The organism is Pseudomonas sp. NY15437, assembly GCF_048068435.1.
GTDB classification, from domain to species: Bacteria; Pseudomonadota; Gammaproteobacteria; order Pseudomonadales; family Pseudomonadaceae; genus Pseudomonas; species Pseudomonas nitroreducens_B.
Genome location: NZ_JBLUQC010000004.1, coordinates 111,397 through 169,067, shown reverse-complemented (window position 1 = coordinate 169,067; position 57,671 = coordinate 111,397). Strand labels below are relative to the sequence as shown.

Annotated in this window: 46 protein-coding genes (2 of these 46 only partly in view); 29 read left to right on the top strand and 17 right to left on the bottom strand. The window is 66.3% G+C overall.

What is annotated here, in order from left to right; genetic code table 11:
• The 12 genes from rfbD to ACNFIA_RS10990 form a co-directional block, all read left to right on the top strand.
• On the top strand, nucleotides 1-752 hold the 3' portion of the coding sequence (gene rfbD / locus ACNFIA_RS11045) for a dTDP-4-dehydrorhamnose reductase (protein WP_416784798.1). 154 nt of this gene lie to the left of the window's left edge; the window shows 752 of its 906 coding nt (coding positions 155-906); the start codon falls outside the window, past its left edge; its stop codon occupies nucleotides 750-752.
• Complete coding sequence (gene rfbA, locus ACNFIA_RS11040) at nucleotides 749-1,630, top strand: glucose-1-phosphate thymidylyltransferase RfbA (protein WP_416784796.1); 882 nt, start codon at nucleotides 749-751, stop codon at nucleotides 1,628-1,630. The genes rfbD and rfbA overlap by 4 nt, the downstream gene beginning before the upstream one ends.
• A complete protein-coding gene (rfbC, locus tag ACNFIA_RS11035) occupies nucleotides 1,630-2,175 on the top strand; it encodes a dTDP-4-dehydrorhamnose 3,5-epimerase (protein WP_259757902.1) in 546 nt (181 codons plus the stop codon). Before rfbA ends, rfbC begins: the two co-directional genes overlap by 1 nt.
• A 46-nt stretch (nucleotides 2,176-2,221) precedes the next feature.
• Nucleotides 2,222-6,220 carry a rhamnan synthesis F family protein gene (locus tag ACNFIA_RS11030; protein WP_416784793.1) on the top strand — a complete coding sequence of 1,333 codons (3,999 nt, stop codon included), beginning with the start codon at nucleotides 2,222-2,224 and terminating at the stop codon, nucleotides 6,218-6,220.
• Between the two features lie 30 nt (nucleotides 6,221-6,250).
• Nucleotides 6,251-6,850: an adenylyl-sulfate kinase gene (gene cysC / locus ACNFIA_RS11025; protein ID WP_416784791.1), complete on the top strand. Its 600-nt coding sequence runs from the start codon at nucleotides 6,251-6,253 to the stop codon at nucleotides 6,848-6,850.
• 36 nt (nucleotides 6,851-6,886) lie between these two features.
• Nucleotides 6,887-8,698 carry a sensor histidine kinase gene (locus ACNFIA_RS11020; RefSeq protein ID WP_259757905.1) on the top strand — a complete coding sequence of 604 codons (1,812 nt, stop codon included), beginning with the start codon at nucleotides 6,887-6,889 and terminating at the stop codon, nucleotides 8,696-8,698.
• Nucleotides 8,695-10,089 carry a two-component system response regulator DctD gene (gene dctD, locus ACNFIA_RS11015; protein WP_416784789.1) on the top strand — a complete coding sequence of 465 codons (1,395 nt, stop codon included), beginning with the start codon at nucleotides 8,695-8,697 and terminating at the stop codon, nucleotides 10,087-10,089. The genes ACNFIA_RS11020 and dctD overlap by 4 nt, the downstream gene beginning before the upstream one ends.
• Before the next feature lie 604 nt (nucleotides 10,090-10,693).
• A complete protein-coding gene (gene arcD / locus ACNFIA_RS11010) occupies nucleotides 10,694-12,142 on the top strand; it encodes an arginine-ornithine antiporter (protein WP_259757907.1) in 1,449 nt (482 codons plus the stop codon).
• A 16-nt stretch (nucleotides 12,143-12,158) separates the two neighbouring features.
• On the top strand, nucleotides 12,159-13,415 hold the full coding sequence (arcA, locus tag ACNFIA_RS11005; protein WP_259757908.1) for an arginine deiminase: 1,257 nt from the start codon (nucleotides 12,159-12,161) through the stop codon (nucleotides 13,413-13,415).
• 142 nt (nucleotides 13,416-13,557) lie between these two features.
• A complete protein-coding gene (locus tag ACNFIA_RS11000) occupies nucleotides 13,558-14,568 on the top strand; it encodes an ornithine carbamoyltransferase (protein ID WP_259757909.1) in 1,011 nt (336 codons plus the stop codon).
• 71 nt (nucleotides 14,569-14,639) lie between these two features.
• The gene (arcC, locus tag ACNFIA_RS10995; protein WP_259757910.1) at nucleotides 14,640-15,572 is read left to right on the top strand and encodes a carbamate kinase; all 933 of its coding nucleotides are present in this window, start codon (nucleotides 14,640-14,642) and stop codon (nucleotides 15,570-15,572) included.
• A 258-nt stretch (nucleotides 15,573-15,830) separates the two neighbouring features.
• Nucleotides 15,831-17,729 (top strand): beta-ketoacyl synthase, encoded by a 1,899-nt coding sequence (locus tag ACNFIA_RS10990; protein ID WP_416784786.1) that lies wholly within the window; start codon nucleotides 15,831-15,833, stop codon nucleotides 17,727-17,729.
• Between the two features lie 221 nt (nucleotides 17,730-17,950).
• Here the strand turns inward: ACNFIA_RS10990 and ACNFIA_RS10985 are convergent, their stop codons facing one another.
• Entirely contained in the window at nucleotides 17,951-18,775 is an 825-nt protein-coding gene (locus ACNFIA_RS10985; RefSeq protein WP_259759489.1) for an HDOD domain-containing protein, read from the bottom strand.
• Nucleotides 18,776-19,028: 253 nt separating this feature from the next.
• Here ACNFIA_RS10985 and ACNFIA_RS10980 point away from each other — a divergent pair, with 253 nt between their 5' ends.
• Nucleotides 19,029-20,225 carry a class I SAM-dependent rRNA methyltransferase gene (locus tag ACNFIA_RS10980; protein WP_416784784.1) on the top strand — a complete coding sequence of 399 codons (1,197 nt, stop codon included), beginning with the start codon at nucleotides 19,029-19,031 and terminating at the stop codon, nucleotides 20,223-20,225.
• Nucleotides 20,226-20,331: 106 nt separating this feature from the next.
• Here ACNFIA_RS10980 and ACNFIA_RS10975 read toward each other — a convergent pair whose 3' ends face one another.
• Nucleotides 20,332-20,646, bottom strand: coding sequence for a hypothetical protein (locus ACNFIA_RS10975; RefSeq protein ID WP_416784782.1), 315 nt, complete (start codon nucleotides 20,644-20,646; stop codon nucleotides 20,332-20,334).
• Between the two features lie 374 nt (nucleotides 20,647-21,020).
• On the opposite strand from ACNFIA_RS10975, the gene ilvD reads away from it, so the two are divergent.
• Complete coding sequence (ilvD, locus tag ACNFIA_RS10970; RefSeq protein WP_259757915.1) at nucleotides 21,021-22,859, top strand: dihydroxy-acid dehydratase; 1,839 nt, start codon at nucleotides 21,021-21,023, stop codon at nucleotides 22,857-22,859.
• Nucleotides 22,860-22,927: 68 nt separating this feature from the next.
• On the opposite strand, the gene ACNFIA_RS10965 is transcribed toward ilvD, so the two are convergent.
• Nucleotides 22,928-23,386, bottom strand: coding sequence for a pilin (locus ACNFIA_RS10965; protein WP_416784780.1), 459 nt, complete (start codon nucleotides 23,384-23,386; stop codon nucleotides 22,928-22,930).
• 266 nt (nucleotides 23,387-23,652) lie between these two features.
• Between ACNFIA_RS10965 and ACNFIA_RS10960 the strand changes: the two genes are divergently transcribed.
• Nucleotides 23,653-25,044 (top strand): uracil-xanthine permease family protein, encoded by a 1,392-nt coding sequence (locus ACNFIA_RS10960; protein ID WP_259757916.1) that lies wholly within the window; start codon nucleotides 23,653-23,655, stop codon nucleotides 25,042-25,044.
• 48 nt (nucleotides 25,045-25,092) lie between these two features.
• Nucleotides 25,093-25,560 carry a metallophosphoesterase family protein gene (locus ACNFIA_RS10955; RefSeq protein WP_416784778.1) on the top strand — a complete coding sequence of 156 codons (468 nt, stop codon included), beginning with the start codon at nucleotides 25,093-25,095 and terminating at the stop codon, nucleotides 25,558-25,560.
• An 87-nt stretch (nucleotides 25,561-25,647) separates the two neighbouring features.
• On the opposite strand, the gene ACNFIA_RS10950 is transcribed toward ACNFIA_RS10955, so the two are convergent.
• Nucleotides 25,648-27,021 (bottom strand): GTPase/DUF3482 domain-containing protein, encoded by a 1,374-nt coding sequence (locus tag ACNFIA_RS10950; protein ID WP_416784776.1) that lies wholly within the window; start codon nucleotides 27,019-27,021, stop codon nucleotides 25,648-25,650.
• On the bottom strand, nucleotides 27,014-28,399 hold the full coding sequence (locus tag ACNFIA_RS10945; protein WP_416784774.1) for a DUF2868 domain-containing protein: 1,386 nt from the start codon (nucleotides 28,397-28,399) through the stop codon (nucleotides 27,014-27,016). The genes ACNFIA_RS10950 and ACNFIA_RS10945 overlap by 8 nt, the downstream gene beginning before the upstream one ends.
• A gap of 166 nt (nucleotides 28,400-28,565) precedes the next feature.
• Here ACNFIA_RS10945 and ACNFIA_RS10940 point away from each other — a divergent pair, with 166 nt between their 5' ends.
• Genes ACNFIA_RS10940 through ACNFIA_RS10930 form a run of 3 tightly spaced genes read left to right on the top strand, consistent with a single transcriptional unit; the run spans nucleotide 28,566 to nucleotide 31,182 of the window.
• On the top strand, nucleotides 28,566-29,588 hold the full coding sequence (locus tag ACNFIA_RS10940) for a hypothetical protein (RefSeq protein ID WP_416784772.1): 1,023 nt from the start codon (nucleotides 28,566-28,568) through the stop codon (nucleotides 29,586-29,588).
• Nucleotides 29,585-30,652: a hypothetical protein gene (locus ACNFIA_RS10935; protein WP_416784770.1), complete on the top strand. Its 1,068-nt coding sequence runs from the start codon at nucleotides 29,585-29,587 to the stop codon at nucleotides 30,650-30,652. Before ACNFIA_RS10940 ends, ACNFIA_RS10935 begins: the two co-directional genes overlap by 4 nt.
• A 20-nt stretch (nucleotides 30,653-30,672) precedes the next feature.
• Nucleotides 30,673-31,182: a dihydrofolate reductase gene (locus ACNFIA_RS10930; protein WP_416785416.1), complete on the top strand. Its 510-nt coding sequence runs from the start codon at nucleotides 30,673-30,675 to the stop codon at nucleotides 31,180-31,182.
• A 246-nt stretch (nucleotides 31,183-31,428) separates the two neighbouring features.
• Here the strand turns inward: ACNFIA_RS10930 and ACNFIA_RS10925 are convergent, their stop codons facing one another.
• Together ACNFIA_RS10925 and ACNFIA_RS10920 are read right to left on the bottom strand one after the other, a co-directional pair.
• Nucleotides 31,429-33,219, bottom strand: a complete 1,791-nt coding sequence (locus tag ACNFIA_RS10925; RefSeq protein WP_416784768.1) for an acyl-CoA dehydrogenase C-terminal domain-containing protein — start codon at nucleotides 33,217-33,219, stop codon at nucleotides 31,429-31,431.
• 1 nt (nucleotide 33,220) lies between these two features.
• Nucleotides 33,221-34,456 (bottom strand): 3-hydroxyacyl-CoA dehydrogenase NAD-binding domain-containing protein, encoded by a 1,236-nt coding sequence (locus tag ACNFIA_RS10920; RefSeq protein WP_416784766.1) that lies wholly within the window; start codon nucleotides 34,454-34,456, stop codon nucleotides 33,221-33,223.
• Between the two features lie 104 nt (nucleotides 34,457-34,560).
• On the opposite strand from ACNFIA_RS10920, the gene ACNFIA_RS10915 reads away from it, so the two are divergent.
• A complete protein-coding gene (locus ACNFIA_RS10915; protein WP_259757925.1) occupies nucleotides 34,561-35,460 on the top strand; it encodes a LysR family transcriptional regulator in 900 nt (299 codons plus the stop codon).
• Between the two features lie 213 nt (nucleotides 35,461-35,673).
• Here ACNFIA_RS10915 and ACNFIA_RS10910 read toward each other — a convergent pair whose 3' ends face one another.
• The 5 genes from ACNFIA_RS10910 to hslO form a co-directional block, all read right to left on the bottom strand.
• Complete coding sequence (locus ACNFIA_RS10910) at nucleotides 35,674-36,276, bottom strand: nitroreductase family protein (RefSeq protein WP_416784764.1); 603 nt, start codon at nucleotides 36,274-36,276, stop codon at nucleotides 35,674-35,676.
• Between the two features lie 141 nt (nucleotides 36,277-36,417).
• The gene (locus tag ACNFIA_RS10905; RefSeq protein WP_416784762.1) at nucleotides 36,418-37,917 is read right to left on the bottom strand and encodes a flavin-containing monooxygenase; all 1,500 of its coding nucleotides are present in this window, start codon (nucleotides 37,915-37,917) and stop codon (nucleotides 36,418-36,420) included.
• Nucleotides 37,918-38,080: 163 nt separating this feature from the next.
• On the bottom strand, nucleotides 38,081-40,006 hold the full coding sequence (locus tag ACNFIA_RS10900; protein ID WP_416784760.1) for a RecQ family ATP-dependent DNA helicase: 1,926 nt from the start codon (nucleotides 40,004-40,006) through the stop codon (nucleotides 38,081-38,083).
• A 190-nt stretch (nucleotides 40,007-40,196) separates the two neighbouring features.
• Nucleotides 40,197-41,738, bottom strand: a complete 1,542-nt coding sequence (locus ACNFIA_RS10895; protein WP_259757929.1) for a phosphoenolpyruvate carboxykinase — start codon at nucleotides 41,736-41,738, stop codon at nucleotides 40,197-40,199.
• 168 nt (nucleotides 41,739-41,906) lie between these two features.
• Entirely contained in the window at nucleotides 41,907-42,800 is an 894-nt protein-coding gene (gene hslO, locus ACNFIA_RS10890; protein ID WP_416784758.1) for an Hsp33 family molecular chaperone HslO, read from the bottom strand.
• Between the two features lie 116 nt (nucleotides 42,801-42,916).
• Between hslO and ACNFIA_RS10885 the strand changes: the two genes are divergently transcribed.
• Entirely contained in the window at nucleotides 42,917-43,717 is an 801-nt protein-coding gene (locus ACNFIA_RS10885) for a phosphatase PAP2 family protein (RefSeq protein ID WP_416784756.1), read from the top strand.
• Nucleotides 43,718-43,756: 39 nt separating this feature from the next.
• Here ACNFIA_RS10885 and ACNFIA_RS10880 read toward each other — a convergent pair whose 3' ends face one another.
• Complete coding sequence (locus ACNFIA_RS10880) at nucleotides 43,757-44,149, bottom strand: RNA-binding S4 domain-containing protein (protein WP_259757932.1); 393 nt, start codon at nucleotides 44,147-44,149, stop codon at nucleotides 43,757-43,759.
• Nucleotides 44,150-44,282: 133 nt separating this feature from the next.
• Here ACNFIA_RS10880 and ACNFIA_RS10875 point away from each other — a divergent pair, with 133 nt between their 5' ends.
• The 3 genes from ACNFIA_RS10875 (at nucleotide 44,283) to ACNFIA_RS10865 (ending at nucleotide 46,836) form a co-directional block, all read left to right on the top strand.
• Complete coding sequence (locus tag ACNFIA_RS10875) at nucleotides 44,283-44,726, top strand: ATP-dependent zinc protease (RefSeq protein WP_416785413.1); 444 nt, start codon at nucleotides 44,283-44,285, stop codon at nucleotides 44,724-44,726.
• Nucleotides 44,723-45,628: a 30S ribosomal protein S6--L-glutamate ligase gene (gene rimK / locus ACNFIA_RS10870; protein ID WP_038803545.1), complete on the top strand. Its 906-nt coding sequence runs from the start codon at nucleotides 44,723-44,725 to the stop codon at nucleotides 45,626-45,628. Before ACNFIA_RS10875 ends, rimK begins: the two co-directional genes overlap by 4 nt.
• A 278-nt stretch (nucleotides 45,629-45,906) precedes the next feature.
• The gene (locus ACNFIA_RS10865) at nucleotides 45,907-46,836 is read left to right on the top strand and encodes a S66 peptidase family protein (protein ID WP_416784753.1); all 930 of its coding nucleotides are present in this window, start codon (nucleotides 45,907-45,909) and stop codon (nucleotides 46,834-46,836) included.
• Nucleotides 46,837-46,916: 80 nt separating this feature from the next.
• Here ACNFIA_RS10865 and ACNFIA_RS10860 read toward each other — a convergent pair whose 3' ends face one another.
• Together ACNFIA_RS10860 and ompR are read right to left on the bottom strand one after the other, a co-directional pair.
• Nucleotides 46,917-48,236 carry an ATP-binding protein gene (locus ACNFIA_RS10860; RefSeq protein ID WP_259757936.1) on the bottom strand — a complete coding sequence of 440 codons (1,320 nt, stop codon included), beginning with the start codon at nucleotides 48,234-48,236 and terminating at the stop codon, nucleotides 46,917-46,919.
• A gap of 233 nt (nucleotides 48,237-48,469) precedes the next feature.
• Nucleotides 48,470-49,210, bottom strand: coding sequence for a two-component system response regulator OmpR (gene ompR, locus ACNFIA_RS10855; protein WP_024762186.1), 741 nt, complete (start codon nucleotides 49,208-49,210; stop codon nucleotides 48,470-48,472).
• 365 nt (nucleotides 49,211-49,575) lie between these two features.
• Here ompR and ACNFIA_RS10850 point away from each other — a divergent pair, with 365 nt between their 5' ends.
• From ACNFIA_RS10850 to ACNFIA_RS10835, 4 genes are all read left to right on the top strand, one after another.
• The gene (locus ACNFIA_RS10850) at nucleotides 49,576-51,918 is read left to right on the top strand and encodes a Tex family protein (protein ID WP_416784750.1); all 2,343 of its coding nucleotides are present in this window, start codon (nucleotides 49,576-49,578) and stop codon (nucleotides 51,916-51,918) included.
• A gap of 58 nt (nucleotides 51,919-51,976) precedes the next feature.
• Nucleotides 51,977-52,318, top strand: coding sequence for a PaaI family thioesterase (locus tag ACNFIA_RS10845; RefSeq protein WP_416785410.1), 342 nt, complete (start codon nucleotides 51,977-51,979; stop codon nucleotides 52,316-52,318).
• A gap of 163 nt (nucleotides 52,319-52,481) precedes the next feature.
• Nucleotides 52,482-54,068 carry a glutamate--cysteine ligase gene (gene gshA / locus ACNFIA_RS10840; protein WP_416784748.1) on the top strand — a complete coding sequence of 529 codons (1,587 nt, stop codon included), beginning with the start codon at nucleotides 52,482-52,484 and terminating at the stop codon, nucleotides 54,066-54,068.
• A 139-nt stretch (nucleotides 54,069-54,207) separates the two neighbouring features.
• Complete coding sequence (locus tag ACNFIA_RS10835) at nucleotides 54,208-54,489, top strand: hypothetical protein (RefSeq protein WP_416784746.1); 282 nt, start codon at nucleotides 54,208-54,210, stop codon at nucleotides 54,487-54,489.
• Here the strand turns inward: ACNFIA_RS10835 and argA are convergent.
• Nucleotides 54,450-55,748 carry an amino-acid N-acetyltransferase gene (gene argA, locus ACNFIA_RS10830; protein ID WP_259757942.1) on the bottom strand — a complete coding sequence of 433 codons (1,299 nt, stop codon included), beginning with the start codon at nucleotides 55,746-55,748 and terminating at the stop codon, nucleotides 54,450-54,452. The two genes, ACNFIA_RS10835 and argA, sit on opposite strands and share 40 nt — an antisense overlap.
• Nucleotides 55,749-55,932: 184 nt before the next feature.
• Entirely contained in the window at nucleotides 55,933-57,072 is a 1,140-nt protein-coding gene (gene argE / locus ACNFIA_RS10825; RefSeq protein ID WP_416784744.1) for an acetylornithine deacetylase, read from the bottom strand.
• Between the two features lie 188 nt (nucleotides 57,073-57,260).
• On the opposite strand from argE, the gene ACNFIA_RS10820 reads away from it, so the two are divergent.
• Nucleotides 57,261-57,671, top strand: the beginning of a protein-coding gene (locus ACNFIA_RS10820; RefSeq protein ID WP_259757946.1) for an inorganic triphosphatase. Its footprint extends 954 nt past the window's final position; only the first 411 of its 1,365 coding nucleotides appear in the window; its start codon is at nucleotides 57,261-57,263; its stop codon lies off the right edge, out of view.

Below are 57,671 nucleotides of genomic sequence, written 5' to 3'. Positions count from 1 at the left end.
CGGCCATCATCGTCAACGCTGCCGCCTACACGGCGGTGGACAAGGCAGAAACGGATTTCGAGCGTGCGCAACGGGTGAATGCCCAGGCTGTCGGCCACTTGGCCTCTCTGGCTGGCGAGCTTGGCGCCTGGCTCGTGCACTACTCGACCGACTACGTGTTCGATGGCGAGGGCGAGCAGCCGTTTCGCGAAGAGGACTTGCCGGCCCCGCTCAACGCCTATGGCCGCACCAAACTGGCCGGCGAGCAGGCCATCCGCGAAAGCGGCTGTCGCCACCTGATCTTCCGCACCAGTTGGGTCTATGCCGCGCGCGGTACAAACTTCGCCAAGACCATGCTGCGCCTGGCAGCAGACCGGGAAGAGCTGCGCATCGTCGCCGATCAGATCGGCGCGCCTACCAGCGCCGACCTTATCGCCGACATCACCGCGCAGGTGCTGGGGCAACTGCGGAACCATCCTCAACCCGATAGCCTCAGCGGTCTCTATCACCTTACGGCCAGCGGCGAGACGAGCTGGCATGGTTACGCCCGCTTCGTCATCGCCCAAGCCCAGCGACTGGGCTTGCCGCTGCGTACCACTCCCGAGCGCGTCCTGCCAATCATGACCCATGAATACCCGCTTCCCGCGCCGAGGCCGGCAAACTCCAGGCTAGACACCACCCATCTCAGGGAGACCTTCGGTCTAACCCTGCCGGACTGGCAGTTTCACGTCCAGCGCATGCTGGTCGAGCTGATCGGAGAAAAAGCCGCATGAAGCGCAAAGGCATCATTCTCGCCGGCGGATCCGGCACCCGACTACACCCGGCCACGCTGTCAGTGTCCAAGCAACTGCTGCCGGTTTACGACAAACCAATGATCTACTACCCGCTGAGCACCTTGATGCTGGCGGGCATTCGCGAAATCCTGATCATCTCTACTCCACAGGACACTCCGCGGTTCCAGCAGTTGCTGGGCGACGGCCGCCGCTGGGGGCTGGAGCTGCAATACGCCGTGCAACAGACTCCCGAGGGGCTGGCGCAAGCCTTCCTGATTGGCGAAGACTTCCTGGCAGACAATCCCAGTGCCCTGGTGCTAGGCGATAACATCTACCATGGCCACGACTTCCAGGAACTGCTGGTCAATGCCATGCAGCGCGAAAGCGGTGCCAGCGTGTTTGCCTACCACGTGCATGATCCGGAGCGTTACGGGGTGGTGGAGTTCGATAGCCAAGGCAAAGCCATCAGCCTGGAGGAGAAGCCGAGCGCGCCCAAGTCCAACTATGCCGTGACCGGTCTGTATTTCTATGATCGGCAGGTCGTTGAGATCGCCAAGAGCATTCGCCCATCTGCCCGCGGCGAACTGGAGATCACCGACGTCAACCGCGCCTACCTTGAGCAGGGCGAACTCTCGGTGGAAATCATGGGCCGCGGTTACGCTTGGCTCGACACCGGCACCCATGAGTCCCTGCTGGATGCCAGCCAGTTCATCGCAACGCTCGAGAACCGCCAGGGGTTGAAAGTGGCCTGCCCGGAAGAAATCGCCTTCCGCCAGGGATGGATCAGTGCCGACGACCTACAACGTCTAGCCGCCTCGCTCGCCAAGAGTGGATATGGTCGCTACCTCCAACGTCTTCTGACACAAACGGTCTACTGATGAAAGTGACTCCACTGGCGATTCCCGACGTGCTACTGCTGGAGCCGCAGGTTTTTGGCGACAGCCGCGGCTTTTTTTTCGAGAGTTTCAATCAACGGAAATTCGAGCAGGCCGTGGGGCACGCGGTCACATTCGTTCAGGACAACCATTCCCGCTCGGCTCGCCACGTCCTGAGGGGCCTGCACTATCAGATCTGCCAGGCTCAGGGGAAACTCGTGCGAGTGACCCACGGCGAGGTATTCGACGTCGCCGTCGACTTGCGTCGTAGCTCGCCGACATTTGGCCGCTGGGTAGGCCAGGTTCTGAGCGCCGACAACAAGCTGCAGATGTGGATCCCCGAGGGTTTCGCCCACGGCTTCGTGGTCACCAGCGAAAGCGCCGAGTTTCTCTACAAGACCACCGATTTCTGGGCTCCCGAACATGAGCGCTGCATAGCCTGGAACGATCCGGAATTGGCCATCGAGTGGCCAATACAGGTCCAGCCTGAACTGTCCGGCAAAGACCGCGAAGGAAAGTCTTTGGCTGAGGCCGCTCTGTTCGACTGACGGTTTGGCGCAATACCACCACAACAAGAACAACGCAGTACGGAGAATGCTTGTGCAGCATCGGCGCAAGGTTGTGATCGTCCTCGGCATGCATCGCAGCGGGACCAGCGCGCTCACGCGCGGACTGCAGGCACTCAATCTGGATCTGGGCGAGAACCTCACCGAAGCGGTAGAGGGCAACAATGATAAGGGCTTCTGGGAAGACCGCGAAGTTGTGGCGATCAATGAAGTTCTGCTGGAGCGCCTGGGCGGCCACTGGGACTCGCTGACACCGCTCGACGAGCGCCAGCTTGATGCCCAGCTAACCGTCGACCTGGAGGAGCGTGCCGTACGCTACCTCGACGAGCGCTTCCGCACGTCCCCGCTGCTGGGCCTGAAGGACCCGCGCATCAGCCGATTGCTGCCATTCTGGCGCCGCCTGCTGGAGCGCCAGGACATCGAGGCCAGTTATGTCATCTGCGTGCGACATCCACTTAGCGTGGCCCGCTCACTTGCCTTGCGGGACGGTTTCAGCACGGCCAAGAGCCTGGCACTGTGGCAACAGCACACCCTCGATGCGCTGCGCCACAGCGACGACAGCCGACGCCTGGTGATCTGCTATGAGTACCTGATGGGCGACCCAGAGGGTCAGGTCATGCGCATGGCCGCCCGTCTCGACCTCCAGCCCGGCAGCCGTGAAAGCCTCGACGAATACGTCCATGAATTCCTCGACGATCAGTTGCAGCACGGCCGCCACGCCATCGACGACCCTGAGCTGGCCAATCAGGCGCCGGCGGCACTGCTGGACCTTTATCGGTTATGCATGGAGTTGGCCGCTGATCGGCGTTCCCTGGAACAAACCGAGACGCAGGACCTGCTGCGCTTTCTTTACAAACAACTTGAAGCCCAACGCGACGCCCTGACCCTGTTCCACCGTCATGACAGCAGCGAACTCCAGCGGCACGCGGCCCTGGTCCACGAATGGGAAGATACCCGCGCCGCGCTGGAGCAACGGCTCGAGGAACAGGCCGAGCGCCTGCGCAATTTGGTAGCTGAACTGAGCGCCGCTCAGCAACGAGGCAAGCGCCTGGAGGGGGAGTTGGACGGGACCCGCCGGGCACTCGAAGATACCCGCGCCACCGTAGAAAAAATCCAGTCTTCCACCTCGTGGATGCTGACCAAGCCCGTCCGCTTCACCACCCGACTGTTCAGCGGAAGACACCGCGAGGCACTGATCAGCCTACGCAACTATGGCGTGCAACTCGGCCGCAGTGCTTACTGGAAACTGCCGGTAGCCTATCGCGACCCGATGGTGCGCCTGGTCTACCGGCATATGGGCTTTGTCTTCAAGGGTGTGCCGCACTACGAGCAGTGGAGGAACCTCGGGCGACAGGGCGTTGGCGACGATCAACGGGCTCCGGAGCTGATCGATATCCAGCGCGTTCCAGCCTGCGGTACGCTGGACGGCCGAATCGCGATTCATCTGCATCTGTTCTACAGCGATCTCGCCGAGGAATTTCGCAGCTATTTCGCGAATATGCCCTTTACCTACGACCTGTTCGTCTCCGTGTGCGATCAGCCAGCGTCAGAAGTGGCTCAGCGCATTTTCGCCGCGTTGCCAAATTGTGGCGCCCTGCACGTCCAACAGGTGGAAAACCGTGGGCGCGACATGGCGCCATTCTTCTGCACCTTCGGCGAAGTGCTGCGCAACTACGACTATCTGTTGCACCTGCACAGCAAGAAATCCCTCTACAACCGGGGCGCTACGCAGGGCTGGCGAGAGTACTTGTGCGAGTCGCTGCTGGGCAGCTCCGACAGAATCCGCTCGATATTCACGCTGCTCGACAGTGACCGATGCGGCATCGTCTACCCGCAGAACTACGACGGTCTGCCCTACATGGCCAACACCTGGCTGGCCAACCGTTCGCGTGGTCATACCTGGGCCCAGCGCATCGGCCTGGCGCGGGTGCCGGAAGGCTATTTTCACTACCCCGCCGGCAGTATGTTCTGGGCTCGCAGCGAAGCGCTCAAACCGCTGTTCGATGCTCAACTGAAACTGGAAGACTTCGAGGCCGAAGCGGGCCAGCGCGACGGGACCCTGGCCCATTGCCTGGAGCGACTGCTGACCTTGAGCAGCCAGGCACAGGAACTGCCAATCGCGATCCTTGCCGACCCGCAACCCCACGCCTGGTCGCCCTGGGGCTTGCACCACTACTTCGCCCGCAGCCATGAACACCTGCAACACGCGATTGCGGCCGAACAGACCAAAGCGGTCGCCTTCGACATCTTCGATACCTTGCTGGTGCGGCCGCTGATCAATGCCGAATCCACCAAGCAACTGGTCGCCCGGCAGGCCGGCGCCACCCTTGGCGGCCTCTATCTTGATTACCGCGCCAGCGCCGAGGGGCGCGCCCGCGAGCGTGCCGGGCGAGACGTCGGCCTGGACGAGATCTATGCCGAACTGCAGCGTCTAACCGGCATCAAGGATGAGGAACGGCGCCAACTCCAGACACTCGAAGAGCGTATCGAGCTGGCCAGCGTCAGCGCCCGCCCAGAAGCCGTCGCCCTGTTCATGCATGCTTGCCAACTGGGCAAACCGGTCCTGCTGATCAGCGACATGTTCCTTCCGCGCCGTTGTATCGAGCAGATGCTTCGTCGCAACGGTATCGACGGCTGGACGACCTTCTACCTGTCCAACGAGGTCGGGGTGCGCAAGGACCAGGGCGAGCTGTACCATCATGTCCTGCGTGATCGCCAGTTGGATCCACAAGATCTCCTCATGATCGGCGACAACGAGCGCTCGGACTTCCAGATTCCTGACGACCTGGGCATTCGAACGGTACATCTGCTCCGGCCGACCGAACTGGCCCGCGGCCTGCCGGCGTTCCGTCCACTGGTGGAAGAATGCGAGCGCCACGCCGAACTGGACCACGAGTTGATGCTGGGTCTCCTGCTACGGCGCAACTTCTCTCCGCTTACCTACGCGGGGCTGCCAGTGCGCCAAATCACTCGGGACGACGCCGAGCTGCTCGGCTACAACATCCTCGGCCCACTGCTGGCGAGCTTCTCCGACTGGCTGTGGCATACCGCGCGGCGCGACGGGATTGACCAGTTGCACTTCCTGTCCCGCGAAGGAAAGTTGCTAAAGGCAGCCTACGACCTCTGGTGCGAAGGGCTGGAGGACACTCCATCCGCGCACTACCTGGTGGTTTCGCGACGGGCCACCACCATGGCTCGGCTCGCGGATTGGGAGGACATCCAGCGCCTCGCGCGGCCCACCTACTTTGCCAACAGTCTGGAAAACTTCCTCGACTCACGCTTCGGCTATCAGCTGAGCGCTGAGCGCCGCCAGCAGTTGATCAGTGCCGGCCATTGGCGCGAAGAGCAGCAGGTGGAAGTGATCGACAACGATATCCGTTCCATCGTCCCCGTGCTGCAGGCGCTACAGGCAGAACTGCTGGAGCAGGGAGCCCGCGAGCGCCCGGCGATGATGGCGTACCTGCAGTCGACCCCCCTGGCGTTGGCGCAGAACACGGCGGTGGTCGATGTCGGCTATTCCGGCACTATTCAGGCCCAGCTCACCCGGCTGTTAGCGCGCCCGATCCATGGCTACTACTTCATTACCGACAAGGACATCGCCCAAGTGGTGGAGCCGCTCGGGGTCTGGGCGCAGGGTTGCTTCCTGGACCAGGCTACGCGGCTGCAGCCGGGCGCGGAATTGTACCGGCAGAGCTTTCAGCTGGAGAAACTGCTCAGCGCCGACGACACCCAATTGCTGCGCTATGAACTGGACGCCGCCGGGCACCCGCTCGGGCGGTTTCTACCGCAAACCGAGCAGGAAAGGCTCGCCTGTGTGACGCGCCGAGCAGTCCAAAAAGGGGCGCTGGCGTATGTTGCACACGCTCGCGAGCTACGTGAAAACCTGCTACCAGGCCTGCGCCCACCCAGGGAGTTTGCTCTGCGCTTATGGTCGCTGTTCATAGAACGCCCCAGCGCGGAAGAAGAACACATGCTGCAGCGCCTGACGCTAGATGACCATTATTGCGGCCGCGGCTACGTTAGCTGACAGGTACCGCATCGCAAGAGAACCGACGCCATGACCGACCGCAATCTACGCTGGCATACCGGCCGCCTCAGCATCGACGAACGCAACAATCGGATGCACCAGAAGCCGGCGACACTCTGGCTGACCGGCCTGAGTGGTTCGGGCAAGTCGACGCTAGCCTTTGCCCTTGAGTATGCCCTGCATGAGCTGGGCTACTCTGCCGTAGTCCTCGACGGCGACAATGTCCGCCACGGCCTGTGCAAAGACCTGGGCTTCAGCCACGAAGACCGCACAGAGAACATCCGGCGAGTGGCCGAGGTGTCCAAACTGATGAACGATGCCGGCTTGATCGTCATCACCTCCTTTATTTCGCCCTTCCGCCAGGATCGCGACCAGGCGCGCCAGATCATCGGCGAAGAGCGTTTTCGCGAAATCCACCTGAGCACGACCCTCAGCGTTTGCGAGAAGCGCGACCCCAAGGGCTTGTACAAGAAAGCGCGCGCGGGAGCCCTGCCAGACTTCACCGGTATCGGTTCGCCCTACGAAGAACCGCTGGCCCCCTTCGAGCGTATCGACACCGATCACCTGAGTCTCGAAGAGAGCGTGGCGCGCCTGATGAAACTGCTGCAGTTGCAGCCCATCGTGCGCTGATCGGTGTAGCATCGACGGCGGAAACAACCGCATGCGATGTACGCCGCCTTGAACCTACATTTGACCCGCTGGCGCTCGCTGGCGCTTCTCCTGCTCCTGCTCGCACCGCTGCTCTGGCCCCTCCATCACTTCGCCGAGCGCTACTACAGCCAGCAACTGGCCGAGCAGAACCAGCAGACCCTCGACCTCTACGTCGCCAACCTGCTGGGCACGCTGCGGCGCTACGAGGACCTGCCGCCGATCCTCGGCGAGCTGCCGACGTTGCGTGCCGCGCTGCAGGCGCCGCAGAGCCTGGCGGCGCAGAACGCGGCCAACCTGGAACTCCAGCGCATCCGCGGGCGCACCGGGGCGGATGTCATTTATCTGATCCAGGCGGACGGAATGACCCACGCGGCCTCCAACTGGGATCAGCCCGACAGCTTCGTCGGCCGCAACTTCTCCTTCCGCCCCTACTACAAGGAGGCAAAGCAGGGTCGGCAAGGGCGCTTCTTCGGGCTCGGCACCACGTCCAAACGGCGCGGCTACTACTTCGCCAGCGACGTGCGCGACGGTGGCAAGTTGCTCGGCGTGCTGGTGGTCAAGGTCGACCTCGAACACATGGAGCAGCTCTGGGGCAACACGCCGGAGCAATTGCTGGTGATGGACGCCAACGGTGTCGTCATCCTGTCCTCCAGCAACGCCTGGCGCTTCCACACGGCAAAGGAGCTGTCGCCTGCCAAGCAGCGCGAGATCGCCGAGAACATCCCGTACCCAGTGCTCCACCCGGAGCCGTTGAAGATCGACCCGCGGCGCTGGATCAGTCAGAGCAGTCATCTGCCTGAAACCGGCTGGACGGTGAGCATCTACACCCCACGTACCCAGGTCGATGCGCCCGTGCGCAGCGTCGTGCTGATTGGCGCGGCCACCCTGGTCGCCCTCCTCTTGTTACTCTCGCTGCTGACCATCAGCCGCCGTCACTACCTGGAACGTATCGCCCTGGAAGCCCAGGCCAAGCACGAACTCGAGCTGCGGGTACAGGAGCGCACCCAGGAGCTGGAAAGCGCGAACATCCGCTTGCAGGAAGAGGTCAGCAACCGAGAGCAGGCGCAGCGCGAGTTGATGCACGCACAGGACGAGGTCGTGCAGGCCGGCAAGCTCACGGCGCTGGGTACCATGTCCGCCAGCATCAGCCACGAACTCAATCAGCCGCTGGCAGCGATCCGCAGCTATGCGGACAACGCCCGCGTGCTGCTCGACCATGAGCGCTACGACGACGCCCGCGGCAACCTGGTGCAGATCGGCGAGCTGACCGGGCGCATGGCCTCGATCATCGGCCACCTCAAGGCCTATGCCCGCGGCGCCCGGCGCGCGCCGGAAAACGTGGCGCTGCAGCCGGCGATCAACGATGCCCTGGCGCTGGTGGCGCCGCGTCGCCAGGCGATGAACGTGGAGCTGCTCCGCGACCTGCCCGATGCCGCGATCTGGGTACAGGCCGGTGAGACGCGGCTGCGGCAGATCCTCTCCAACCTGATTTCCAACGCCCTCGATGCCCTGGCCGAGAAGGGCCTGCCGCGGCGCATCTGGCTGACCGCAGAGCAAACGCCCGAGCGCATCATCCTGTCGTTGCGCGACAACGGCCCCGGCTTCTCCGACGAAGCCCTGGCCCACGCGCGCGAGCCATTCTTCACCACCAAGACCAGCGCGAAGGGTCTGGGCCTGGGCCTGGCCATCTGCGACACGCTGTTACGCACGCTGGGCGGACACCTGGAATTCGGGAATCACCCCGAGGGCGGCGCTCTCGTACAATTGCACCTGTTGCCGGGCATCCCCGGCGTGACCCTGACGCCGCAAGAGGAAACCCGCGCATGAGTTCGGCCGAGCCGTTCGATTTCACCACCCAGGTGCTGCTGATCGATGACGATCCGCACCTGCGCCAGGCGCTCTGCCAGACACTCGACCTCGCGGGCTTCCACGTCGTTACGCTGGGCGACGCGCGGCAGATCGACCCACAGCAGGCGCGCGACTGGCCCGGAGTGATCGTCAGCGACATCCGCATGCCGGGCATCGATGGCCTGCAATTACTGGAACAATTGCACGCGCAGGACTCCGAACTGCCGGTGATCCTGATCACCGGCCACGGCGACGTGCCGCTCGCCGTGAAGGCCATGCGCTCCGGCGCCTATGACTTCCTGGAAAAACCCTTCCCCAGCGATGCGCTGCTGGACAGCGTGCGCCGCGCGTTGGACGTACGCCGCCTGGTGCTGGAAAACCGCAGCCTGCGCCTGGCCCTCACCGAACAGAAGGAAGTCCGTGGCCGGCTGGTCGGCCAGTCCGCGCCGATGCAGCGGCTGCAGCAGCAGGTGGCATCGCTGGCGGCGATCCAGGCGGACGTGCTCGTGCTGGGGGAAACCGGCTCGGGCAAAGAGGTGGTTGCCCGCGCCCTGCACGACCTGTCGAGCCGCCGCAACGGCCCCTTCGTCGCCATCAACGCCGGCGCATTGGCTGAGTCAGTGGTCGAAAGCGAGCTGTTCGGCCACGAGCAAGGCGCCTTCACCGGCGCGCAGAAGCGCCGCATCGGCAAGTTCGAATTCGCCAACGGCGGCACGCTGTTCCTCGACGAAATCGAAAGCATGAGCCTGGATGTGCAGGTGAAGCTGTTGCGCCTGCTGCAGGAGCGTACCGTCGAGCGCCTCGGCTCCAACCAGCTGATCCCGCTGGACATCCGCATCATCGCGGCGACCAAGGAAGACCTGCGCCTGGCCTCCGACGAAGGCCGCTTCCGCGCCGACCTGTACTACCGCCTAAACGTCGCCAGCCTGCGCATTCCACCGCTACGCGAGCGCGGTAACGACATCCTTCTTTTATTCCAGCATTTCGCCGAACGCGGCGCGCAGCGCCACGGCCTGACCGCGCGCCCGCTGGACTCGGCACAGCGCGCACAACTGCTGGCCCACGGCTGGCCGGGCAACGTCCGCGAATTGCAGAACGCGGCGGAACGCTATGCGCTCGGCCTGGACCTGGGCCTGGATGAGAGTCACGGGCACGCGATGGCCGTTACGCCCGGCGCCGGGCTCAACGAACAGGTGGAATCCTTCGAGCGCGCCCTGATTGCCGCCGAGATGAGCCGTCCGCATAGCTCGCTACGCAGCCTGGCCGAAGCATTGGGCGTGCCGCGCAAGACCCTGCACGACAAGCTGCGCAAGCATGGCCTGCTGTTCTCCGGCAGTGGCGGAAATTCCGCCGACGACAGCGACGCTTGAGCAGAAATCCGCCGATGTCCTTGCCTGCGACCAAGGGAGAACAGCGTCGTAGAGCACTGTGACGTAGTCTGCAGCCCTGGCACACACCTTGCTCTGCCACACGGGTGCGATTGCCTTGCGCATCACACCTCGCGACGTGCCCGTCACGCCGCGCCCGGCGGGCCACGAACCCGGCGGTGTCCTTCAGGCTTCTTGCCATCTCGCGCTTTCGACTCGCAAGGCGCATCGCCGGGTGCAGCGATCCTGCCCCGGCCAATTTCCTCCCGCTGAGCCTTCAGCTCCCTTCAGATAATCCCTACACGCTCGAATACCGCGTCGCACAGGCGATGTGCTCATTCAGCACCAATCCGCTAATGCACCTGCTCGCCGCGCCACGCGAGGGGCTGCCACGAAGCGGTCATCCGCGCGCGATCAAAATTTCACGAAATCCCCTCTAAATCGGGGCGGGAATGCAAAACCTCTCCTATGGTTTATGCGGGGTGGGCAGAGCAGGAAGTACTGCCTAATACATTGGATAGCAAGCTATTGACCTGAGTCAGGGGCCCGCCCCGGGGAAAGGCGCTCAATAGCTTCACTCTCCAACTTCCTATAGGGAGATTCTGAAATGTCAGAAGAAAGCAGCCAAAAATTAAAGCTAGGCGCTTTGACAGCTCTTGTTGTGGGTTCGATGATCGGCGGGGGCATCTTCTCGCTCCCGCAAAACATGGCGGCCAGCGCGGACGTTGGCGCCATCCTCATTGGTTGGGCCATCACTGCCGTCGGCATGCTGACCCTGGCCTTCGTGTTCCAGACCCTCGCCAACCGCAAGCCGCAACTCGACGGTGGGGTGTACGCCTACGCCAAGGCGGGGTTCGGTGACTACATGGGCTTCTCGTCGGCCTGGGGTTACTGGATCAGCGCGTGGCTCGGCAACGTCGGCTACTTCCTCCTGCTGTTCAGCACCCTGGGCTACTTCTTCCCGATCTTCGGCAAGGGCGACACCGTCGCGGCGATCGTCTGCGCCTCGGTGCTGCTGTGGGCCCTGCACTTCCTGGTGCTGCGCGGGATCAAGGAAGCGGCGTTCATCAACACCATCACCACGGTGGCGAAGATCGTCCCGCTGTTCCTGTTCATCCTGATCTGCCTGTTCGCCTTCAAGCTGGACATCTTCACCGCTGACATCTGGGGCAAGAGCAACCCGGACCTGGGCAGCGTGATGAACCAGGTGCGCAACATGATGCTGGTCACCGTGTGGGTGTTCATCGGCATCGAGGGCGCAAGCATCTTCTCGTCCCGTGCGGAAAAACGCTCGGACGTCGGCAAGGCCACCGTGATCGGCTTCATCACCGTCCTGCTGCTGCTGGTGCTGGTGAACGTCCTGTCCATGGGCGTGATGACCCAGCCGGAACTGGCCAAGCTGCAGAACCCGTCGATGGCGCTGGTACTGGAGCATGTGGTCGGTCACTGGGGCGCGGTGCTGATCAGCGTCGGCCTGCTGATCTCCCTGCTGGGCGCCCTGCTCTCCTGGGTCCTGCTGTGCGCAGAGATCATGTTCGCCGCCGCCAAGGACCACACCATGCCGGAGTTCCTCCGCAAGGAGAACGCCAACCAGGTGCCGGCCAACGCCCTCTGGCTGACCAACATCTGCGTACAGGTCTTCCTGGTGATCACCTTCTTCACCTCCGGTGACCCGAACGGCATGGACCCGTACACCAAGATGCTGCTGCTGGCGACCTCGATGATCCTGGTCCCGTACTTCTGGTCCGCCGCCTACGGCCTGCTGTTGGCCGTCAAGGGTGAGACCTACGAGAACGATCCGGGCGAGCGCAGCAAAGACCTGATCATCGCCGGTATCTCGGTGATCTACGCGGTGTGGCTGATCTACGCGGGCGGCCTGAAGTACCTGCTGCTGTCGGCACTGCTGTACGCCCCCGGCGTCATCCTCTTCGCCAAAGCGAAACATGAAGTGGGCCAACCCATCTTCACCAACGTCGAGAAGCTCATCTTCGCGGCAGTCGTGATCGGTGCGCTGATTGCGGCCTACGGCCTCTACGACGGCTTCCTCACTCTGTAACTCCTGGAGACATCTCATGAGCACGGAAAAAACCAAACTTGGCGTTCATTCTGAAGCTGGCAAACTACGCAAAGTGATGGTCTGCTCGCCTGGACTCGCCCATCAACGCCTGACCCCGAGCAACTGCGACGAGTTGCTGTTCGACGACGTTATCTGGGTGAACCAGGCCAAGCGCGACCACTTCGACTTCGTCACCAAGATGCGTGAACGCGGCATCGACGTCCTGGAAATGCACAACCTGCTGACCGAGACCGTCCAGAACCCCGAAGCCCTGAAGTGGATTCTCGACCGCAAGATCACCGCCGACAGCGTCGGCCTGGGCCTGACCCAGGAACTGCGTGGCTGGCTGGAAAGCCTGGAGCCGCGCAAGCTGGCCGAATTCCTGATCGGTGGCGTGGCCTCCGACGATATCCCGGAAAGCGAAGGCGCCAAGGCGCTGAAGATGTACCGCGACTACCTGGGCCACTCCAGCTTCCTGCTGCCGCCGCTGCCCAACACCCAGTTCACCCGTGACACCACCTGCTGGATCTACGGCGGCGTCACCCTGAACCCGATGTATTGGCCGGCGCGACGTCAGGAAACCCTGCTGACCACCGCGATCTACAAATTCCACCCGGAATTCACCAACGCCGACTTCGAAGTCTGGTACGGCGACCCGGACAAGGACCATGGTTCTTCCACCCTGGAAGGCGGCGACGTGATGCCCATCGGCAAGGGCATCGTCCTGATCGGCATGGGCGAGCGCTCCTCCCGCCAGGCCATCGGCCAGGTAGCCCAGGCGCTGTTCGCCAAGGGCGCCGCCGAGAAAGTCATCGTCGCCGGCCTGCCGAAATCCCGCGCCGCGATGCACCTGGACACCGTCTTCACCTTCTGCGATCGCGACCTGGTCACCGTCTTCCCGGAAGTGGTGAAGGAGATCGTTCCCTTCATCCTGCGCCCCGACGAGAAGAGCCCCTACGGCATCAGCATCCAGCGCGAAGACAAGGACTTCCTCACGGTCGTCGCCGAATCGCTGGGCCTGAAGAAACTGCGCGTCGTCGAAACCGGCGGCAACAGCTTCGCCGCCGAACGCGAGCAGTGGGACGACGGCAACAACGTGGTCTGCCTCGAACCGGGCGTGGTGGTGGGTTATGACCGCAACACCTACACCAACACCCTGCTGCGCAAGGCCGGCGTGGAAGTCATCACCATCAGCGCCGGCGAACTGGGCCGGGGCCGTGGCGGCGGTCACTGCATGACCTGCCCGATCATCCGCGATCCGATCGACTACTGATCCGCGCGCTATACAGATAGACGCGACTACCTCAACCAGAGCGCAAGCACCTCATGTGGCGGCCCTAGCCAGGGCCGCCAGCCCCGCCAGCCACGAGCTGTACTGACGAGGGCCGAGAACGAATCCCACAAGGAGATAGACCATGGCTTTCAATATGCACAACCGCAACCTGCTCAGCCTGATGCACCACAGCACTCGCGAGTTGCGCTACCTGCTCGACCTGTCCCGCGACCTGAAACGCGCCAAATACACCGGTACCGAGCAGCAGCACCTGAAAGGCAACAACATTGCGCTGATCTTCGAAAAGACCTCGACCCGCACCCGCTGCGCCTTCGAAGTCGCCGCCTATGACCAGGGCGCCAACGTCACCTACATCGACCCGAACTCCTCGCAGATCGGCCACAAGGAATCGATGAAGGACACCGCCCGCGTCCTCGGCCGCATGTACGACGCCATCGAATACCGTGGCTTCAAGCAGGAAATCGTCGAAGAACTCGCCAAGTTCGCCGGCGTACCGGTATTCAACGGCCTGACCGACGAATACCACCCGACCCAGATGCTGGCCGATGTGCTGACCATGCGCGAGCACAGCGACAAGCCGCTGCACGAGATCGCCTACGCCTACCTGGGCGACGCCCGCAACAACATGGGTAACTCCCTGCTGCTGATCGGCGCCAAGCTCGGCATGGACGTGCGCATCGCCGCACCGAAGGAACTCTGGCCGACCGACGAACACGTCGCCGCCTGCAAGAAGTTCGCCGAGGAAAGCGGTGCCCGCATCACCATCACCGAAGACCCGAAAGCCGCGGTCAAGGGCGTGGACTTCATCCACACCGACGTGTGGGTATCCATGGGTGAGCCGGTGGAAGCCTGGGGCGAACGCATCAAGGAACTGCTGCCCTACCAGGTCAACACCGAGATGATGAAGGCCGCCGGCAACCCGCGCGTGAAGTTCATGCACTGCCTGCCCGCCTTCCACAACAGCGAGACCAAGGTCGGCAAGCAGATCGCCGAACAGTACCCGAACCTGAAGAACGGCATCGAAGTGACCGAAGACGTCTTCGAATCCCCCTACAACATTGCCTTCGAGCAAGCGGAAAACCGCATGCACACCATCAAGGCAATCCTCGTTTCGACCCTCGCCGACATGTAATGCCGGGCCGCCCCGGAGCCGCGCCACGCGCAGGCTCCGGGCGCGTTTCCACTCTTTCGGAGGAAATGAATATGCGTATCGTCGTCGCATTGGGCGGCAATGCCCTGCTGCGTCGTGGCGAACCCATGACTGCCGACAACCAGCGCACCAACGTACGGATCGCGGCTGAACAGATCGCCAAGGTTGCCCCGGGCAACGAGCTGGTGATCGCCCACGGCAACGGCCCGCAGGTCGGCCTGCTGGCCCTGCAGGGTGCGGCCTACGAGAAGGTCAGCCCCTACCCGCTGGACGTCCTGGGCGCCGAGACCGAAGGCATGATCGGCTACATGATCGAACAGGAAATGGGCAACCTGCTGCCGTTCGAAGTGCCGTTCGCCACCCTGCTCACCCAGGTCGAGGTCGACGCCAAGGACCCGGCCTTCCAGAACCCGACCAAGCCCATCGGCCCGGTCTACACCAAGGAAGAGGCCGAAAGCCTCGCCAAGGAGAAAGGCTGGAGCATCGCCCCGGACGGTGACAAGTTCCGCCGCGTCGTGGCCAGCCCGCGTCCGAAGCGCATCTTCGAGATCCGCCCGGTCAAGTGGCTGCTCGAGAAAGGCACCATCGTCATCTGCGCGGGCGGCGGCGGCATCCCGACCATGTACGACGAATCCGGCAAGAAACTCTCCGGCGTCGAAGCGGTGATCGACAAGGACCTGTGCTCCTCGCTGCTGGCCCAGGAACTGTCGGCTGACATCCTGATCATCGCCACCGACGTGGACGCGGCCTACATCGACTGGGGCAAACCGACCCAGAAAGCCATCGCCCAGGCCCACCCGGACGAACTCGAGCGCCTCGGCTTCGCCGCCGGCTCCATGGGCCCGAAGGTCCAGGCCGCCATGGAGTTCGCCCGCAACACCGGCAAGGACGCGGTGATCGGCTCGCTGGAAAACATCGTTGCCATCACCCAGGGCAAGTCCGGCACTCGCGTCAGCACCAAGAAAGCAGGCATCGAATACCGTTGAGTTTCGCCTGCTGTCAGAAACGGGAGCCCTCTGTGGCTCCCGTTTTCATTCATACGTCCCTGCACGATCTGCCCGGAAATTCGTCGCCTTCTTCCGTCAAATCCTGGCGCGAGCGTGACTCGGCGGTCATCATCCTCGTCAGCTAAAGCATTCCGAATCACTACAAGCCACCGCCTGGCTTTGTGCCACCGGGCAGCCCCGCCATGGGCCACCGTCGTCCGGCGCGCAAGATGCACTTGCTGAAGGAGTTTCCGAGAGATGTCTCGACTACCGGTCATCGTTGGTTTTGGTGGATATAACGCGGCAGGCCGCAGTTCCTTCCACCATGGGTTCCGCCGCACCGTCCTCGAATCCATGGAGAGCACCGCCCGCCAGGAAACCCTCGCCGGTCTTGCGGTGATGATGAAACTGGTCGAGGTCGTCGACGGCCAGCACCAGGATGCCGACGGCAACCCCCTCGACCTCGCCGCCATCGAGCAGCGCTTCGAGCAACAGATTCGCCAGTCCACCCTGATCCGCCGCATCGAGCTGCAATACCTCGACGTCGACGCCGCCCACTGCCACAAGAGCCTGACCGTCAGCGCCGCGGGCAGCCCGGTGACCTTCACCACCCTGCGCAAGCAACTGCCCGAGCCGCTGCCGGCCAACTGGTCGGTGGAAGACCTCGACGGCGGCGAAGTCCGCGTCACCCTTCACGACAGCTGCGAATTCAAGGTCGACAGCTACCGCGCGCTGCCGGTGAAATCCGCCGGCCAGCTGCCCACCGGCTTCGAGCCGAGCGAGCTGTACAACTCGCGCTTCCACCCGCGCGGCCTGCAGATGTCCGTGGTCGCCGCCACCGACGCGGTGCGCTCCACCGGCCTCGACTGGCAGACCATCTGCAACGCCGTACAGCCCGACGAAATCGCCGTGTTCTCCAGCAGCATCATGAGCCAGCTGGACGAGAACGGCTTCGGCGGCCTGCTGCAATCGCGCCTGCGCGGCCACCGCGTCTCGGCCAAGCAACTGCCGCTGGGCTTCAACAGCATGCCCACCGACTTCATCAATGCCTACGTGCTGGGCAGCGTCGGCATGACCGGCAGCGTCACCGGCGCTTGCGCCACCTTCCTGTACAACCTGCAGAAGGGCATCGACGTCATCACCACCGGCCAGGCCCGCGTGGCCATCGTCGGCAACGCCGAGGCGCCGATCACCTCGGAGATCATCGAGGGCTACGCTGCCATGGGCGCGCTGGCCACCGAGGAAGGCCTGCGTCACATCGAAGGCCGCGACGACGTCGACTTCCGCCGCGCCAGCCGCCCGTTCGGCGACAACTGCGGCTTCTCCCTGGCCGAGTCCGCGCAGTACGTCGTCCTGATGGACGACGAGCTGGCCCTGGAGCTGGGCGCCGACATCCACGGCTCGGTGCCGGACGTGTTCATCAACGCCGACGGCTTCAAGAAGTCCATCTCCGCCCCCGGCCCGGGCAACTACCTGACCATGGCCAAGGCCGTGGCCGCCGCCGCGCAGATCGTCGGCGAGAACAGCGTGCGCCAGCACAGCTTCGTCCACGCCCACGGCTCCAGCACCCCGGCCAACCGCGTCACCGAATCGGAGATCCTCGACCGCGTCGCCACCGCCTTCGGCATCGAAAGCTGGCCCATCGCCGCGGTGAAGGCTTTCGTCGGCCACTCCCTGGCGACCGCCAGCGCCGACCAGCTGATTTCCGCCCTGGGCACCTTCCGCTACGGCGTCATCCCCGGCATCAAGACCGTGGACAAGTTCGCCGACGACGTCTTCAAGGACCACATCGCCCTGTCCAACACCGACGTGCGCCGGGACGACCTGGAAGTCTGCTTCATCAACTCCAAGGGCTTTGGCGGCAACAACGCCACCGGCGTGCTGCTGTCCCCGGCCGTCACCGAGAAAATGCTGCGCAAGCGCCACGGCGACGCCGCCTTCGCCGACTACCAGGCCCGCCGCGAAGCCACCCGCGCCGCTGCCCGGCAGTACGACGAAGCCGCGCTGCAGGGCCGTTTCGACATCATCTACAACTTCGGCAACGACATGATCGACGAGCAGGCCATCGAGATCAGCGACCAGGGCATCCAGGTCCCCGGCTTCAGCCAGACCATCGCCTACAAGAAGGACGAACGCTTCCGCGACATGATCGACTGATCGCCGACGTTCAACGAAAAAGCCGGGCAAATGCCCGGCTTTTTACTTCTGAAGACGACCGGCTCTTCGTAGGAGCGAGCTTGCTCGCGAACGGAGTCACCGGAGGCATTGAGGTTGAGCGGTTCGCGAGCAAGCTCGCTCCTACAGGGCCACGGCGAACCCCACCGCCTGCGTAGGTGCGGATTTATCCGCGATGACCGATCGCGCGCCGAGATAGCCAGTCAATACGTCCCCTGCCCCACGCCCAACTCCAGAATGCTCGCCTTGAGGTTCTCGAAGTCGTATTCGGTCAGGCCGACGTAATCCAGCACCACCGCGCGTACGCTTTCCCACTCGTGGTCCTCGTCCTGGTTGCCCAGCACGCGGTACGACCCGCAGATGTGCTCGGCCATCTTCAGGATCGCCAGCAGGTTCTTCAGCTGGGTGTCGCGCGAATTGTCGTCGCTGAAGATCGACAGCGCGTTGTGATGGTTGGCGATGGCCTCGCACACATGCTCCGGCAGGCGCCAGGAGCGCGCGGTGAAGTAGCCGACCACCGCATGGTTGGTGTTCAGCACGCGGTTTTCGGTATCCACCACGCGGCGCTCATCGCTGGCGCTGGCGTAGGCCTCCTCCAGCACATCCATGTAGTGCGGAAAGCGTTTGAGCATCAGTGGGATGCCGCAGTTGTGGAACAGCCCCAGCGCGTAGGCCTCGTCCACCGACTCGTAGCCGATGCGCTTGGCCAGGTTCAGGCAGCTCATGGCCACGTCCTGGGCGGTATCCCAGAAGCGGTTGAGGGTGACGATGGTGGCGTCGCTCATCTCGCCCTTGATCGACTGGGCGTTGATCAGGTTGATCACCGAGCGGCTGCCCAGCAGGTTCACCGCGCGCTGGATCGAGGTGATGCGGTTGGCCAGGCCGAAGAACGGCGAGTTCACCAGCTTCAGCAGCGCACCGGAGAGCCCCGGGTCCTGGCTGATCAGCCTGGCGATCGCCTTCAGGTCCGGATTGGGCATGAACTGCTCCATCTGCAGGTCAACCATGATCTGCGGCTGCGGCGGCACGCTGATGCCCTGCAGGGCCTGACGGATCTGTTCGGCGGAGAGTTCTTGGGACATGGGGCGCGCTGGCGAAGTGGACGGGGGGCACAGTTTACCCAGAGCGGAGCCGTCTGGAACTGCCCTTTCGATGCTTCATGCATCGGCCGCACCGGCCAAACCTTTACCGCGCAGCGAAGCGACCAAAAGCGCGTGCCTCGGGCACCGGCGCAGCGCCCTGCTGCGCTATAATCCCGCTCTTTTTGCCGGAGCCCTCCCCATGACCCTGCCCAGCCTGCGTCTGAAAGCCAACGCCGAGCGCCGCCTGCGCGCCGGCCACCTGTGGGTCTACAGCAACGAGGTGGACGTTGCCGCCACCCCGCTGAACGGATTCGGCGCCGGCGAACAGGCCATTCTCGAAATGGCCAACGGCAAGCCGCTGGGCATCGTCGCGATGAGCCCGAACAACCTCATCTGCGCCCGCCTGATTTCCCGCGATACCAAGCACGTTCTCGACAAATCGCTGCTGGTTCATCGCCTGAACGTGGCCCTGAGCCTGCGTGACCGCCTGTTCGACAAGCCGTTCTACCGCCTGGTATACGGCGACTCCGACCTGCTGCCCGGCCTGGTGGTGGACCGCTTCGGCGACGTGCTGGTGGTGCAACTCGCCTCGGCGACCATGGAGAAGCACCGCGACGACGTGCTCGCCGCCCTGCTGCAGGTGCTCAAGCCCAGCGCCGTGCTGTGGAAGAACGACTCCAGCGCCCGCGACGCCGAGGGCCTCGAGCGCTACGTGGCGAACGCCTACGGCGACGTGCCGGAATGGGTCGCCCTGGAAGAGAACGGCGTGAAATTCGAAGCCCCGGTGCTGGCCGGCCAGAAGACCGGCTGGTTCTACGACCACCGCATGAACCGCGCCCGCCTGCAGCCCTACGTGCAGGGCAAGCGCGTACTCGACCTGTTCAGCTACATCGGCGGCTGGGGCATCCAGGCCGCGGCGTTCGGCGCCAGCGACGTGATGTGCGTGGACGCCTCCGGCTTCGCCCTCGACGGCGTGGAGCGCAACGCCGCGCTGAACAGCGTGGCTGACAAGGTCGCCTGCGTCGAGGGCGATGTCTTCGAAGCCCTGCGCGAACTGAAGGCCGCCGACGAGCGCTTCGACGTGATCGTGGCCGACCCGCCCGCCTTCATCAAGCGCAAGAAGGACCTGAAGAACGGCGAGGCCGCCTACCGCCGCCTCAACGAACAGGCCATGCGCCTGCTGTCCAAGGACGGCATCCTGGTCAGCGCCTCCTGCTCCATGCACCTGCCCGAGGACGACCTGCAGAACATCCTGCTGGGCAGCGCCCGCCACCTGGATCGCAACATCCAGCTGCTCGAGCGCGGCGGCCAGGGCCCGGACCACCCGGTCCACCTGGCGATCCCGGAGACCCGCTACATCAAGAGCCTGACCGTGCGCCTGCTGCCCAACGGCTAAGGCACCGCGGTACGGAAAACGGGGCGCCTCCTGACGGATGCGTCCCGTTTTTCATTTCGGCGAGCGGCTGAGGGCTCGCGCCCTACGGGTTATCTACGTCTCACCTTCACTTCATCGGCATCAGCGAATCCGCCTCGCTGAGCGCCGCCTTGCCGGTCTTGCGTTCGAACAGGCACAGCTCGCGGCCCGGCTTGCCCTTCATGTGCTTCTGGGCGTAGGTCCCGCCGATCATCAGCGCCGTGTAACCCACGCTGTCGTCGAACAGCACCGGCGAACCCAGCACCTTCTTGTTCTGCAGATGGCTCAGCGCCAGGCAGGCCTCGCGCTGCTGCTTGTCCTGCGCCTGCCAGGCCGCATCGGTGGAGGCCTGCGCGATGCCGGCGACGAGGCTGGCGAGCACGAGGATACGGGTGACTTTCATGAAGTTGCTCCTGCAACCAAGGGAACGGAAAAACGCCAATGGCCATTCAGACCACGCCAGGATGGCAACAGTCTACGCCGCGCCCCGACCGCCAGCCTTTCCCTGGCGGCAAGGGCCGGCGTAGAATCGGGCAATTCCTGCCATTTATCCCCCGGCGGGCCTGTGAGCCCCGGCCGCGCAGGCGGTGACCCCGCCACGCCCCGCGCCGACCTCGCCCATGCAAGGCCATCTGCTGTTTGCATCCGGTGCGTACCGCGCTCACGATACGACTTAGAGTTTGCTCAAGGTCTCGCCGGCCAGCCCTACCCGCTGTACGCCGCCGCATAGAAGACCCGGAACGACTCCCACCGTGACCTGATGCGCAGGAACCCGTCATGCCCGATTACCGCTCGAAAACCTCCACCCACGGCCGCAACATGGCCGGCGCCCGTGCCCTGTGGCGCGCCACCGGGATGAAGGACGAAGACTTCAAGAAGCCGATCATCGCCATCGCCAACTCCTTCACCCAGTTCGTGCCCGGCCACGTGCACCTGAAGGACCTGGGCCAACTGGTTGCCCGCGAGATCGAAAAACACGGCGGCGTGGCCAAGGAATTCAACACCATCGCCGTGGACGACGGCATCGCCATGGGCCACGACGGGATGCTCTATTCCCTGCCGTCGCGCGAGATCATCGCCGACTCCGTGGAATACATGGTCAACGCCCACTGCGCCGACGCCATCGTCTGCATTTCCAACTGCGACAAGATCACCCCCGGCATGCTGATGGCCGCCCTGCGCCTGAACATCCCGGTGGTGTTCGTCTCCGGCGGTCCGATGGAAGCCGGCAAGACCAAGCTGGCCAACCACGGCCTGGACCTGGTCGATGCCATGGTGGTCGCCGCCGACGATTCCTGCTCCGACGAAAAGGTCGCCGAGTACGAGCGCAGCGCCTGCCCGACCTGCGGCTCCTGCTCCGGCATGTTCACCGCCAACTCGATGAACTGCCTGACCGAGGCCCTGGGCCTGTCCCTGCCGGGCAACGGCTCGACCCTGGCCACCCACGCCGACCGCGAGCAGTTGTTCCTGCGCGCCGGCCGCCTGGCGGTGGAGCTGTGCCAGCGCTACTACGGCGAAGGCGACGAGTCCGTGCTGCCGCGCAACGTCGCCAGCTTCAAGGCGTTCGAGAACGCCATGACCCTGGACATCGCCATGGGCGGCTCGACCAACACCATCCTGCACCTGCTGGCCGCCGCCCAGGAGGCGGAGATCGCCTTCGACCTGCGCGACATTGATCGCCTGTCGCGCAAGGTGCCGCAGCTGTGCAAGGTCGCGCCGAACATCCAGAAGTACCACATGGAAGACGTGCACCGCGCCGGTGGCATCTTCTCCATCCTCGGCGAGCTGGCCCGCGGCGGCCTGCTGCACACCGACGTACCGACCGTGCACAGCCCGAGCATGGCCGACGCCATCGCCGAATGGGACATCACCCAGACCCAGGACGAGAAGGTCCACACCTTCTTCAAGGCCGGCCCGGCCGGCATCCCGACCCAGGTCGCATTCAGCCAGAGCACCCGCTGGGACACCCTGGACGATGACCGCGCCGAAGGCTGCATCCGCAGCGTCGAGCACGCCTACTCCCAGGAAGGCGGCCTGGCCGTGCTGTACGGCAACATCGCCCTCGACGGTTGCGTGGTGAAGACCGCCGGCGTCGACGAATCCATCCACGTGTTCGAAGGCCGCGCGAAGATCTTCGAAAGCCAGGACAGCGCCGTAAAAGGCATCCTCGCCGACGAAGTGAAGCCGGGCGACATCGTGATCATCCGCTACGAAGGCCCCAAAGGCGGCCCGGGCATGCAGGAAATGCTGTATCCGACCAGCTACCTGAAGTCCAAGGGCCTGGGCAAGGCCTGCGCCCTGCTCACCGACGGCCGCTTCTCCGGCGGCACCTCGGGCCTGTCCATCGGCCACGCCTCGCCCGAAGCCGCCGCGGGCGGTGCCATCGGCCTGGTGCAGGACGGCGACAAGGTGCTGATCGACATCCCCAACCGCAGCATCAACCTGCTGGTGAGCGATGAAGAACTGGCCGCCCGCCGCGTCGAGCAGGACAAGAAGGGCTGGAAGCCGGCCCAGCCGCGCGCTCGCAAAGTGAGCACCGCGCTGAAAGCCTACGCCCTGCTCGCCACCAGCGCCGACAAGGGCGCAGTGCGCAACAAGGCGCTGTTGGACGGCTGAGTCTGGTAGAACCACGAAAAAGCCCGGCACCTGCCGGGCTTTTTCTTTCTCACGTCACCCGACGCGCGTCACGGCGTGACCGGTGCCGTGGCCGCGCAGCCGCCCGTACCCAGCTTGATGCCGCGATCCGAGTTGCAGATGGTGCCCTCGGTTTTCCATAGCACGTGGGTATCCCCGGTCGATTTCGTCGGCGTCATCAGCAGGGTCAGCGCCGTGCCATCGCTGGTCGTGGCGCTGGTGGTGACGTCGATGATGCCTTTCTCCTTCACGGCGTACGATGTGATGTTGTCGGTCTTCAGCTGTGCCGGGATGCCAAATGTCCCGGCTTTGCACTCCTCGGGCTTGTCCGCCTCGGAAATGCACAGGCTGACCGCCGTCTTCACCGCCGCCAGTTCGCTGACCGCCGCAGCCGCCTTGGTGCGCGAGGAATAGTTGGAATACAGCGGGATCGACACCGACGCCAGGATCCCGATGATCGCCACCACGATCATCAGTTCGATCAGGGTAAAACCATGTTGTGTGCGCATCTGCGTGTCCTTCTGGATGAGCGGAGGCCTGGATGGCTCCGGGTGCAGTCCAGTGAAGTCACGCCAGCCGGCGCTTACATTCAGACGCCTCCCGCCTGCGCGGCGGAAAGTTCGGTGCTGACCACCCGATCAGGACCACAGTGGGCCATCTCGTACAGCGAGAAGCGCCAATGGGACCAGTCCACTCATCCCGACCTGCCTCATGGCACTGTGCGATCCCGCCCTGGCCCAGTAAAATCGCGCTCTTTTTTCCCGGACCGCCGCCCATGAGCTCCCTCGAGAACCCGTCCGCCGCCAAGGACCAACCCGACCTGGTCTATGGCTTGGAAGATCGCCCCGCCCTGCCCATTGCCTGGCTGGCGGCGCTGCAGCACCTGCTGGCGATCATCGTGCCCATCGTCACCCCCGGCCTGCTGATCTGCCAGGCGCTGGGCGTGTCGCCGCGCGACACCAACCTGATCGTGTCGATGTCACTGGTCATCTCCGGCATCGCCACCTTCGTCCAGTGCAAGCGCTTTGGGCCGTTCGGCGCGGGCCTGCTGATCGTCCAGGGCACCAGCTTCAACTTCGTCGGCCCGCTGATCGCCGGCGGCGCGCTGATGGTGAAGAACGGCACGCCGGTGGAAGCGGTGATGGCGGCCATCTTCGGCGTGGTCATGGCCGGCTCCTTCGTGGAGATGGGCGTGTCGCGCATCCTGCCCTTCGTGAAGCGCCTGATCACCCCGCTGGTCACCGGCATCGTGGTGCTGATGATCGGCCTGACGCTGATCAAGGTCGGCCTGATCAGCATGGGCGGCGGCTTCTCCGCCATGGCCAACGGCACCTTCGCCAACGGCGAAAACCTGATGCTCTCGGGCCTGGTGCTGGCGATCATCGTCATCCTCAACCGCATCCCGGTGGTGTGGATGCGCAGCGGCGCCATCGTCATCGCCCTCGCCGTGGGCTACGCGCTGGCCGGCTACCTGGGCCGCCTGGACTTCACCGGCATGCACGAGGCGCCGGCCTTCCAGGTGCCGGTGCCGCTGCACTTCGGCGTGGGATTCTCCTGGAGCCTGTTCATCCCGATGCTGGTGATCTACCTGGTCACCTCGCTGGAAGCCATCGGTGACGTCACCGCCACCAGCAAGATCTCCCAGCAGCCGGTCGAAGGCCCGCTGTGGATGCAGCGCATCAAGGGCGGCGTGCTGGTGAACGGCGCCAACTCGCTGCTAGCCGGCCTGTTCAACACCTTCCCCAGCTCGGTGTTCGCGCAGAATAACGGCGTCATCCAGCTGACCGGCGTCGCCAGCCGCCACGTCGGCCTGTGGATCGCCGCCATGCTCATCGTGCTCGGCCTGTTCCCCAGCGTCGCCGGGGTGATCCAGGCGGTTCCCGAGCCGGTGCTCGGCGGTGCGGTAATGGTGATGTTCGGCGCGGTCGCCGCCTCGGGCATCAACATCCTCGCCGGCACCCACCTGGACCGCCGCGCGCTGCTGATCATCGCCGTCAGCCTGGCGCTGGGCCTGGGTATCTCGCAGGTGCCGGAGTTCCTCGCGCACATGCCCCACGCCATCCGCAACGTGCTGGAATCGGGCGTGGCCACCGGCGGCATCTGCGCCCTGCTGCTGAACTGGTTCCTGCCCGAGTCCGACGCCGCCAGGGCCTCGCACAACGGCTGAAGCGCCACGACGCCACCCTCGGGTGGCGTCGTCGTTTATGCTCCTGCCATGACCACGACCCTGCGCATCGGCGTCATCGCCGACACCCATGGCCTGCTGCGCCCCGAAGCGCTGGCGGCGCTGCACGGCTGCCAACGCATCCTGCACCTGGGCGACATCGGCCCCGCCTCGCTGCTCGACCAGTTGCGCGACATCGCGCCGCTGGACGTCGTGCGCGGCAACAACGACACCGACGACTGGGCCGCCGCCCTGCCGGAAACGCTGCGGCTGGAGCTGGGCGGGCTGCGGCTCTACCTGATCCACGACCTCAAGCAGCTGGCCATCGACCCGGTGGCCGATGGCATCGACGTGGTGCTCGCGGGGCATTCGCACAAGCCGCTGAACGAGGTGCGCGACGGCGTGCTGTACCTCAACCCGGGCAGCGCCGGGCCGAGGCGGTTCAGGTTGCCGATTGGGTTGGCGATCCTGGAGATCGCCGAAGGGCAGCCAAGGGTGGAGATGGTCACGCTCGTTTAAGAGCGTTCGCGAGCAACCTCGCGCCTACGCACAGCCGTGCACAACCAGTAGGCGCGAGCGTGCGCGCGAAACGCCCCGGCATCGCGGTCATCGTTCGAGCAACTGCGCGGCCAGCTGCGCCACCGCCTCCTGCCGCTCGGTCTTTTCGCTACGGCGGCCGCCATTGAGGGCGGACCACTCCGGGTGCGCCCGCGCCTTGCGCAGGGTCTCGGGGAGCTTGCCTTCGCGCCACTGCCTGTCCTCGGGCGACTGCACGTGGATCGCCTCCACCGCCGCGTGCCCGCGCGTCTGCAGGGCCGCCAGCAGTTGCCGCTGACGCAGCGCCAGCAGGCGCAGCACGCTGTCGTCCACGGACAGCTCACGGCTGCCCTTGAGCTTGCCCAGCAGGCGCTGGCCGTAATGCCCGACGGTCTGCCAGGCGCCGCCGGCGATGGCGCCCAGCGCGGTGGCCGCGCCCAGGGTCAGGCCGCCGACCAGCAGGTCGATCCCCGCCCCCGCCGCCGCGCCCGCCGCCACTCCGCCGCCCAGGCGAATGCCCAGCTGGCGCAAGGTTTCCGGGTTGAACAGGTCATCGCCCCAGCGCCCGTCCAGCAGCGGCAGGTCGGCGGCGCGGGCATCGTCCTTGCGGAAGGCGTAGAGGCTGAGCAACGCCTTGACGCAGGTGTCTTCGCGCTTGCGCACCTGGTTGCGCAGCGTCTCGGTGGCGGCGCGCACCGCCGCATCGCCAGCGGGCACCAGTTGGCGGCAGGCGGCGACATCCACCAGCAGCTCGGCGATCAGCCGCGCCCCGGCTTCGCGGCGGGCGACGGCCTGGGCCTCGTGATCGGCCACCAGGCGGTCCAGCTGCGGGCGCGCGCGTTCCAGCAGCAGCGCCAGGCTTTCGTACAGGCGGCGCTCGCCGTCCAGCGGCGGCGCCACGCTGTCGAAACGCACCAGCGCATGCAGGCCCAGGCGGGACAGCGCCTCGCGCCACTGCTCCTCGCGGTGCTGCGGGCTGGCGACGAAGTTCAGCACCGGCAGCAACGGCCGCGCGCAGGCGGCCAGCACCGCCAGTTCGTCGCGGTACTTGGCCAGCACCGGCTCGCGGGCGTCGATCACGTAGAGACCGGCGTCGGAGGCGAGCAACTGGCGCAGCACCTTGGCTTCCTGTTCGAAGCGGCCACGGGCCTCGCTGCCGTCGAGAAAGCGCCGCAGCTTCTCCGGGCCGTCCAGGCGCTCGCCGGGGCGCTCCAGAGCGTCGAGGAAATCACGCAGGGCGATGGCGTCCTCAAGACCCGGCGTGTCGTACAGCTCCAGCAGCGGCTCGCCGTCCACCGACAGCCGCGCGCCCTCCACATGCCGCGTGGTGCTGGGGCGATGGGACACCTCGCCAAAGCCCACGTCGCGGGTCAGGGTGCGCAGCAGGGAGGTCTTGCCGACGTTGGTGTGGCCGACCACGGCCAGTTTCAGCGCATCAGTCATGCCCGGTCTCCAGCCAGCCCAGGGGCGACGCCGAGGTGTGCGGCAGTTGCAGGCGCTCGATGCCGGCGTGCCAGTCGCCCAGGCGCTCGCCATCCAGCGCTTCGCCCGGCGGCGCCTGCAACAGCCAGACACGGGTGGCGGCGGCGCAACGCGAGAGTTCGGCGATCAACGCCAGGGTGCCGCGGTCCGGCGAGCGGCGCGGGTCGCAGGCGATCACCAGGCGCGCCGGCGGGTAGCGGGTGAGCTGCTCCAGGAGGCGGCGGCGCTGGGCGCCATCGTCGAGGTCGCCGGCGTTGGCGACGCCTTGCGCCAGTTTCGGCGGCCAGTTGGGCCGGTCCAGCAGTTCGATGGACACCAGCACGGCGCCATCGGCGGTGGTCGCCGGGGCCTGCGCCTGCGGTTCGACCAGTTGGTCCGGTGCGGCATCGCTGACGCCCAGGCGCTCGCTGGCCGGCATCAGGCGCTCGCGCAGCAGCGCATAGCCGGGCAGCGAGACGTCCAGCACCAGCTGCGCACGCCCGCGCTTCCAGCGCCACAGGCAGAGCAGCCAGAGCGCGCCGCGCAACAGCACGCCGTACACCAGCAGGATGCCCACCAGCCAGCCGGCCCAGGCGTGACGCGCGTTCTCGCTGGCCACCAGGGCATCGCCGCTGGCGCGTACCAGTTCCGAGTCCGGCAGCGGGAAGCCGAGCAGCGACGGCAGCGCGCCAAGGCCGTGGGTCAGGGCGATGAAGGTGTCGCCGCCGAGGATGGTGGTCTCCCAGACGAAGCCGTAGCGCCGCGTCGCCAGCAGCGCCAGCATCACGCCCAGCGCGCTGGTCAGGGCGACGAACCAGAGGCCGTGGACCAGCAGGCCGAGCGCCCAGCGCGTGAGCTTCTGCCGGTCCAGCAGCACCAGCAGCGCAGGCGCCAGTTGCGCGGCGTGGGCGTCGCGGGCGAACTTGCCGCTCAGCCACAACCACAGGCGACCGAGCGCACCGGCCGCTTCACCGCCAGCGAAGAAGGCCAGGGTCCAGCCGATCAGGGTGATCAGGTGCAGGCCGAGCAGGCTGGCCAGGGCCCAGAACACATTGACCGGGCGCACCCCGTCACCGAGGGCGGCGAAGGCCAGGCCGGCGCCACTGAACAGCGCCAGCGCCAGCAGCAGGTAGAGCGCCAGACGCGCGCCCTGCCCCCAGGTGCACAGGGCCGCGCGCTGGCCGTCGCGTTCGGCCAGCAGCAGCGCGCGGTTCTGCAAGCGCCGGCCGAGGTCGCCGCCGGCGACGATGGCGCGGCGGTTGGCTTCGCTGTCTTCCAGGGGGCCGACCTGCTCCTCGCGCAGGCGCACGGCCTCGCACAGCCACAGGGATTCGAGGGAGGAAGCGGGGGTTTCGCTCACGGGCGCTCCGACAATCGGTACTCGGCAGCAAGGATAACCGCTGCTCGCCGCCGCGTCCCGGCACCGCCGGTAACACGCCGCAGGCGTCAACCAAACCAAGGAGGGGCTCTCGCCGCGCGCAGCCAGCCTCAGACTCAGGGGATAACTACAACAATGAGGCCTCGCCATGCTGCGCTCGATGCTCAGTGCCGTGCCCCTGCTGCTCGCCGCCGCCACCGCGGCGGCCGTGGAAACACCGCCGGTGCGCCCCTCCGACTGGGGCCCGGACACCCCGCTGATGCAGGCGGTGCCGCCGCGCGTGCTGGATGCCCACGTCAGCGCCCGGCAGTCCGACAGCAACACCTCGCAACTGTGGATCAGCCACACCGACTTCCGCCTGCACGACGACATCGGTTTCTTCATCCGCAGGATGCTGATCCAGATGAGCCCGCTGGCGGGCGCCGGCACGCCGCTGATGCTGGATGACCCCCGATCCATGGTCGCGCGCATCCAGGCCGGGGACATCTTCGTCGCCGACGCCACCCTCGCCAGCCTGCTCAACGAGGAGCTGCGCAACGCCAATGCGCCGGTGCGCAACCTCACGCTCAATACCCGCGCCGATGGCCAGGAAGTCCACGGTGAACTGCTGCGCAAGGGCCGCTGGCGACCGCTGCGGATGGTCACCGGGATCGAGCAGGCCGGGCCGCTGAAGGTGGCGCTGGTGCCGCAGCGGATCTTCGTCGACGGGATCGACGTCACGCCGTCGCTCGCCGCCGCGTCCATCGAGATGTCCGAGGTGCTGCAACTGCATACCGCGCACATGCAGCTGATCGGCAACCGCATCCTGGTCGACCTCGACGGGCTGTTCCCGCCGCCACGCCTGGAGTTCACCGTCAGTCGCCTGAAGCTCGCCGACGGCGGCATGGACCTGCTGCTGGGCAGCGACCTGGCCGCGCTGAAATGGCCGCAGCTGAAGGCGCCGCAGAGCTACATGTTCATCGAGGGCGGCGACATCAAGATGGCGCGGACCATCCTGGTGAAGGCCTATGCGCTGTTCACCAGCCTGAGCCCGGACGCGCCGCTGCTGTTCAACCTCTACGACTACCGCCGCCAGCTGCAGTACGGAGAAATCCGCCTGCGCGAGGACGGCATGGTGCACATCGCCGTCTCGCCGGTGAAGGCGCCCGCCCCGGAGGAGAAAGCCCTATGAGAACCCTCCTCGCTTCCCTGCTCTGCCTCGCGCTGGCCGGCCAGGCCGCCGCCGAGAGCGCCATCGACAGGCAACAGCGCGAACTGGGCGTGCTGCGCCAGGGCTGGTTCCAGCAGACGCCGCCGGCGCCGGACTTCAAGGCCAGCCGGCCGGGCGGCCTGCGCGATTCGGGCCAGGACGGCGTGGGCATCCTGCTGCACAACGTGGACATGTACTTCCAGGGCGACATCGGCTTCCACAGCCCGCAGTTCAAGGGCTGGCTGGTGCCGCTCAGGGCCGGCGAGCCGATCGACTTCGACCGCCCGCAGGACATGCGCATCAACGTCTCCGAGGGCGAGGTGATCCTCAGCCCCGCGCAGCTCGGCAGCCTGTTCAACCAGCACATCCTCGCCTACCCGCAAAGCATGCTGCGCGACTTCACGCTCAGCGTCGAAGGCGACCGCCTGCTGGTGTCCGGCGAAGTGCAGCCGCTGGGCGTCGGCCCCTGGCTGCCGCTCAAGCTGTCCGGCACGGTGAAGCTCGATGGCGACAACCTCGACTACCAGCCCGACAGCGTGAAGGTGCTCGGCGTGCCCAGCTACGGCGCCATGAGCCTGGTGGGCCTGCGCCTGGACTCGCTGGTGACCCTGGAGCGGCCCGGCGCGGTGCTCAAGGACAACGTGATGCACCTGAACTACCACCAGGTCTTCCCGCTGGTGGGCATCGACGGCCGCGTGGAGTCCAGCTGGCTGGACGCCAAGGGCCTGCACCTGAAGTTCGCGCCGAAGGACGGCGCCGCCGCGCTGGCCTTCGAGCCGCCGCGCCAGGCCGGGCAGTCCTACATCTGGCTGCAGTCGGGCGACCTGAAGATCTTCGAGATCCTCATCACCTACTCCCAGGTGCTGCTCAAGGCCGAGCGCCCGGACCAGACGCTGGCCTTCAACCTCAAGGACTACCGCAAGGTGCTGGCCACCGGCATCACCCAGGTCAACGAGGACGGCACCTTCTTCATGCGCGTTCCGCCACCGGCCGGCCCCGCCGATGGCGAGCGGCTGGTATCCTCTGGCAACGGGAGTTCCCGCTGATGTTCACCACTGGAGTCGAGATGGCCCAACTGCCCCTGGCGATGATCGCCGCCCTTGCCGAGAACCGCGTGATCGGCGTCGACAACCGCCTGCCCTGGCACCTGCCGCAGGACCTCAAGCACTTTAAGGCCATGACCCTGGGCAAGCCGGTGATCATGGGCCGCAAGACCTGGGACTCCCTCGGCCGCCCGCTGCCGGGCCGGCTGAACATCGTGGTCACCCGCCAGGCGGGCCTCACGCTGGAAGGCGCGGAAGTCTTCACCAGCCTCGACGCCGCCCTGGAGCGCGCCGAGCAGTGGGCCCAGCAAGAGGAAGCCGACGAGCTGATGCTGATCGGCGGCGCCCAGCTGTACGCGCAGGCCCTGGGCCGCGCCGAGCGGCTCTACCTGACCCGCGTGGGCCTGAGTCCGGACGGGGATGCGCACTTCCCCGAAGTGAACGAAGGCCAGTGGCACCTGGCGTCGAGCATCGAGCACGACGCGGAAGGCGAGACGCCGGCCTATGCGTTCGAGGTGTGGGAGCGGGCTTGAGCCGTTCTTTCGCGAGCAAGAGCCCTCTCCCTAACCCTCTCCCTGAAGGGAGAGGGGATATCCGCATCAGGCGTACCCACCTACGTAACCGGCGAGAACAGTGCTAGCCGAACACTCCACACGGCCCCCTCTCCCTTCGGAGCGGGGCGCGCAGCCAGGGCTGGGGAGAGGGAACGCCCAACGCCGAACCTGCAAAGAAAAACGCCGCCCCGGTCCCCCGGCGCGGCGTTTTTCATGGCCCGGTCCTCAGAACGCGAAATGCTCCGCGTCCAGCGCCATCAGGCAGTCTGCGCCGCCCAGCAGGGCCTCGCGGTGCATGCTGGCGCGCGGCAGGATGCGTTTGACGTAGAACTCGGCGCTGGCGAGCTTGGCGCGGTAGAAGTCCGCGTCGCCCTCGCCGGCCGCCAGCTTCGCCTGCGCCACGCCCGCCGCCTGGAGCCACAGGCCGCCGAGCAGCACGTAGGAGCAGTACTGCAGGAAGTCCACCGAGGTAGCGCCGATTTCCTGCGCATCGCGCTGGCAGGCGGCGATCACTTCGGCGGTCAGGCTGCGCCATTCCAGCAGGCGTTGCCGCACGGTTTCCGCCAGGCCCGCCAGCTCGGTGCGCACGCCGGCGGTTTCGCAGACCGCCGCCAGTTCGCCGATCAGCGCGGTCAGCTCCGCGCCGCCGTCGCCCAGCAGCTTGCGGCGGATCAGGTCGAGCGCCTGGATGCCGTTGGTGCCTTCGTAGATCTGCGTGATGCGGCTATCGCGCATCAGCTGCTCCATGCCCCACTCGCGGATGTAGCCGTGGCCGCCGTAGACCTGCACGCCGAGGCTGGAGACCTCCTGGCCGACGTCGGTGAAGAACGACTTCACGATGGGGATCAGCAATGCCGCGCGCTTGCCCGCGGCCTTGCGGCCGTCCGCCTCGGGGTGGCCATGCTCCAGGTCCAGCTCGCGGGCGCACAGCGCGGCGATCATCCGACAGCCTTCGGTGAGGGTCTTCTGGGTCAGCAGCATGCGCCGCACGTCCGGGTGGACGATGATCGGGTCGGCGGCCTTGGTCGGCTCGGCCGCACCGGTCAGCGCGCGCGATTGCAGGCGCTCGCGGGCATAGGCCAGCGCGCCCTGGCAGGAGCGCTCGGCGATGCCCAGGCCTTGCAGGCCGACCTGGAAGCGCGCGTCGTTCATCATGGTGAACATGCACGCCAGGCCCTGGTTGGCCTGGCCGATCAGCCAGCCGGTGGCGCCGTCGAAGTTCATCACGCAGGTGGACGCGCCCTTGATGCCCATCTTGTGCTCGATGGCGCCGCAGCTCAGGGCGTTGCGCGCGCCCGGCGTGCCGTCGGCGTTGGCGATGAACTTGGGCACCAGGAACAGGCTGATGCCCTTCACCCCGGCCGGGGCGTCCGGCAGGCGCGCCAGCACCAGGTGGACGATGTTCTCGGACAGGTCCTGCTCGCCGCCGCTGATGAAGATCTTGCTGCCGCTGACGCGGTAGCTGCCGTCCGCCTGCGGTTCGGCGCGGGTGCGCAGCAGGGCGAGATCGGTGCCGGCCTGGGGCTCGGTGAGGCACATGGTGCCGGTCCATACGCCGCTGACCATCTTCGCCAGGTAGTCGCGCTGCAGTTCTGGCGCGCCATGCTTGTACAGCGCCAGCACCGCACCTTCGGTGAGGCCGGAATAGACGCGGAAGGACAGCGAGGCGGCCATCAGCATCTCGTGGAAGCAGGCCGCGACCATCTGCGGGAAGCCCTGGCCGCCGAACTCGGTCGGCCCGGTCATGCTCGCCCAGCCGTTGTCGCAGTACTGCCGGTAGGCCTCGCGGAAGCCGTCGGGGGTGGTGACTTCGCCACCCTGCAGGGTCGCGCCCTGCTCGTCGCTGTTGCGGTTCAGCGGGGCGACCACTTCGCCGGTGTAGCGCGCGCCTTCTTCCAGCACGCCGTCGATCAGCTCGCGGTCGAGGCCGTTGCCCAGCTGCTCGCAGTGGGCGCTGACGTCGAACAGCTCGTGGAGGACGAAGCGCATGTCGCGCAGGGGTGCCTGGTAGCTCATCTCAATGCTCCTGTTTCACGTCGGCGAAGCGGCCACCGGCGGCGGCCAGGCGCTCGACCAGCGCGGCCGGTTGCCAGTGCGCGCCGTGCTCGCCGGCGAGGTCACGCAGGCGCGCCAGCACGCTCTGCAGGCCCTGGGCGTCGGCCCAGGCCATGGGGCCGGACTTGTCCTTGGGGAAGCCGTAGCCGTTGAGGTAGACGGTGTCGATGTCGGCACTGGTGGAGGCAATGCCTTCGTCGAGGATCTTCGCGCCTTCGTTGACCAGCGCCAGCAGGCAGCGCTCGAGGATCTCCTCGGCGCCGATGTCGCGGCGCCGGTAACCCAGGCGCTCGGACTCGCGCACAACCAGCGCGTCCACTTCCGGGTCGTGCTCGGCCTGACGGCTGCCCGGCTCGTAGTGGTAGAAGCCGTTGCCGGTCTTCTGGCCGAAGCGGCCCATCTCGCACAGGCGATTGTCCACCTGCACGGTCGGCGCGTCCTGGCCCTTGCCGGCCAGTTCACGGGCGCGCCATTCGAGGTCGATGCCGACCACATCGAACATGCGGAACGGCCCCATGGCGAAGCCGAAGCCCTGGATCGCCGCGTCCACCTGGTGCGGCAGCGAGCCTTCGAGGATCAGCCGGCGCGATTCCTGGACGTACTTCTCCAGCATGCGGTTGCCGATGAAGCCGTGGCAGTTTCCGGCCACCACGCTGACCTTGCCCATGCGCTCGCCCAGCTCCAGCGCCGCGTCGAGCACGGCGGGCGCGGTCTTGGCGCCGCGCACGATCTCCAGCAGCTTCATGATGTGCGCCGGGCTGAAGAAGTGCAGACCCAGGACCTGGGACGGCCGCGCGGTCACCGCGGCGATGGCGTCGACGTCCAGGTAGGAGGTGTTGGAAGCCAGGATGGCCGAGGGCTTCAGCGCCGCGTCCAGCTCGCGGAAGATCGCCTGCTTGAGCTCCAGGTTCTCGTACACCGCCTCGATCACCAGGTCTACCTCGCGGATGGCCGCGTAGTTCGCCACCTGGGAGATGCGCGCGCGGCGACGGGCGGCTTCGGCCTCGTCGATGCGGCCCTGGCGCACGTTGTGGGCGTAGGTGTCGGCCACCGCGCCGAGGGCCTGGGTGAGCATCTGCGGGTTGTTGTCCAGCCACAGGACCTGCACGCCGGCGTTCGCCAGGCACATGGCAATGCCCCGGCCCATGGTGCCGGCGCCGATGACGGCGGCGCTGGCGATGCGGATGTTCTGGCTCATGTTGTTCCTCTTGTCAGCCTGAAACGCTCGTTTGAAGACCACTCACCTTAGGGAAGGCGGTACTATTTTTGAAATTTTGAGTTGTGATACATGGCATTCAGCCGATGAATATGAATACCTTCGACCTCAACCTGCTGCGGGTGCTGGATGCGCTGCTGCGCGAGCGCAATGTTTCGCGCGCGGCCGAGCGCCTGTCGCTGAGCCAGCCGGCGGTGAGCAACGCACTGAACCGCCTGCGCGAACTGCTCGATGACCCGCTGCTGGTGCGCGTGGGCCGGGCGATGCAGCCGACGCCGCGGGCGCTGGAACTGGAAGCGCCGATCCGCGATGCCTTGCAGCGCATCGGCCAGAGCCTGGCCGGCGGCGACACCTTCGACCCGGCGCGCAGCCGCCAGCGCTTCACCCTGGCGTTGACCGACTATGTGGAAGCGCTGTGCATGCCGCACCTGCTCGAACGTCTGGGCAGCGCGGCGCCGGGGATGAGCCTGGCCATCCAGCACCTGGCGCCGACGCTGCCGGCCGAGGCGCTGGACAAGGGCAATCTCGACCTGGTGCTGGGCCGCTTCGAGGAGTTGCCGGCGCGCTTCCAGCGTCGGCCCTGGGCCAGCGAAACGCTGCGCCTGCTGGCCCGGCGCGGGCATCCGCAGGTGGACGGCCGGATCGACCTGCCGACCTTCCTCGGCCAGCGGCACCTGTGGGTTTCCGGCGGGCAGACCAAGGGCATGGTCGACCAGTGGCTGGCCAGCCAGGGGCTGAAGCGGCAGATCGCCTACACCACGCCCAACTACCTGCAGGCGGCGCACCTGGTGGCGACCACGGACCTGCTGACGGTTCTGCCGACGCGGCTGGCGACGTATTTCGCGGGGTTGTTGCCGCTGCAGGTGCTGGAGCTGCCGTTCGACGTGGGGCAGTTCCACCTGGAGCTGGTGTACCTCGCCCAGCGCGAGCGGGAGGCGGCGTTGCAGTGGCTGGTGGAGCGGATCGTGGCATCCGCGCCGGAGTAACGGTGCGGGAGGGCGCCGTGGGCGCGATCGCGGGCATGGCCCGCTCCTACAGGGGGATACCGTGGGTGGCGTCGCCTGTAGGAGCGAGCTTGCTCGCGAACGGACGTAACCCGATACGCCGACGTGCGGCTGGTTCGCGAGCAAGGGCTAGGCGCCCCCCTCGGTCCTACGAAGAGCAAAGAAAAACGCGCCCGGAGGCGCGTTTCATCGGGCTCAGAAGCGATCGCGGATGATCGTCTCGTCCAGCGGCAGGCGGCCGATGCGCGGCTTGGCTTCCACCGCTTGCTTGCCCACCGCGATCATCAGGCCGATGACATGGTTGGCCGGCAGGTTGATCAGCTTGGCGACGGCGTCGAAGTCGAAACCGACCATCGGCACGCTGTCCAGGCCGCGGCCACGGGCAGCGAGCATCAGGGTCTGGGCCACCAGACCGCTGCTGCGCATGGCTTCGTCACGCTGGGTCTGCGGTTTGCCTCTGTAGTAGCCGTCGATGGCGCCGACCATGTAGTTCTTCACCTCGGCCGGAGCGCCGTCCCACACGCGCTGGGCATCCTGCTCCCAGCTGTCGACCCGGGCGCAGACCACCACCAGCATCGACGCCTCGGTCATCTGCACCTGGTTCCAGCCGGCTTCGCGAATCTGCGCGCGCAGTTGAGGGTCGCTGACTTCCACCAGGCGCACGTGCTGCAGGTTGAAGGAGGTGGGCGCGAGCAGCGCCTGTTGCAGCAGGTCGTCCTTCTCCTCACGGCTCATGACGTAGGAAGTGTCGAAACCACGAATGGAACGGCGGCTGCGGATGGCGTCTTCGATCAGCATGGAAAATCCTCTGGCTGGCATGGGCGGGAATGGCGCGCATGGTAATCCCAGAGGCGGCTGCGTTGCAGAGCGACGTATCGATAATGTCTATCCAGCGCGTCGATGGAACGGCGCCCACAACCTCGGGCGCCGTCGCGGCGATCAGCTCTCCAGCGCTTGCACCGGGGCGGCCGTGGCCTGGCGCTGCCTGGGCGAGGTGAAGGCGAGATAGCCATCCTCGACCTTGCCGAAGCGCAGCAGGGCAAGGTCCAGCGCGTAGTTCTGGTAGAGCTTCCACGGCGTGCGGTCGCCCTGCTTGGGCATGCGGTCGGCGGCGCGCTGGATGTAGCCGGAGTTGAGGTTGAGGAAGGGTTCTTCCTTCACCGATCCGTCGGTCTGGCGCGGCGTGCACTGGCGCATGCCGATGGCGTCGAGGTGGTTGATCAGCCGGCAGAAGTACTCGCTGGAGAGGTCGGCCTTGAGCGTCCAGCTGGCGTTGGTGTAGCCGACGATGGCCGCCAGGTTGGGCAAGTCGCGCAGCATGATTCCGCGGTAACCCATGCTCTGGGTGACGTCGAACGGCTTGCCGTCGATGGCCAATTCCGCGCCGCCGAACATCACCAGGTCCAGGCCGGTGGCGGTGACGATGACATCCGCTTCCAGCAGCTGCCCGGACTTGAGCAGGATGCCCTTCTCGGTGAAGCGCTCGATGTGGTCGGTGACCACCGAGGCGCGGCCCTGGCGCAGCGCCTTGAACAGGTCGCCGTCGGGCACGCAGCACACGCGCTCGTCCCACGGCTTGTAGCGCGGGCTGAAGTGGCGCATGTCGAAATCCTTGCCCAGCTGCAGGTTGGCCAGCTTGAGCATGAGCTTGCGCACCGCGCCGGGGAACGCCTTGGAGGCCATGAAGAAGATCATCTGCATGGTCACGTTGCGCGCCCGCGCCTGGCGGTACACCCACTTCTCCGGCAGGAAATGGCGCAGGAAGTTGGAGATCGGGTCCTTCGCCGGCAGGGTGATCACGTAGGACGGCGAGCGCTGCAGCATGGTGACGTGGGCGGCCTTGTCGGTCAGCGAGGGGATCAGGGTGACGGCGGTGGCGCCGCTGCCGATCACCACGATGCGCTTGCCGCTGTAGTCGAAGTTCTCCGGCCACAGCTGCGGGTGGATGACCTGCCCGGCGAAGCTCTCGCGCCCGGGGAAATCCGGGGTGTAGCCGGCGTCGTAGCGGTAGTAGCCGGTGCACATGAAGAGGAACTGCGCGCTCAGGCGCACCGGTTCCGCCTCGTCGCCGCGCTGCACGATGAGGTTCCAGCGCGCGCTGGCACTGTCCCAGTCGGCCTTGAGCACGCGGTGGCGGTAGCGGATCTTGTCCTCGACGCGATACTCGCGCGCGGTCTCGCGGATGTAGCTGAGGATCGACGGGCCGTCGGCGATGGCCTTGGGGTCGGTCCAGGGCTTGAAGTTGTAGCCCAGGGTGTACATGTCCGAGTCGGAGCGGATGCCCGGATAGCGGAACAGGTCCCAGGTGCCACCCATGGCCTCGCGGCCCTCGAGGATGGCGTAGGACTTGCCGGGACACTGCTTCTGCAGATGACAGGCGGCGCCGATGCCGGACAGGCCGGCGCCGATGATCAGTACATCCAGGTGCTCGGTGGACATGCGCGGGACTCCTTGTTTCGACGCCCGAGGGACGGTTACAGGTTCAGCGCGATCGCGGCGAAGCGTCAACCGTCCCTAACTCTAGGCGGGATTGCCTCCCTGCACCCTACAAGCGTCGCCAGCGCGCCACGCCGACCTTTAGTCGTGCGCGGCGCCGACGCGATTACAGCTGCCCTTGCACCCAGTCGCGCACCTGGGAATAGGGGTAGTCCTCCAGCGTCGCGTAGCCCGGCAGCGTGCGAGCGCGCAGGCGGGTGAAGGCCGGCACGCTGATGCCGCAGAGGAAGCGCGTGATGCAGTCGGCGCTGGGTTCCAGGCCGCGGGCACTGCGGTACTTCTCCAGGAAGGCCGCGCAGCGGTTGTGCAGCGACTGGCCATCCAGCGTCGGCAACACGGGCGGCTCCGGCAGCCGGGCGACGTGGCCGGCGCACACCGAGCAGTGCCCGCACTGGCGCGGCGCCTGGCGGTCACCGAAATACTGGGCGAGGCGCCAGCTCAGGCATTCGGCGCTGCCCAGCAGGTCGAGCATGGCGCCGATGCGGGCGATTTCGCTCTCTTCATGGCGCTTGAAGTAGGCGTGCAGTTCCTCGCTGAGGCTATCCACCGAGAAGGACGCATCGCGCACCGCGTAGACCTCGGTCATCTGCTTGCTTTCCAGCTCCACCCAGCCGCGTTCCTGGAAGTAGTCCAGGGCCTTCACCACCCGCGCGCGTTCGGCGCCGTGGCGATTGTAGAGGGTGTCGAAATCCAGGGTCGCCCAGGTGCGGGCGCGGGCCGAAGTCGTGAGGATGGCCTCGACGAACTGCCGCCGCTCGCCTTCGAAGCGATTGAGCAGCTCGGCGGAATCGATGTTCAACTTGTAGCGATATTCGGCGAAATAAGCGAAACGCGGAGCGATAATGCCGCGCAGCTCCAGTTGCACCAGCAGCGTCTTCAGCGGCAGCTGGCGAATGTTGGACTGATCCGACAGCGGCACCAGCATGGTTTCCCACTGGCCGTTCGGCGCGTGGCGAATCTCTTCCAGCACCTGGCGGATGCCCTCGCGCTCGGGCGTGTCGCCGTAGACGAAGTTCTCCAGCACGTTGAGGCTGTCGCGGTTGGCCAGCACCAGGCACTCCGAACGCTGGCCGTCGCGCCCGGCGCGGCCGATCTCCTGGCTGTAGTTTTCCAGCGACTTGGGCAGGTCGTAGTGCACCACCTGGCGGATGTTGCTCTTGTCGATGCCCATGCCGAAGGCGATGGTGGCGACGATGCAGTTGAGCGCCCCCTCCATGAAACGGCGCTGGATGCCCTCGCGCTCCGGGTGCTCCATGCCGGCGTGGTAGGCGCAGGCGGGAATGCCGCGCTCGACCAGGTGCGCGGCGACCTCCTCGGCGGTCTTCTGCTGGGTGACGTAGACGATGGCCGGCTGCCCGGCGCGCTCGCCCAGCCACTGCACCAGGCGCGCGCGGCGGGCGGCGCTGGCCACCGGCTCCACCTGCAGGTCGAGGTTGGCGCGGTAGAAACCGGTGGTGACCACGTCGGCTTCGGCGATGGCGAACTTGCCGCGCATGTCGGCGATCACCGCCGGCGTGGCGGTGGCGGTGAGCAGCAGCACCTGGGGAATGCGGAACTGCTTCTGGTAGTCCGGCAGCTTCAGGTAGTCGGGGCGGAAGTTGTGGCCCCATTCGGAAATGCAGTGCGCCTCGTCCACCACCAACAGGGAAATCGGCACCTCGCTGATGAAGTGACGGAAGCGCTCGTTCTTCAGGCGCTCCACCGAGATCATCAGCACCTTCAGCTCGCCGCTGCGCGCGCGGGCCATGGTTTGCGCGGTCTGCTCGCGGCTCTGCGCGGAATCGATGCTGGCGGCGGCGATGCCGTGGCGGGCGAGGAAGGCGAGCTGGTCCTGCATCAGCGCCAGCAGCGGCGAGACCACCAGGGTCAGGTGCGGCAGCAGCAGCGCCGGCAACTGGTAGCACAGCGACTTGCCGGACCCCGTGGGGAAGATCGCCGCCGCCGAGCGTCCGGCCAGCACCGCGCTGACCGCCGCCTCCTGGCCGGGGCGGAACTGGCGGAAGCCGAAGACACGTTCGAGGGTGTCGTGCATGGGAATACTCCGTTACGTGGGCATCCACGCAGCCTAGAAAGCGTCATTGTAGGAGCGAGCTTGCTCGCGAACCGGAGCTGGGCTGTTCGCGAGCAAGCTCGCTCCTACGAAGAGCCCAATGGCGTAGGACCGTTCTCAGGCACCAATGAAAAAGCCGCCCGAAGGCGGCTCTTTCGCGGAACGGGCTCGCTTACAGCTGCGGGCCGGCGTTCTTGATGGCGTCGCTCACGTCGAACTTCTTGAAGTTCTCGATGAACTTGCTGGCCAGGCCCTTGGCGGCTTCGTCGTAGGCAGCCTTGTCTTCCCAGGTGTTGCGCGGGTTGAGCAGGACGGTCTCGACGCCCGGAACGGCCTTGGGCACGTCCAGGTTGATGATGTCCAGGTGCTCGGTCTCGGCGCCGATCAGAGCGCCGCTCTGGATGGCGGCGATCACACCACGGGTGGTCGGGATGTTGAAGCGCTTGCCAACACCGTAGCCACCGCCGGTCCAGCCGGTGTTGACCAGGTACACCTTGGAGCCGAAGGCCTTGATGCGCTTGATCAGCAGCTCGGCGTAGACGCCGGCCGGGCGCGGGAAGAACGGTGCGCCGAAGCAGGTGGAGAAGGTCGACTTGATGCCGCCGCCCGAACCCATTTCGGTGGAACCGACCAGCGCGGTGTAACCGGACAGGAAGTGGTAGGCCGCCTGCTCGTTGTTCAGGATCGACACCGGCGGCAGTACGCCGGTCAGGTCGCAGGTCAGGAAGATCACGGCGTTGGGTTCGCCGCCGAGGTTCTTCTCGGAACGCTTCTCGACGTTCTCCAGCGGGTAGGCCGCGCGGGAGTTCTGGGTCAGGCTGTCATCGGAGTAGACCGGGGTGCGGTTCTCGTCGAGGACGACGTTCTCCAGCACGGCGCCGAACTTGATGGCTTTCCAGATGACCGGCTCGTTCTTCTCGGACAGGTCGATGCACTTGGCATAGCAACCGCCTTCGATGTTGAAGACGACGCCCTCGCCCCAGCCGTGCTCGTCGTCGCCGATCAGGTAACGGCTTTCGTCGGCGGACAGGGTGGTCTTGCCGGTGCCCGACAGACCGAAGAACAGGGTGACGTCGCCGGCTTCGCCGATGTTGGCGGCGCAGTGCATCGGCAGCACGTCTTTTTCCGGCAGCAGGTAGTTCTGCACGCCGAACATGGCTTTCTTCATTTCACCGGCGTAGCGCATGCCGGCGATCAGCACTTTCTTCTGGGCGAAGTTGAGGATCACGCAGCCATCGGAATTGGTGCCGTCACGCTCGGGCACGCACTCGAAGTTGGCGACGTTGAGTACCTGCCACTCTTCGCGGCCAGCCGGGTTGTACTGCTCGGGCTCGATGAACAGCGCACGGCCGAACAGGTTCTGCCAGGCGGTGGCGGTGGTCATCTTCACGGCCAGGTAGTGGTCGTGGGCCGAGCCTACATGGACGTGGGAAACGAAATGGTCCTGGGCGTTATTGAAGGCCTGGACACGGTCCCACAGGGCATCGAACTTGTCGGCCGGGAACGGACGGTTGATGGCGCCCCAAGCGATGGAATCCTTGCTGCCCGGCTCTTCGACGATGAAACGGTCGGCAGGCGAGCGGCCGGTGCGGTGGCCGGTACGTACGACCAGCGAGCCGTTGTCGGCGAGTTCGCCTTCGCCGCGGCGAATGGCTTCTTCGACCAGTTGGGCAACGCTGATGTCGGTGTAAACGGCTTTATTGGCTTGCGTCATGTGGGTCCCCGTCGGCCGAAGCCGAGTCCTCCAAACATTGCGTAGTGACTTCTAATTCCCACTACCGCGGAAAAAAGTCGCGGGATTATGCCAGAAAAGAACTGTTCTCGTGCAGCCTCTGATCTGGCGAGAACGCCATTGGTTCGGCTATCGGACAAATCGAAGCGGTCAATGGCGGGTTTCTGACGGTGTCTGGCTGCCGCCGCCGGAGAACAGCTGGGCGACGTCGGAGCCGTCGAAACGGTAGCGCTGGTTGCAGAACTGGCAGTCGATGACGATCTCGCCGTCCTCCTCGGCCAGCAGACGCTCGGCGTCTTCCTGCCCAAGACTGACCAGCGCATTGGCCGAGCGTTCCCGCGAGCAACTGCAGCGGAACACCAGCGGCTGCGGCTCGAACAGGCGCACGTCGTCCTCGTGGTACAGGCGGTGCAGCACCGTGGCGTTGTCCAGGCCCAGCAGCTCTTCGGCGGTGAGGGTATCGGCCAGGGCGGTGACGTGCTGCCAGCTGGCTTCGCGCGACTCGGCGTCGCGCTGGCGGTCGGCCGGCAGTTGCTGCAGCAGCAGGCCGCGGGCGCGACGGCTGTCGGCGTTGAGCCAGAAGCGGGTCGGCAGCTGTTCGGAGGTGGCGAAGTAAGTCGACAGGCACTCGGCCAGGGTCGCGCCTTCCAGCGGCACGATGCCCTGGTAGCGCTTGCCGTTCCTCGGATCGACGGTCAGGGTCAACACGCCGTGGGGCATCAGCTCGGGCAGGCCGGCGGCATCGCCGATGGCGTCGGCATCGTAGCGGGCCAGACCGCGCACCTCGCGATCGCTGGAGCATTCCACCATCAGCAGCGGCACGGCGCCGCTGGAGCGCGCCTGCAGCACCAGCAGGCCGTCGAACTTGAGGGTGCCGCACAGCAGCGCCGCGGCGGCTAGCATTTCCCCCAGCAGCTGGGCGACCGGCTGCGGGTAGGGGTGCTTGGCCAGCACTTCGGCGTAGCTGCGGTCGAGCTCCACCAGTTCACCGCGGACGTCGGTGTTGTCGAACAGGAAACGCTGACTTTGATCGATCTGGGACATGCTGGACACAACGCTGCGATAGGCACAAATAAATGACAAGTTGATGGCAAAGGCCTATAAAGCGCGCTTTGCAGCACCACCGCATTCGGGTGGTTCCGTAAGGGGGTATCGATTTTATGGACAAAACCACGCCGTTCCAAGCCACCTGGTCCTGGAAGCCGTTCATCGCCTGCCACCTGATGGCGTTCGCCCTGCTCCTGCTGTGGCTCTGGGAGCCCACCCGCAGCGCGATGGACCTGTTCGATTTCAGCCTGTTCAGCCTGCTCAACCAGCCGCTGGCGACGAACGAGGCCTGGCGCCTGACCTGGGCCGTGGCGAGCACCCGGCCGTTCGACCTGCTGGTCGGGGTGATCCTGCTGCTCCTGCTCATCCGTGGCGACTGGATCTTCAAGGCGACCCAGGCACGCGCGGCGACCTTCGGCTTTTTATGCGCGGCCGTCGTGCTGGTGGTGGTGCGCATCCTCTACGCCAAGATCGCCCACAAGCTGGGCTGGCAGCATGCAAGCATCTCCAGCGTGGCGCCGGATGCGGTGCGTCTGGAAAACTACTTCCCGCAGTGGCAGAACACCGCCTTCGAGGTGAAGGACGAGTCCGCCCGCAGCTTCCCCGGCGACCACGCCTCGGTGCTGCTGATCTGGGCCCTGTTCCTCACCCTGTTCGCCCGCACCGCCCTGCAGTGGGTGGTGATCTGGGGCCTGGCGCTGCTGTTCATGCTGCCGCGCCTGGTCGCCGGCGCGCACTGGGGCCAGGACGATTACATCGGCGGCGTGCAGATGGCGCTGGTGGCCCTGGCCTGGAGCTGCTTCACGCCGTTCGCCGCCGTCGGCAGCGCCGCCCTGGTGCGCTGGACCGATCCGCTGTTCCGCCTGGCCGCGAAGATTCCGCTGGTCAACCGCCTGAGCGTCGTCACGGCCTGACGCCCGCCCGGCGAGGCGTCAGCCGTCCTCGCCGGCCGCTCACTCCTGATCGCGGAAGCTGAACAACTGGCGGCGCTGCTTCTTGGTCGGCCGCCCGTCGGTCTGCACACCCAGCGCGCCGGCCTTGCGCAGCGCCGAGGCGTCCTCGCGGCGCTTCACGCTGTCGGCGGTCTCTTCATACAGCAGCTGCGCCTCGGGCGCGCCGCGCCGGACCATCGACAGCGCCTTCACCACCACGGTGCGCTCGTCGAAGCCGGTGCGGATCACGTATTCCTCACCCACCTTCGGCTCCTTGCCGGGCTTGCAGCGCTCGCCCCGGCAATGCACCTTGCCGCCGTCGATGGCTTCCTTGGCCAGGGAGCGGGTCTTGTAGAAGCGCGCCGCCCACAGCCACTTGTCCAGGCGGACCTTGTCGTCGTCTTTTTCGCTCACTTCACAACCTCGTCATGCGGGTCTGAGAGTGTACCGCCGCCCCGCTGGCGGGGCACAACCGGCCTGACTAGAATGCCGGCAAACGCCGGGGACGCCTGACTTGAAGACTTTCGACCACCTGTCGGTGATTGGTCTGCGCGAATGGATCGCCCTGCCCGAACTGGGCATGGTCGGCCTGCGCGCGAAGATCGACACCGGCGCCAGCACCTCCAGCCTGCATGCCAGCGACATCGTGCCGTTCGAGCGCGACGGGCAGAGCTGGGTGCGCTTCGTCGCCCACCTGGGCACCCAGGTGCAGCGCCGCCATCGCTGCGAGGCGCCGGTGGTGACGATGAAGACCATCAAGAGCTCCAACGGCCACGCCCAGACCCGCTACGTGATCCGCACCCTGCTGGCCCTGGGCGACCGCGCCTGGCCGGTGGAATTCACCCTGGCCTGCCGCAAGACCATGCGCTACCGCGTGCTGCTAGGCTCCAAGGCGCTGGTGCAGGGCCAACTGGTGGTCAACCCCGGCCTGACCTACGTGCAAGACAAACCCCTCATCATGGTTCCCGCCACCCTTCCAGGTGATCAATGAAAATTGCTGTGCTGTCGCGCAATCCGCGTCTGTATTCCACCCGTCGACTGGTGGAGGCCGGGCAGCAACGCGGCCACGAGATGGTGGTGATCGACACCCTCCGCGCCTACATGAACATCGCCAGCCACAAGCCGCAGATCCACTACCGCGGCAAGCCGCTGGAGGGCTTCGACGCGGTGATCCCGCGGATCGGCGCGTCGGTGACCTTCTACGGCTGCGCCGTGCTGCGCCAGTTCGAGATGATGGGGGTGTTCCCGCTCAACGAATCGGTGGCCATCGCCCGCTCGCGCGACAAGCTGCGCTCGCTGCAACTGCTCTCGCGCAAGGGCATCGGCCTGCCCGTGACCGGCTTTGCCCACTCGCCCGATGACGTGCCGGACCTGATCGAGATGGTCGGCGGCGCGCCGCTGGTGATCAAGCTGCTCGAAGGCACCCAGGGCATCGGCGTGGTCCTCTGCGAGACGGAGAAGGCCGCCGAATCGGTGCTGGAGGCCTTCATGGGGCTCAAGCACAACATCATGGTGCAGGAGTACATCAAGGAAGCCGGCGGCGCCGACATCCGCTGCTTCGTGGTCGGCGACAAGGTGATCGCCTCGATGAAGCGCCAGGCCGCGGCCGGCGAGTTCCGCTCCAACCTGCACCGCGGCGGCAGCGCCAGCCTGATCAAGATCACCCCCGAGGAACGCATGACCGCCATCCGCGCCGCCAAGGTGATGGGCCTGCATGTGGCCGGCGTCGACATCCTGCGCTCCAACCACGGCCCCCTGGTGATGGAGGTGAATTCCTCGCCGGGCCTGGAAGGCATCGAGACCACCACCGGCAAGGACATCGCCGGGGTGATCATCGAATACCTGGAGAAGAACGGCGGGCCGCATCTGGCGCGGACCAAAGGCAAGGGGTGAGCCGGGGCTTTCGCGACGCATGCGTCGCGCCGGCGAACGCCGGGCCACGGCTGGCCTGGCAGGGGGCACAGAACAGCAGGTAGTCACGACAGGGATGCCAGGAACTGACTTTCATGAAGCGCCCTTGAGCATCGCGCGGGTTTCTACCCTCACCCCAGCCCTCTCCCTCCGGGAGAGGGTTAGGGTGAGGGGAATGCGCGGCACAGCGTTGCCCCATTGAACCCTTCGCGAGCAAGCTCGCTCCTACATTGCTCACCTGACGTCACCGGAATCCCGCCATGCCCGCTTCCCGTCCCCATGCCGAACTCACCTGGTCGCCCATCGAGGGCCGCGTCGCGCTGGTGGCGCCGGCCTCGGCGATTGCCGAGGACGTGCTGGAGGCCACCCTGCGCCAGTTGGAGGTGCAGGGCATCGACTACCATCTGGGCGAGCACGCCGACGCCCGTTACCGCTACCTGGCCGGCACCCCGGCGCAGCGCCTGGAGGACTTCCACGCCGCCTTCGAGCTGGACGACGTCAGCGCCGTCTGGTGCCTGCGGGGCGGCTACGGCTGCGGGCAACTCATCCCGCAACTGGACTGGCAGCGTCTCAAGGCCGCGTCGCCGCGCCCGCTGATCGGCTTCTCGGACATCTCCATCCTGCTCAGCGCCTTCCACCGCCAGGGCCTGCCGGCCATCCACGGCATGGTTGCCACCGGGCTGGGACTGCAACCCTTGAGCGCGCCGAACGAACAGCGCGAGCGCCTGGCGTCACTGGCCTCCATCAGCCACGTGCTGGCCGGCGAACCGGGCAGGCTGGCGGTGCAGCACCTGGCGGGGCCGAAGGGCGCCGTGGCGGGCGAACTGATCGGCGGCAACCTCACCGCGCTGGCCTGCATGGCCGGCACCGCGGGCGCGCTGTACGTGCCCGATGGCGCCATCCTGGTGCTCGAGGACGTGGGCGAGCCCTACTACCGCCTCGAACGCAGCCTCTGGCAACTGCTCAACAGCCTGGACGGCGCGCGCCTGGGCGCGATCTGCCTGGGCACCTTCACCGATTGCCCGCGCAAGGGCGTGGCCCACAGCCTGGACGAGATCTTCGCCGAATACGCCGCCGCGCTGGGCGTGCCGCTCTACCACGGCCTGCCCAGCGGCCACGGCGCGCATAACCGCGCCTGGCCCTACGGCCGCGCGGCGGTGCTGGAAGGCAAATCCCTGCGCTGGGAGTAGAGCCGGCTGTCCACCTCGCCAGCTGGAGCAGCCAGCCGCAACGCCGTTCTGCCGGCGTGCAGCAGATCGTCAGCAGGCGCTCAGTGCGCGTCGCGCGGCAGCAGCAGGCCCAGCGGCAGACAGACGCGCGCTTCCACACCACCGCCCTCGCGGTTGCGCAGCTCGATGCTGCCGCCGTGCTGTTCGGCGATGCGCTTGACGATGGCCAGCCCGAGGCCGGTGCCCTTGCCGCCGCGCGCTTTGTCGCCGCGGAAGAAGGGGTTGAAGATGTTGTCCAGCTCCTGCGGATCGACGCCCGCCCCCCGGTCGAGCACGCTGAGCACCACATAGGGCGCGCCGCCGCCACCGGCCACGTGGGCCGCCACTTCGACCTTGCCGCCGCCGTGGTTCAGGCCGTTCTCGATCAGGTTGCCCAGCAGGCGCTTGATCGACACCCGGCGGAAGCGGAACAGCGGCAGCGTCTCCAGGCACAGGCGCACGCGGTTGCCGTTCTGGTTGAAGGCGTCCGCCACCTCGCGGATCAGGTCGGCGAGGTCGCCCTCTTCCACCGATTCGTCGCGCCCATCGCGGATGAAGGCGAGGAACTGGTCGAGGATGGCGTCCATGTCCTCGATGTCGCGGACCATGTCCTCGACCATCTCGCGGTCGCTGTCGGGCATCAGTTCCAGCGACAGGCGCAGGCGCGTCAGCGGCGTGCGCAGGTCGTGGGACACCCCGGCGAGCATCAGTTCGCGCTCGCGGCCGGCTTGCTCCACGTCGTCGGCCATCTGGTTGAACGCCCGGTACACCTCGGCCATCTCGCTGGGCGTTTCCGGCCCCAGCGGCAAGCGTACGCTGCGCCCCTTGCCGAACTCGCGGGAGGCGAACACCAGGCGCTTGAGCGGCTGGCTGAGCAGGCGCACGAAGATCCACGCGGCGGCGGTGGACAGCAGGCCGATGCCGAGGAACCAGCCGAGCACGCTCCAGATCTGCTGGCCGCGCAGCGGGTGCGGATAGAGCGGCACGCCGATCCAGCCTTCGCCCAGGGTCGGCGCGCGCACCCAGAGCATCGACGGATGGTGGATGCGCAGGCGCGTCTCGGTGTCGATGCCCAGCTCCATGCGCATCTGCCGCTGGAAGATTTCCGTGTACGGCCAGTGCACCTCCTCCGGCTGCCCCTGTTCGTGGGGCGCCCACTTCAGCCCGGCGGACTGGGCGATGGCCTCGCGCGACTTTTCGTCCGCCGCCCAGTACGCGCGCACGGTCAGCGCCGCACCGTGGCTGTACTGGCGGTCGACCAGCATGTCTTCGTTCATCAGCAGGTAGACCAGGGTCAGCGCCTTGGAAAACAGCACGACGATGAGCACCAGCCAGAGCGTGCGGGCGAAGAAGCTTTGCGGGAACCAGAGGGGTGTTTTCAAGAGGGCGTTACCAGGAGGCACTGATCGTAGCAGGAGAGGTGTCCGCCTCATGAACACCAAGCGAGCCGGCAGAACCCCTCTCCCTAGCCCTCTCCCTGAAGGGAGAGGGGACTGGATCGGCACCGGCTGAAACTGATGCGTCAGCCGGCACGGATGGCGCCCTCTCCCTTCAGGGAGAGGGCGGGGGAGAGGGAACCGGCGTTACGCCGCATCCATCGCCCCGAAAAGCTGGATCACTTGCGCGCCGCGCCATCCGGCACGAACACGTAGCCCACGCCCCAGACGGTCTGGATATAGCGCGGCTTCGACGGATCGGGCTCGATCAGCCGGCGCAGGCGGGAAATCTGCACGTCGATGGAGCGCTCCAGGGCGTCCCACTCCCGGCCACGGGCGAGGTTCATCAGCTTGTCGCGGGTCAGCGGCTCGCGGGCGTGCTGCACCAGGGCCTTGAGCACGGCGAACTCACCGGTGGTGAGCATGTGCACTTCCTCGCCCTTCTTCAGCTCGCGGGTAGCCAGGTGCAGCTCGTAGTCGCCGAAGGTGACGATCTCGTCCTCGCCGGCCGGCGCGCCCGGCACCAGCGGCGCCTGGCGGCGCAGCACGGCCTTGATCCGCGCCAGCAGTTCGCGCGGGTTGAACGGCTTGGCCAGGTAGTCGTCGGCGCCCTGCTCCAGGCCCGAGATGCGGCTGGATTCGTCGCCCTTGGCGGTGAGCATGATGATCGGGATCTGGTTGTTCGACTCGCGAAGACGCTTGCACGCGGAGAGACCATCCTCGCCTGGCATCATCAGGTCCAGCACGACCAGCTGGAACAGCTCGCGGGCCAGCAGGCGGTCCATCTGCTCGGTGTTTTCGACGGCGCGGACGCGATAACCCTGCTCATCGAGGAAGCGTTCCAGCAGACGGCGCAGGCGCGCGTCGTCATCGACCACGAGGATCTTTTCGCCTTCGGGCAGGGTGGCAGCGTTGCTCATGGAAACTCCCAGAATCTGATTCGGCGGGCATTATCGCCCAGCAGCCGCGCATCACGGCCTGTCCATTGTTAGCAGATTTTTCCCCGACCAGTCGCCCACCCGGTGAAATTGTCGCGGGTATAATGCGGCGCTTTTGCGGCGGGGCGTTGTCACAGGGCCTGTCGAGCGACCGGGAACTCCGGTCCAGATGCTCTGTTATGAGCCTGCTCATGATCGTGCGAGCTAGAGCAGAACAAGGCGAGGACAGCTGAGAAGGCTCCAGTTGACTGCAGTCAATGAGCATTTCTCAGTTGGCCTCAACGCAGTAATGCCGACGCGCAGCAGATCATGCGCCCCGTATTTCGTTGGTTTCACCAGGTGGATTCATGGACAGCATTAACACCCGTATCGCCGAAGAGCTTTCCGCACTGCCCTCCGGCCGCGTTCAACCACAGCAAGTCGCCGCTGCCGTCGCCCTCCTCGATGAAGGCTCCACCGTTCCCTTCATCGCCCGTTACCGGAAAGAAGTCACCGGCAGCCTGGATGACACCCAGCTGCGCATGCTCGAAGAACGCCTGCGCTACCTGCGCGAGCTGGACGAGCGCCGTGGCGCGATCCTCGCCAGCATCGAGGAACAGGGCAAGCTGACCCCGGAGCTGGCCCGCGAAATCAACCTCGCCGACACCAAGACCCGCCTCGAAGACCTCTACCTGCCCTATAAGCAGAAGCGCCGCACCAAGGGCCAGATCGCCCTGGAAGCCGGCCTGGGCGAGCTGGCCGACGCGCTGTTCAATGACCCGAGCCTGACCCCGGAAAGCGAAGCCGCGCGCTTCGTCGATGCCGAGAAGGGCTTCGCCGACACCCGCGCCGTGCTCGAAGGCGCCAAGTACATCCTCATGGAGCGCTTCGCCGAGGACGCCACCCTGCTGGACCGCCTGCGCGGCTTCCTCAAGGACAACGCCACCCTCGCCGCGCGCGTGGTGCCGGGCAAGGAAACCGAAGGCGCCAAGTTCAGCGATTACTTCGAGCACGACGAGCCGCTGAAGAACGCGCCGTCGCACCGCGCCCTGGCGATCTTCCGCGGCCGCAACGAAGGCGTGCTGAGCGTTACCCTGAAGGTCGGCGAGGAGCTGCCGGGCTCCGCGCACCCGTGCGAAACCATGATCGGCGAGCGCTTTGGCATCAGCAATCAGGGCCGCGCCGCCGACAAGTGGCTGTCCGAAGTGGTGCGCTGGACCTGGAAGGTCAAGCTCTATACCCACCTGGAAACCGACCTGCTGGGCGAACTGCGCGAAGGCGCCGATGCCGAGGCGATCAACGTCTTCGCCCGTAACCTGCACGACCTGCTGCTGGCCGCACCGGCCGGCCCACGCGCTACCCTGGGCCTGGACCCAGGCCTGCGCACCGGCGTGAAGGTCGCGGTGGTCGATGCCACCGGCAAGCTGCTGGACACCGCCACCGTCTACCCCCACGCGCCGAAGAACCAGTGGGACCAGACCATCGCCGTGCTCGCCGCGCTCTGCGCCAAGCACCAGGTGGAGCTGATCGCCATCGGCAACGGCACCGCCAGCCGCGAGACCGACAAGCTGGCCGCCGAGCTGATCAAGAAATACCCGGCGCTCAAGTGCACCAAGATCATGGTCAGCGAGGCCGGCGCGTCGGTGTACTCGGCCTCCGAGCTGGCCGCCAAGGAATTCCCGGACCTCGACGTTTCCCTGCGCGGCGCCGTGTCCATCGCCCGCCGCCTGCAGGACCCGCTGGCCGAGCTGGTGAAGATCGAGCCCAAGTCCATCGGCGTCGGCCAGTACCAGCACGACGTGTCCCAGCTGCAGCTGGCGCGCAGCCTGGATGCCGTGGTGGAGGACTGCGTGAACGCCGTGGGCGTGGACGTCAACACCGCCTCCGCCGCCCTGCTGGCGCGCATCTCCGGCCTCAACAGCACCCTGGCGCAGAACATCGTGGCGCACCGTGACGCCAACGGCGCGTTCCGCACCCGTGACGAGCTGAAGAAAGTCAGCCGCCTGGGCGAAAAGACCTTCGAGCAGGCCGCCGGCTTCCTCCGCGTGATGAACGGCGACAACCCGCTGGACGCCTCCGCGGTGCACCCGGAAACCTACCCGCTGGTGCAGCGCATCGCCGCCGACACCGGCCGCGACGTGCGCTCGCTGATCGGCGACTCGGCCTTCCTCAAGCGCCTGGACCCGAAGAAGTTCACCGACGAGCAGTTCGGCCTGCCCACCGTCACCGACATCCTCAAGGAACTCGACAAGCCCGGCCGCGACCCGCGCCCGGAGTTCAAGACCGCCGAGTTCCAGGAAGGCGTCGAGAGCCTCAAGGACCTCACGCCGGGCATGGTGCTCGAAGGCGTGGTGACCAACGTCACCAACTTCGGCGCCTTCGTCGACATCGGTGTCCACCAGGACGGCCTGGTGCATATCTCCGCGCTGTCGGAGAAGTTCGTCAAGGACCCCTACGAAGTGGTCAAGGCCGGTGACATCGTCAAGGTCAAGGTCATGGAAGTGGACATCCCGCGCAACCGCGTCGGCCTGTCCATGCGCATGAGCGACACCCCCGGCGAGAAGGTCGACGGTCCGCGCGGCGGCGGCCGCCCCGGCAACGGCGCCCCGCGTGGCGAGCGCAGCAGCGCCCCGCGCCAGCCGGAGAAGGCCCCGGCGAACAATGCCATGGCCTCGCTGTTCGCCAACGCCAAGCAGCTGAAGAAGAAGTGAGGAAAGCCCCGTGAGCGAGATCCCCAGCCGCGACACACTGATCAGCGCCTTCAGCGACATGGTCGGCCTCGAGCCGGTCAGCATCGGCGATGGCGTGGCCGAGGTGAGCCTGACGATGGCCGAGCACCTGCGCAACCGTGGCAACATGATGCACGGCGGCGCGCTCTTCTCGCTGATGGATGTCGCCATGGGCCTGGCCTGCTCCAGTGCCCATGGCTTCGACCGGCAGAGCGTCACCCTGGAATGCAAGATCAACTACATCCGCGCGGTCGCCGAGGGCGAGGTGCGCTGTGTGGCCAGGGTCCTGCATGCCGGTCGCCGCTCGCTGGTGGTCGAGGCGGATATCCACCAGGGCGACAAGCTGGTCGCCAAGGGACAAGGCACCTTCGCCCAGCTGTAAATGGCGCCCGCGCCACTGACCTATGCTGTCGTCCGGAGCCCGAATGGCGGGCACCGGCGCAGCCTCTCTCCGAGCCAGGCGACAACGCCGGTTGTGTTCTCCCCTTGTAGACCGTCCAGTCCACCCCCATAGTGGGGCGATTGCCGTGTGAAGGACTTCCAACTTGAGCGACCAACTCTCCCGCCGCCTGGCCCTGCTTGGCGATGCCGCCAACCTGTCCCTGCTCACCCAGTGCCTGCACGGTATCGAACGCGAATGCCTGCGCGTCGATGAGCGCGGCAAGCTCGCCCTGACCCCGCACCCGCGTGCCCTGGGTTCGGCGCTGACCAACCCGCAGATCACCACGGACTACTCCGAGTCGCTGCTGGAGTTCATCACCCCGACGGCCACCAGCGTCGAGAAGACCCTGGACGAACTGGGCGAAATCCACCGCTTCGCCAGCGCCAAGCTCGACGGCGAATACCTGTGGAGCCCGTCGATGCCCTGCGAGCTGCCGGATGAGGAAAGCATCCCGATCGCCCGCTACGGCAGCTCGCACATCGGCCGCCTGAAGTACGTCTACCGCAAGGGCCTGGCCCTGCGCTACGGCAAGACCATGCAGTGCATCGCCGGCATCCACTACAACTTCTCCCCGCCCGAGGGGCTGTGGGAGCTGCTGCGCCAGGACGAGGGCAGCGAGAAGAGCGCGCGGGACTTCCAGTCGCACCGCTACATCGCGATGATCCGCAACTTCCGCCGCTACAGCTGGCTGCTGATGTACCTGTTCGGCGCATCCCCGGCCCTGGACGCCGGCTTCCTGCGCGGCCGCCCGCACGGCCTGGACGCCTTCGACGAACACACCCTGTACCTGCCCTACGCCACCAGCCTGCGCATGAGCGACCTGGGCTACCAGAACAACGCCCAGGCGGGCCTCACGCCCTGCTACAACGACCTGGACAGCTACATCGACAGCCTGCGCCGCGCGGTGAGCACGCCCTATGCGCCGTACGAGAAGGTCGGCACCAAGATCGATGGCGAGTGGGTGCAGCTCAACACCAACATCCTGCAGATCGAGAACGAGTACTACTCGAGCATCCGCCCCAAACGCGTCACCTACACCGGCGAGCGCCCGATCCAGGCGCTGATGGCCCGTGGCGTGCAGTACGTCGAGGCACGCTGCCTGGACATCAACCCCTTCCTGCCGCTGGGCATCGACCTCGTCGAGGCGCGTTTCCTCGATGCCTTCCTGCTCTATTGCGCGCTCTCCGACAGCCCGCCGCTGGGCGGCTGCGAGTGCGGCGCGGCCACCAGCAACTTCCTCAAGGTCGTGAAGGAAGGCCGTCGTCCGGGGCTGAAGCTGGAACGCGGCGGCCAGCAGATCGCGATGAAGGAATGGGCCGGCGCCCTGCTCGACGCCATTGCACCGATCATCGACCTGCTCGACCGCGCCAATGGCAGCGGCCTGCACGCGCAGAGCCTGGCCGAACAGCGCGCCAAGGTGGCCGATGCCGACCTGACGCCGTCGGCCCGCGTCCTGGCGGAAATGCGCGAACGTGGCGAAAGCTTCGAAGCCTTCGCCCTGCGCTACAGCCGCCAGCACGCGCAGACGCTGCGCAGCGAGCCGCTGAGCGCGGAGCAACAGGCTCGCTTCGAGGCCATGGCCAGCGAGTCCCTGGCCGAACAGGCGGAGCTGGAGAAGCAGCCCGAAGGCGATTTCGATACCTTCGTCGCCGCCTACCAGGCCAGCATTCTTGGGCTGATCAGCGTCTGAAGTTGCAAGAAATCGCTGACAGGCAGCTCATAGAGTTCTGATCGGCAACCTGCGCGTCGGGAGGGAGAATCCTTCCTCCTTTCGGACCCTGCCCAGCCTTGCCGGCAGCGGTCCAGCCAAGACCGCAGGAAAGCCATCCATGCTCCCTCCTTCCCCCCAATGGACGCTCCATCAACTGGAAGTCGCCTACCGCCAGGGCTATCTGGAAGCGCTGCTCGAGCGCCAGCCCCGTCGCCCCAGCCATGACATCCTCGCCGCCAGCTGGGAAGCCGGCCGGCGCGACGGCGCCCAGCAGCGACGCCAGCGCCGCGCCGCGCCCGAGTCGGCGCCCCGCCAGGCGCTGGACCTGGGCGAGCCCGGCACGCTCAAGGCCAGTTTCGATCAGAGCGCCTTCTCGAACACCTGGGAATTGCGCTGGTAGTTGTACAGCGACGCCCGCGCCGCCGGCAGGCGCTCGACGCTGCTGGGCTGGAAGCCGCGCTCGCGGAACCAGTGGGCGGTGCGCGTGGTGAGCACGTAGAGGGTCTTCAGCCCGAGGTTGCGCGCGCGCTGTTCGATGCGTTCGAGCAGGTCGTCGCCGCGCCCGCCGTGGCGGTACTCGGGGTTCACCGCCAGGCACGCCAGCTCGCCGGCGTCGGAATCGGCGATGGGATAGAGCGCCGCGCAGGCGATGATCAGCCCTTCGCGCTCGACGATGCTGAACTGCTCGATCTCGCGCTCCAGCACCTCGCGGGAGCGACGCACCAGGATGCCCTGCTCTTCCAGCGGGCGAATCAGCTCCAGCAGGCCGCCGACGTCCTCGATGCCCGCCTCGCGCAGTTGTTCGAACTGCTCCTGGGCCACCAGGGTGCCGTTGCCGGTGCGGGTGAACAGCTCGCTGAGCAGCGAACCGTCTTCGGTGTAGCTGACGATGTGGCTGCGCCGCACGCCGGCACGGCAGGCCTGGGCGGCGGCGTCCAGCAGCTCGCCCTGGTAGCTCGCACCGAGGCGCTCCAGGTGCGCCGGCACCTGCTGCGGGCGCAGTTCGCGCACCAGCTTGCCGTCGTCGTCCAGCAGGCCGCGTTCGGCCCCGTAGAGGATCAGCTTGTCCGCGCCCAGGTCGATGGCCGCGCGCATGGCCACGTCTTCGCAGGCGAGGTTGAAGATTTCCCCGGTGGGCGAGTAGCCCAGCGGCGAGAGCAGCACGATGCTGCGCTCGTCGAGCTGGCGGTTGATGCCCTTGCGGTCGATGCGCCGCACTTCGCCGGTGTGGTGGTAGTCGATGCCGTCGACCACGCCGATCGGCCGCGCGGTGACGAAGTTGCCGGCGGTCACGCGCAGGCGCGAGCCCTGCATCGGCGAGGCGGCCATGTCCATCGACAGGCGCGCTTCGATGGCGATGCGCAGGCTGCCGACGGCGTCGATGACGCAGTCCAGGGTCGGCGCATCGGTGACCCGCAGGCCACGGTGGAAGCGCGGCGCCAGCCCGTGGGAGGCCAGGCGCGCCTCGATCTGCGGGCGCGAACCGTGGACCAGCACCAGGCGCACGCCCAGGCTGTGCAGCAGCACCAGGTCGTGGACGATATTGCCGAAATTGGGGTCTTCGACGCCCTCGCCGGGCAGCATCACCACGAAGGTGCAGTCGCGGTGGGAATTGATGTAGGGCGAAGCGTGGCGCAGCCAGTTGACGTAGTCGTGCATTGCTTGAAAAGCCTGTCGTTCGAGTGGGCGGAAAGCTGTCGGATGCGGCCGGGGCACGGCCTGAGGCGGCGCGGTTATCGTCGTCGCATGAACATCGACAGGTTTCTCCTCTTGGATAGGGTGGGCCCGTTATCGGGGCGCTCTACAGGCAACGCTTCAGCGGTGGCTGACGTCGGAAACAGTCCTACAGACAGTAATGACGAATCAGCCCGCGCAGTAATTCGACGCACGGCTCGATTCGGTCGAGCGCCAGGTGTTCGTCCGGCTGGTGGGCGCAGGCGATGTCGCCGGGGCCCAGCACCAGGGTCTGGCAGCCGAGTTGCTGAAGATACGGTGCTTCGGTGCCAAAGGCTACCGCTTGTGCCGTGTGCCCGGTCAGACTTTCGGCCAGCCGCACCAGTTCGCTCTGCGCCGGCTCCTCGAAGGGTGGCACGGCGGGGAACAACGGCGCGTAGTCGATCTTCACCGCATGGCGTTCGGCGACGGGTACGAGGCGCTCGCGGATGGCCTGGCGCAGCACGTCCGGGTCCATCCCCGGCAGGGGGCGCAGGTCGAACTCCAGGGCGCACTGGCCGCAGATGCGGTTGGGATTGTCGCCGCCGTGGATGCAGCCCAGGTTGAGGGTGGGCTGCGGCACGCTGAACTGCGGATTGTTGAACTGCGCCTGCCACTGGCTGCGCAGGCCCTGCAATTCGCCCATCACCGCCTGCATCGCCTCCAGCGCACTGCGCCCCAGGCTCGGGTCGGAGGAATGGCCGCTCTGCCCGAGGATGTCGATGCGCTCCATCATCACGCCCTTGTGCAGGCGGATCGGCTTGAGATTGGTCGGCTCGCCGATCACCGCCGCGCGCCCCAGCGGCCGCCCCGCCTCGGCCAGCGCGCGGGCGCCGGCCATGGAGCTTTCCTCGTCGCAGGTGGCCAGCAGGATCAGCGGCTGCTTGAACGGCTGCCCCAGCAGCGGCAGCAGCGCCTCGATGGCCAGGGCGAAGAAGCCCTTCATGTCGCAGGCGCCCAGGCCGAACCAGCGCCCGTCACGTTCGCTCAGGCCCAGCGGGTCGCTTTTCCACAGGGCTTCGTCGTAGGGCACGGTGTCGGTGTGGCCGGCCAGCACCAGGCCGCCGGGGCCACTGCCGAGGGTGGCGAGCAGGTTGAACTTGCCCGGCGACACCGGCTGCATCTCGCAGGCGAAGCCCAGGTCCACCAGCCAGTTGCCGAGCAGCTCGACCACCGGGCGGTTGGACTGGTCCAGCGCGGGCTGGGTGCAACTGACCGACGGCAGCGCGATCAGCTCGGCGAAACGTTGTTTGAGTGGCGGCAACGGCATGGCGTACTCCGGAAGACAGGCCCTCACTATGGACCATGCGGCGATGCGGTAAAACCTCGCGGAGCCCGGCAGGAATGGTGAAGTCCTGTAGACTGCATGACTTTGAAGTCTTTTTCGCACCCGTCGTTCCGTCCTTCATACAGCAGGATGGGAAATCGGACGCGACCGCTCTGAACCGGACCCCCGCCATGCAGAAAGAAACCGAAATCAAACTGCGCGCCAGCCGCGAGACCCTCGAAGCCCTGCGCGAGCACCCGGCGCTGAAGAAGCGCAACAAATCCGGCTGGGAGCCCCGAGAGCTGTTCAACCAGTACTACGACACGCCGGCCCGCGACCTGGCCCGCGCCCGCGTGGCGCTGCGCCTGCGCAAGGACGGCGAGCAGTTCATCCAGACCCTCAAGACCCGCGGCCAGAGCGTGGCCGGCCTGTCCGAGCGCAACGAGTGGGACTGGTACCTGGAGAAGAACAAGCTCGACCTGAAGAAACTCGACGACCAGTGCTGGCCGGTCGCCCTGGCCGACCTGGACAAGAAGACCCTCAAGCCGATCTTCAGCACCGATTTCACCCGCCAGCGCGCCGAGATCGCCTGGGGCCGCGGC

Coding starts and splice junctions, on each gene's coding strand:
- ACNFIA_RS10955 (WP_416784778.1), top strand. CDS start 25,093: ATGACCACGACCCTGCGCATCGGCGTCATCGCCGACACCCATGGCCTG.
- ACNFIA_RS10910 (WP_416784764.1), bottom strand. CDS start 36,276: ATGCTGATCGAAGACGCCATCCGCAGCCGCCGTTCCATTCGTGGTTTC.
- ACNFIA_RS10920 (WP_416784766.1), bottom strand. CDS start 34,456: ATGAGCCAGAACATCCGCATCGCCAGCGCCGCCGTCATCGGCGCCGGC.
- ACNFIA_RS10895 (WP_259757929.1), bottom strand. CDS start 41,738: ATGACGCAAGCCAATAAAGCCGTTTACACCGACATCAGCGTTGCCCAA.
- dctD (WP_416784789.1), top strand. CDS start 8,695: ATGAGTTCGGCCGAGCCGTTCGATTTCACCACCCAGGTGCTGCTGATC.
- ACNFIA_RS10950 (WP_416784776.1), bottom strand. CDS start 27,021: ATGACTGATGCGCTGAAACTGGCCGTGGTCGGCCACACCAACGTCGGC.
- ACNFIA_RS10865 (WP_416784753.1), top strand. CDS start 45,907: ATGCCCGCTTCCCGTCCCCATGCCGAACTCACCTGGTCGCCCATCGAG.
- ACNFIA_RS11030 (WP_416784793.1), top strand. CDS start 2,222: ATGCTTGTGCAGCATCGGCGCAAGGTTGTGATCGTCCTCGGCATGCAT.
- ACNFIA_RS11020 (WP_259757905.1), top strand. CDS start 6,887: ATGTACGCCGCCTTGAACCTACATTTGACCCGCTGGCGCTCGCTGGCG.
- ACNFIA_RS10935 (WP_416784770.1), top strand. CDS start 29,585: ATGAGAACCCTCCTCGCTTCCCTGCTCTGCCTCGCGCTGGCCGGCCAG.
- ACNFIA_RS10930 (WP_416785416.1), top strand. CDS start 30,673: ATGGCCCAACTGCCCCTGGCGATGATCGCCGCCCTTGCCGAGAACCGC.
- rfbC (WP_259757902.1), top strand. CDS start 1,630: ATGAAAGTGACTCCACTGGCGATTCCCGACGTGCTACTGCTGGAGCCG.
- cysC (WP_416784791.1), top strand. CDS start 6,251: ATGACCGACCGCAATCTACGCTGGCATACCGGCCGCCTCAGCATCGAC.
- ACNFIA_RS10850 (WP_416784750.1), top strand. CDS start 49,576: ATGGACAGCATTAACACCCGTATCGCCGAAGAGCTTTCCGCACTGCCC.
- argE (WP_416784744.1), bottom strand. CDS start 57,072: ATGCCGTTGCCGCCACTCAAACAACGTTTCGCCGAGCTGATCGCGCTG.
- hslO (WP_416784758.1), bottom strand. CDS start 42,800: ATGTCCCAGATCGATCAAAGTCAGCGTTTCCTGTTCGACAACACCGAC.
- argA (WP_259757942.1), bottom strand. CDS start 55,748: ATGCACGACTACGTCAACTGGCTGCGCCACGCTTCGCCCTACATCAAT.
- ilvD (WP_259757915.1), top strand. CDS start 21,021: ATGCCCGATTACCGCTCGAAAACCTCCACCCACGGCCGCAACATGGCC.
- ACNFIA_RS10845 (WP_416785410.1), top strand. CDS start 51,977: ATGGTCGGCCTCGAGCCGGTCAGCATCGGCGATGGCGTGGCCGAGGTG.
- arcD (WP_259757907.1), top strand. CDS start 10,694: ATGTCAGAAGAAAGCAGCCAAAAATTAAAGCTAGGCGCTTTGACAGCT.
- ACNFIA_RS10980 (WP_416784784.1), top strand. CDS start 19,029: ATGACCCTGCCCAGCCTGCGTCTGAAAGCCAACGCCGAGCGCCGCCTG.
- ACNFIA_RS10835 (WP_416784746.1), top strand. CDS start 54,208: ATGCTCCCTCCTTCCCCCCAATGGACGCTCCATCAACTGGAAGTCGCC.
- ACNFIA_RS10900 (WP_416784760.1), bottom strand. CDS start 40,006: ATGCACGACACCCTCGAACGTGTCTTCGGCTTCCGCCAGTTCCGCCCC.
- ACNFIA_RS10990 (WP_416784786.1), top strand. CDS start 15,831: ATGTCTCGACTACCGGTCATCGTTGGTTTTGGTGGATATAACGCGGCA.
- ACNFIA_RS10925 (WP_416784768.1), bottom strand. CDS start 33,219: ATGAGCTACCAGGCACCCCTGCGCGACATGCGCTTCGTCCTCCACGAG.
- ACNFIA_RS11000 (WP_259757909.1), top strand. CDS start 13,558: ATGGCTTTCAATATGCACAACCGCAACCTGCTCAGCCTGATGCACCAC.
- ACNFIA_RS10965 (WP_416784780.1), bottom strand. CDS start 23,386: ATGCGCACACAACATGGTTTTACCCTGATCGAACTGATGATCGTGGTG.
- ACNFIA_RS10975 (WP_416784782.1), bottom strand. CDS start 20,646: ATGAAAGTCACCCGTATCCTCGTGCTCGCCAGCCTCGTCGCCGGCATC.
- ompR (WP_024762186.1), bottom strand. CDS start 49,210: ATGAGCAACGCTGCCACCCTGCCCGAAGGCGAAAAGATCCTCGTGGTC.
- ACNFIA_RS10960 (WP_259757916.1), top strand. CDS start 23,653: ATGAGCTCCCTCGAGAACCCGTCCGCCGCCAAGGACCAACCCGACCTG.
- ACNFIA_RS10915 (WP_259757925.1), top strand. CDS start 34,561: ATGAATATGAATACCTTCGACCTCAACCTGCTGCGGGTGCTGGATGCG.
- rimK (WP_038803545.1), top strand. CDS start 44,723: ATGAAAATTGCTGTGCTGTCGCGCAATCCGCGTCTGTATTCCACCCGT.
- ACNFIA_RS10905 (WP_416784762.1), bottom strand. CDS start 37,917: ATGTCCACCGAGCACCTGGATGTACTGATCATCGGCGCCGGCCTGTCC.
- arcC (WP_259757910.1), top strand. CDS start 14,640: ATGCGTATCGTCGTCGCATTGGGCGGCAATGCCCTGCTGCGTCGTGGC.
- ACNFIA_RS10885 (WP_416784756.1), top strand. CDS start 42,917: ATGGACAAAACCACGCCGTTCCAAGCCACCTGGTCCTGGAAGCCGTTC.
- rfbA (WP_416784796.1), top strand. CDS start 749: ATGAAGCGCAAAGGCATCATTCTCGCCGGCGGATCCGGCACCCGACTA.
- ACNFIA_RS10940 (WP_416784772.1), top strand. CDS start 28,566: ATGCTGCGCTCGATGCTCAGTGCCGTGCCCCTGCTGCTCGCCGCCGCC.
- arcA (WP_259757908.1), top strand. CDS start 12,159: ATGAGCACGGAAAAAACCAAACTTGGCGTTCATTCTGAAGCTGGCAAA.